The following is a 55,737-nucleotide window of genomic DNA, read 5'->3' on the forward strand; positions in this document are numbered from 1 at the left end:
GCCGATCCTCACAGTCCGTGGCAGCGCGGCACGAACGAGAACACCAACGGGCTCCTGCGCCAGTACTTCCCGAAGGGAACGGATCTCTCGAGGTGGTCCGCCGAGGAGCTCGAGGCTGTCGCCCACGCTCTGAACACCAGACCCCGCAAAACCCTCGGCTGGAAGACGCCAGCCGAGGCGTTCAACGAGCAGCTACTGTTGCTCCAAACCGGTGTTGCAACGACCGATTGAATCCGGTCAGTACACCAACCGGGAACCGGCCGCCGTCGCCGGCCGGATGGGCATACGGCTGTCCGTCGGACAGACCGGAGTCTGCTGGGACAACGCTCTCGCGGAGTCCTTCTTCGCCACCCTCAAACGCGAACTCGTCCCCGCCGACGGCCACGTCTGGTCCAGCAAGGCCGCAGCCCGCACGGCGATCTTCGAGTACATCGAGGACTGGTACAACATCCGCCGCCTGCACAGCAGCCTGGGCCACCGCAGCCCCACCGACCACGAGACCGCTCTCGCGGCCTGACCGACACAATCACCGCGTCCGTCAAAGCGGAGCAAGCTCAGGCGTCTCACCCCATGGATTCCGCTGACCTGGAGGACATCGCGCGTCTTTGCGGCCACTCCCCCGGCCAAGCGGCCGAACTCCTCGACCGTCTGGTGAGCGTCCGGGCGCTTGCCTTCTGGCAGCACGACTTAATCTCCGGCGCAGTCCGATGGCGCATGGCCCAGCTCACCTCTTCGCATTCAGATGCACTCGACGCGGGTTGAGGAAGTTGCCGCCTCGCCGGCGTCTGCCTGGTCGCGTAATCAACCCTTGTCGCGCACGGCCCTCGTCCATGACCAAGCCACCCGCATACCGAAGCGAGCCTCAACAGAGGCAGTGCTCAAGCTGGACGTCGGAAGGGAACGACTCAGCCACTGCAAGACGAGACCGGCCTGAAGGAGGACGTCATAGCCGAAGCCAAGGACGTCCTGCCAGAGGCTTGCGCTTCGCGGGCTGCCGTCCCGGCTTCCTGGACGGCAGCCGTATGGTGGCCGCCGCGGTCGAGGAGCAGGACACGGCGGACAACCCGCACCTGCTCCTGGACGACGGCGCTCTGCAGCCGCCCGCCGAATTCGATTACCCCAGGACTGGCTGCCCCGCTCGCCCTCGAAGAGACGGCTCCTGGCTGACGCTGCACAGCGACGCACTGCACCGCTGGCAGCTGATGAGGTGAGGACATGCCTGACACATGCGACAAGGCCTACGGATCGGTTTGCGTGCCGGGCAAAGACCATCATCGCCCTGGCCGGCGCAGGCCTCCTCTGTAGCTTCGGCAGCGAATCGGGTACGGTCTTCCACAGGATCGGACACCTCGGGTGTAGCGACTCGCAGTCGCCCCGATCCACTTGGGAGAGACCAGGGTTCGAGTCCCTGTCCGCTCTGGCGGGTCGTCCAACAGGAAAGACGCTCCCTACCTTCTTGTGCTGCTTCACCTCATTGCCTGTCATGCCCATTCGACGTAGGGCTAGTCAGGTGTGTGAAGTTCAGATCCGCCATCCCGGCCTTGAGGCGCTGGATCAGATTTTGCTGCCGCTGAGCCAATGAAATGATGACTTCAGGGGCTGACCAGGTCGATTCTGGCAGCGCCGCGGCATTGGCCACGGAGTACCAGTTTCCGAGGACTTCCAGCATGAGGTCGACGGTGCCACTGGCTCCATGAGCATCGTGACTGTCAGCAACCGATGTGAACACTCCCTGGTGCAATGCCGTGTTACGCACCACATACATCCAGCTGAGTTGAGCTCGATACCTTTCTTCCGTTTCGGTGAGCCATTCCGCGCATTTCCTAGGATTGGTCAGGCGTGCGCGCCATACGGCGAGTTCGTGGGCAGGCAGACCAGGAAGGACTGAGTGAAGACAGACCAATGCCTCGGAGCCAGCTTTGATCTCTTCGCTTGCTTCAGGGGAGGCTGCGAGTATGTCGGCCCATCGGTTGGGGTCACACAGCAGGCCGTGTTCGTTGACGGTGGCCGCCAAGTCGATCTCGCTGAGCGGCCGAAGATACAGATTGTCGGCGTCGGCCGCTTTCTGGTGGGCGAGGGTGGCGCGTTCACGCACCTGCATCAGCTGCTGTTCCAATGTCAGTGGGGCGCTCTCGTCCCCGAGGTGCTGCTCCATGCGGCGCACCGCGCGGGAAGCATCCTCTGCACGCCGTTTCACCGCTCGGCAGGTCGCTGTGGCGACCGTCCGTACACATTGGTGAGAACTGATCAGTTGTTGGCGCAATGCTTGAAGGCTCAGAGCCCGGGCAAGACGAACGTGCGGTGCATTATCTTTGTAACCGTGCTTGATGCCGGCCGCCTCAAGAGCGGCCCAGGAGAGGGCTGCCCTGGTGAGCGGTGAGGACGTGGAGCGTGCGATGTGGGCCGTACGCAGGCATTCACGGATTTCTGCAGGCCAGTGACTGGTCAGCGGGCGTGCTGTGTTGATTGCAGGCCCACGCAAGGTGTATTGACGGGAGCGGTTGCCTGTTTCCTCGTACACCAGTATCTCGGGCCGAAGTCGCAGCTCGGCAATGCGGTTACCGGCCATGTAGGCGTCGAGTGCTTCTTCGATGCCCCTCCTGGCTACATGTACAGCCGTACCGCGGTCGGGGGCCGTGACCCGCAGGGTCAGCAGGACGGCAGCGGCCGACCGTTCCTCCGCTCGGGCGTCCCTGTTGCGGTGATGTCCATGCAGTGACGCGAATTCCTTCAGCCTCGAGGTGCCTTGCCCCCATCCGTCAGGTTCCCTCTTCCCGATCGGAAACTGTCGGATGTCGGCACCTGCGTCAAACAACTCGTCCAGATGAGCCAGCGTGCGTGAACCTTCCACGACGGCTGCCACCCGTATCCGGCGCTGCATGGGACACAGAACTGACAGCAGAGCCTTGCCTGCGGGAATCTGCTGGAGGAAACGCTGTACATCGGCAAGCAAGCACTCGTAGTCCCGGCCGCGCCAGACGGCGAGGCTCGCAACCTCGGCAACCGCCCGCTCGGCCGCTTTCGCGGGTAGCGCCGTCTCCCATGCCTGCTCGAAGAGATCCAAAACCGTGCACTTCACTGCGGGTACGAGTGACTTCAGTTCATCGGCCAGTTCACCGCAGCGAACTGTCCCCTCGAGCCCACCTTCGCCCTGGGCGATTACCTCGCTCAACAGGTCACGCACGTCCTCGAGTGGTTTCCGGTCGCGGGTTACGACAGGCTCCAGCATCTGCACAGACTTCAACGCGCTGCGAATCACCGCGAAAGCCAACTCTGTATGCGGTTGAGGCCTGGAGTGGCGCCCGCTGGCGCGGGAGCGGAGCACGGCTTCGGCGCGTCCGAGGGAGAGCACGGTTGCTCCTCCCGCTGCAGCATGCTGGCTGGCATAGGCTCCGGGGTGCACTGCCCTGAGCGTCGCCTGAATCAGCATCTGTTGATGGCTGGCGAGACCAGCCTTGCTCATGCCGGTGATCAGTTCCGGCTCAGACCCGGGATAGAACATTCCCGGACCTTACCTGCTCAGCAAAGATTGCCGGATGCAGGCTCAAGAAACTGTTGCCGTACCGGTAGCGAGGTCTGCCAGCCGGATGGGAGTCGCAAGCGGCGTCCAAGCCGACGAGGTCAATCTGCCTGACTGGGACCTTTGTTGTGCTCCGAGTCGGGCTCAGTCCCACCACAGGACGACAGTGAGCGGGCCTTCCCCCAGGGTGGTGGACACGCGGTCATTGATCACGCGGCGAGCGTGAGCTTAGCGGCGTGGTGTCGTCGTTCGTGTTCGTCGGGGCTGAGGTGGCCGTTGGCGGAGTGCCGGCGGCGGGTGTTGTAGCGGGTCAGCCAGGCGAAGACGGTCCTTCTGCAGATGGCGGCGTCGCCGTAGTGGCGGGCGCCTTGGAGGGTCTCGCGTTTCAGGGACGCGTGGAAGCTCTCGCAGGCCGCGTTGTCCGCGCTGGAGCCGACCGCGCCCATGGACCGGGTGACACCCAGCTGGTCGCACAGGCCGGCGTAAGCCCTCGCCCCGTACTGGGCGCCGTGGTCGGAGTGGAACACGGAGCCGTCCAGGCCGCCGCGGGTGCGGGCCGCCATCTTCAGAGCGTCGGCGACCAGGTCGGTGCGCATGTGGTCGGCGATGGACCAGCCCACGACCTTCCGGCTGAAGCAGTCCAGCACCGTCGCGAGATAGAGGAACTCGCCGCCGACGAGGGGCAGATAGGTGATGTCGCCCATGTATTTGCGGCCCGGCTCGGTGGCGGTGAAGTCCCGCTGGAACAGGCCCGGGACCTGGGAAGCTGCCAGGTCGGAGAGAGTGGTGCGGATGCGTCTGCCCAGGCGGACGCCGGTGATGGAGAACGTCCGCATGACGCGGGCGACGCGTTTCTCGTTGACGTGCAGGCCGGTGTCCCTGAGCTCGGCGGTCACCCTCGGGGAGCCGTAGGCGCCACCGGAATCGGCGTGGACCTCGCGGATCCTGGCGGCCAGGCGCTGGTCGGCCCGCTGCCTCGCGGCCCTGGCCTCCCGGCCGGCCCGCCACTTGTAGTAGCCGGACCTGTTCACGTCCAGGACCTGGCAGAGCCGCTTCACCTCGAAGGCGTCCCGGTGGTCGTCGACGAACTGGAAGCGGCTGATCACCAGTTCGTCTCCCCGGCGAAATACTTGGCTGCCTTGCGGAGTATGTCCCGCTCGGTCGCGGGCTTGCGCTCACTCGCCTCGAGCTCGGCCACCCGGGCTTCGAGCTGCCGGATCCGCTCGTCCGGGTCCGAGGACGGTGTCACCTGGGCAGAACGGGCTGCGGTTCGTGTGACGGTCTGGTTGGCACCGCGGCGTTCGCGGTCTCGCTGGACCCAGGTCCGCAGGGTGTTCCTGTTGATGCTCAGGTCGGCGGCGACGCTCTTGTAGGTCGCCCCGGGTGTGGACTCGAACAGGGTCACGGCATCGGCCTTGAACTCGTCCGAGTAGTCCTTCATCGCCATCGGCGATGGTCTCGCTTTCTCCGGATCAAGCAGATCCAGTATCAGCGTGTCCACCATTCAGGGGGAGGCTCCCAGATCAGAGACCTGCTAGAAGGCCATCAGGCTGCAATACAACTGAGACGGCATACCCGGCGTTCCTCCATGTGCTGGCACATAGGGTGTGCGGATCACCAACGGCAGATGATCGGGGGCCTGATGAAGAAACTTCGCCGCGCCGCTCTCTTTGTGACGCTTCCCCTGGCGGTCGTCCTGGTCGCGGGCTACGTCTGGTACCGGACGAGCGAGACCGGCGAGCGCTGGCGGTACGAGGAGAAGCTGAGCTCCTACTGCGCCGGCCTTCTCCCGCTCGAGGAGTCGGCCGTCTTCACCGGCTACGACACGGAGACCAGCCTCTCCGTCGACCTGCAGCACGGCACCGGCGATGACGTCTACCACCGCTGCAAAGTGGCCGACCTGTACGTGTCCGTCGGCCGAATACCTGCCGAGGCGGACACGGCGCCCGAGCGCGTGGACGGCATTCTCGCCGAGCTCGGCCCCAGGTCGCGCGACTTCCTGCCGGTGGGACTCGGCGGCGGCTGGACCGGCCACACGGACCTGCACAGCACCAGCATCGTGCTGCCCTGCACCAACAAGCCCGGGTACATAGCCGTCGACGCCGAGAGCGACGACTCGCACGCCACCCCGACGGGGGCCCGCCAGGTGGCCGAACTGGCCGCCGGCATCGCCCGGAAGGCGGCCCGCCACTGGTCGTGCGAGGCCGAACCGGGTGACCGCATTCCGCCCCTTCCGGAGCCGAGGAGCAGCTCGTGGCCGCAGAGCGCCTCCGGCACCTGCGCGGGCCTGGGAATCCCCAACGACGACCTCTGGGTCCATTGGGTCAAGGAGACCCCGGCTTCCGCAGCAGCCCTCACGGAGCGCTGCGCACTGGGCGAGACCAAGGCGCGTGACGAGGTGCTCTACTGGCTGTCGGCCGACTACGGGCTCTACGCGCAGGCCCGGCGCGCCGCCAATGACGACCTGAAGCCGTGGGAGGAGCCCTCCGGGCTCGCCCCCAACCGGGCGTATGCGACGGCCTCCTGTCCCGGCGCCCCTGACGCGCTCCTCACCATCTCCGCGACCGAGTACGTACACGGCGCAAAGCCCCGCTTCCTCGTCGACACCCTGGCGGCCTTCGCCGAACGCTCGGTGAAGCTGCACGGCTGCACCGATCTGAAGCTCCCCTCCGCCGGGTGAGTCTCCGGATGCCGTGAAACGACAAAACGGTGCCCGCACCCCTCGCTCGGGGTGCGGGCACCGTTTTGTCGTTCCGTGGGAGGAGGATGCCTGAACGCTCTCCAGGCCCGCTCCGGCGTCAGCGTCGCAAGGCGTTCACCAGCTTGTCCGGGGTGGCTCCGTGCGCGAGAACGGGAGTCGTCCGTCAACGGCTCCCGGAGGCAGTGCGAGACCCCCGCCGCTTGATGCACGGCCGGAGGAGCGGGCAGGGGCACCACCCTGGTGCGTGGCAGACGGAGCGCGCGCCCGCTCCCGAGTTCGGTCACCGGTTCCTTCGTCACGCCGTTTCGCCGCTTCCGGTCCTGCCCAGTGGATCCGGTCTTCACTGCGGTAGTTCTTCCGGTCTCCGCTGGGCGGCTGCGGTGAGCTGGGCGGCGAGGTTCTTGAGCGCCTGCCGTAGTTCGTCGGGTTGGTGGATGGTGAAGGGCCATTCCAGGGAGGCGAGCATGTGGGCCATGCCGTCCAGCCGTTCTGCCCGTGCGTGCATCAGGACACCGGTGGGCTGGGCGGTGAGGGTCACCGCGGAGCGGGGCAGCCGGCGGGCGATCTCATCGAGGGGGCCGTGGATCGTCACCTCGACCTGCCAGCGGTAGGACCCCTGGGCGAGGGTGGAGGTCAGATGGGCCACGGGGTCGAAGCCGTCGGGTGCGGTGAAGCTGTCGGCCCGGGGGGTGACGGAGGCGATGCGGTCGATGCGGAAGGTGCGCAGGCCATCGCGGAGGTGGTCGTGGCCGATGACGTACCAGCGGCCGGTGTGGAAGACCACGCCGTAGGGGTCGATGTCGCGTTCGGTGTGTTCCTGGCGCCAGGACTGATGGCTGATGCCGACGGTCGTGCGGGCGCGGGATGCCTGGGCCAGGGCCAGCAGGACGCCGGTGCCGGGTGCCTGCCCGATCACGGCGTTGGCGGTGAACGACAGGGTCTCCCGCATAGCGGCGAGCGGTTCGCGCAGGGCGTGCGGGAGCACCCGCTCGATCTTGGCCAGGGCACCGGCAGTCGCCGGCGCGGCGGTGCCCATGCCCAGACGTTCTGCGGCGAGCAGGCCAAGGACGACGGCGAGGGCCTCGTCGTTGGTGAGGACCAGAGGTGGCATGCGGTAGCCGCGGGCCAGCCGGTAGCCGCCGTAGCGACCTCGCTCGGCCTCCACGGGGATGCCCAGCTCCCGCAGGTGGGCGGTGTACCGGCGCACCGTGCGCACGTCGGTGTCCAGCCGGTCGGCCAGCTCCGTCCCGGTGAGCCGGGCGTTGGACTGGAGGAGTTCCAGCAGGGTCAGCACACGGGTGAGGGGATGCGACATGGATCACTCAGCGTTTCAGGGCGGATTCTGTCCTGTATCGACCTTACGCTCCCCGCAGCACCTCACTTCAGGGAGATCGCATGGCCACCTTCGTACTCGTTCCCGGCGCCTGGCTCGGGGCATGGGCCTGGGAAGACACCGCCCGCGCTCTGCGCGAGCGCGGCCACACGGCGCTGCCGCTGACCCTGACCGGCCTGGCCGAGCGCGCCGACCAGGGCGGACCCGAGACGGACCTGGACACGCACATCGCGGACATCACCGGCTTCGTCGAGCGGACCGATCTGCGCGACGTCACGCTGGTCGCCCACAGCTACGCGGCGGCCCCGGTCACCGGGGCCGCCGGACGTCTCGGCGACCGGCTGGAGCGCGTGATCTACGTGGACAGCGCCCCGTTCGCCGCAGACATGTGCATGCTCGACCTCATGCCACCGCAGGCAGCTGACCAGCTGCGCCAGCAGGTCGACGCCGCCGGCGACGGGTGGCGGCTGCCGATGCCGCCGTTTGAGGTCCTGGGCTCGTCCGGCAGCCTCGACGGGCTCGATGAGGGCCGGCGGGACGCTCTGCGCTCGCGTGCCACCCCTCAGCCGTTCGGCACCTATGTCCAGCGTCTCACCGGCCCGGCCGAGCCCGGTCCCGGTGTGGACCGTGTCCTGGTCGCCTGCCGTGACTTCACGGGGCTGCTGGATGCCGGGGTGCCGATGCTGGCCTACCTGAGCCAGCCGCCGTGGCGGCGCTTCGACCTGCCCACCGGGCACTGGCCGATGCTGTCCGCGCCCGCCGAACTCGCCCGCGTCCTCGACAAGGCCGTCTCCTGACCGCGCCGGCCCGGAGGCACAGCCCGGTGCCTGACCACGGGAGCGTCCGCCGGCTGCGGGCCCACGCCCAGGCCCTGGCCGGCGGAGCACGGGAGGACTCCGCCGAGGCGGTCGTCCGCCGGGTCTTCGCCATCCAGGCCCAGGACGCCACGGCCGCCGGCCTGGGCATCCGGGTACGCGGCCGGGACATCACCGCCCAGGCCATCCGCACGGCCTACGAGAAGGAACGGAGCATCGTCCGCAACTGGTACATGCGCGGCACCCTGCACACCATCCCCGGCGACGACGCGCGCTGGGTGTTGCCGTTGCTGTCCCCGCGCATCCTTGCCGCGACCAGCCGCCGCTACCAGCAACTGGGCCTGGGCGGTGACCTGCGCCGGCGCGCCGACCATCTCATCCGGCGTGCTCTTGCCGCGCACGGCCCGCTCACCCGGGCCGAGCTGACCGAACGCCTCACCACCCTCGGTGTTCCGCCGGACGGGCAGGCGGCGTTCCACCTCATCCGCCACGCGGCACTCACCGGCGTCCTCTGCCATGGTCCGCAGCGCGCCGGTGAGGCCACGTACGTGCTGCTCGACGACTGGCTGCCCTCCACCAGGCGCTTCCGGTGGGAGGGCGACGATGCTCTCGCCGAGCTGGCCCGCCGGTACCTGGCCGCGCACGCCCCCGCCGTCTCGGAGGACTTCGCCGCCTGGTCCGGACTGCCGGTCACCTGGGCCCGCAGGGCCTGGAAAACGCTGGCGGAATCCGACGTGATCACCGAGTACGGCGCATTGACCGTGCTCGCCGGGCAGGTGCAAGAACTCCCACCCCCGTCTGACACCCCGGACGTTCGCATGCTGCCCGCCTACGACAACTACCTGACCGGCTACCGCACCCGCGAGGCGTCCGTCCCCGCTCTCCACCAGGCCCGCGTCCGGCCAGGAGGCGGCCTCGTCCGCCCCACCGTCATCGCCGACGGCCTGGCCATCGCCACCTGGACCCGTGGCCCCGGCTCGCGCTCCGTCCAGGTGGACGCGTTCGAGCCTGTCCCGCCTCAGCTCGAGCAGGGTGTCGAGAGGGAAAAGGAGGCCGTCGTCGGCTTCCTGCGGCCCACCCCATAGCCGACCCGCATCCCGATCCGAAAAGTGCGGCCGCACATGGCCCAGTCGCTGCCTCGTCCGGACGGCGCGCGGTGGTGGCCACGGCCGTCCGGCAGGGCCCAGGGCGGCGGCCGTCTGAGGCGACGCGCCGGCGGAAGATCCAGTTTCTGTACTTCGTCGGCAAGACGGTGCCGCCGCCGACAGGCCCTGCACCACTCATCCTGGACCGTGTTTCGGCCCGGCGTCTGCGGTCTCTGGCCCAGGCGATCGGCCGGGAGACGGGTCACGATCCCGACGGGTCGGTCGCCCGCTGGGTCTGCGGGACAGGAACTGGTCGTCCCACCGCTACGGGGTCTACCTCTCCTTCATGCACGCAGCTGCCCGCCAGGCGCCGTCCACGGCCGCGGTGCCGTGCTGGCCCGCGTGCGGCAGGGCATGGCGCTGTTCGCCCGGACCGTGCATCTCGGCACGAACACCGTCATCGAGGTCGACGGCGGCAGGGCCACGGCTCGTGGCGCCCAGCTGAGCACCCATGTCCTCGCGGACGGCTCGGACAGCGTCTTCGTCTCTGCGGGGCATACCGGCACCGAGCTGGTCAGGACGGCAGACGGCTGGCGGATCTCCGCCACCGCCCTGCGGATCGCGTCGACCCGGGGGACGCCACCGCACCTGCCGGAGGAGTTCGCCCCGGCCGCCGGCATCTGACGGGCGACCGGTCGGCCGGCCCCGGGGGATGTGGCAGGGGTCACGGGAACTTGCCGGACCGGCCGGAGAGGTAGAGGTGTGAGATGTGACGATCAGGAAGACCGGGAGCGCATGCGCACACGCATCAGGGCGGGCGACCGCCAGGCGTTCGGTGCGCTCTACGAGGAGTACGCGCGGCCGGTCTACAACCATGCCTACCGGCTGACCAGCGACTGGTCGACGGCCGAGGAGGTCATGTCCGAGACCTTCCTCGCCGCCTGGCGCACCCGGCACGCCGTCGAACCGGAGGGCGAATCGCTGCTGCCGTGGCTGCTTGGCATCGCCACGAACAAGGCGCGCAATGCCAATCGGGGCACCGGGCGGCGCCGGGCCTTCCTGGCCCGCCGCCCCGCCCCGGACCCCGTCGCGGACATCGCGGACGCCACGGCCGGACACGTCGACGACACCCGGCGGCTCGCCGCGGTCCGGCAGGCGCTGGACGGACTGCGGCACCAGGACCGCGAGGTGCTGGCCCTCTGCGTCTGGTCCGGTCTCGACTACGCGGAGGCCGCCGAGGCACTGGGTGTCCCGGTGGGCACGGTGCGGTCGCGGCTGTCCCGCGCCCGCGAGCGGCTTCGGCGGCTCACGAACGAACGGCTGGGCAGCGCAGCGGGTGGGTTCGCGCCGGCCGTGCGCCCCGGAGAACCGGCGTGGCCCGCACGCCCCGGGGACGGCAGCGGGTCCACACGCCTCGGACCGGGCGCGTCCGTACAACCCCGGGACGGCACGCCCGGCCGCCCGACGTGCCCCGAGGACGCCGCGCCCACGCGTCCCGAAGACACCAGGGCCCCACGCTCCGGAGAGGCCGGGCCCCCCTATCCCGCCGGGGAAGCCCGCACCGCGCGCCCGCGAGAAAGCGTCCGTCCCGGCAGGGAACCCCGTCCCCGCCGCGGAGAGGTAGAGGGCAGGGCCGCATTCGTGGTCCTGCCCATCCAGGAGGAAGCCCGATGAACGACCGTGCCTCCGGCCCCGACCGGGCCGAACGCGAGGAACTGGCCCGGCTGCTGCCGGTCCCGGCCGAACGGGACCTGCCCCCGGGCCGCCATCTCCACCACAAGGAAAAGCTGATGCAGCTGATCGACCAGGACCACGACCGCGCCACCGCACGCCCCCGGCGCCGCCTCCCGCGGCCCGCCGTCCTGCTGCCCGCCGCCGGTCTGGCCCTGGGCGGGGTCCTGTTCACCAGCCTCGCCATGACCGGGCAGGACCACAACCCGGCGCCCTCCACCGCCCGCTCCTCGGCGACGGCCCCTCGCGGTGCGACCATGCTGCTGGACCGGATCGCCACGGTCGCCTCGAAGAGCGACGCGCCGAAGGTCACCGACGGCCAGTTCGTGTACGTGAGGACGCTGCAGGCCGAGAACGAGGGCGTGTTCGGCGGTCCGGTGAAACTGGGCAAGCCCGGTGAGCGCGAGGTCTGGATGACCCAGAAGTCCGGGCCGGTGGTCGACGAGGGCCTGATCCACCAGGACGGCACGTACTTCCCGATCACGGTCGGCGTCCCGGACGGCGAGGAGCCCGTCGGCTCACCGGCGGGCCTCAACCGCCCGACGTACTCCTGGCTGGCCTCCCTGCCCACCGACCCCGACGCCCTGCTCCGCCGGCTCGCCGCCGAGATCACCGCGGACCAGGACGCGCGCGACGTCCCGGCCGACGAGCGGAACCCGGACCAGGACGCCTTCGAGGCCATCGGCGGGCTGCTGCGGGAGACCCTGATGCCTCCGGAGACCGCAGCCGCCCTGTACAGGGCCGCGGCGAGGATCCCCGGCGTGAGCGTGGACTCCGACGCGGTGGACGCGGCCGGCCGGCAGGGCATCGGCGTGGCCCGCGACGACGAGCGCGCCGGCTGGCGCACCGCCTGGATCTTCGACGCGAAGACCCTGGAGTACCTGGGCGAGCGGACCTACCTCACCCGGGACACCTCCATGGGCAAGAAGGGCACCGTGACGAACGAGTCGGCGGTCCTGGAACGCGCGGTGGTCGACGCCCTCCGCGAGAAGCCGGGGACCACGGCCTGACGCGACGGCCCTGACCTGACCGCATGACAGATGCTGTGCCGGGAAGCGCCGAGGCGGCGCCCTGCCGTCCCGAAGGGGAACCGGGCGGGGCGCCCCTCGCCGTCCCGAGCGCGCTCGGCGGGCTGTGGGCGGTCCGGCACGGACGGAGCACCCGACGTCGCGCTCGCCGAGGCCGAGCACGCCGGGGCACCTGGGGCGCGGGACTCGTCCTCTGCAGTGGGGGCTGAGGCACGGCCGCGTGCGGGACACCCGTGCCGGGGCAGTCGATGCTCAGGTCGCACCATCCCGTCCCGTCGTCGTGGATGGGACGTGCTGCCGAGCTGTCCCGCCTGGTGCCACTACCTGCCAGCGCCTGATGCCGCTGAGCGCCAGTAGATCGATGCCATTCACGCCAGGCCGGGAGCGGATTCTCGAGCGTGGGTGACGTCGGAGTGGTGACACTCAGACACTGGCACTGGCACTTCACATGGGTGGCGTAGCTGTCCGGCACCAGGCGCACGTCCAGGTCCGCAGGGACCTCCTGGTCCAGCTTGATCAAGAACTTTACGGGTCGGTCGACAGCTTGAACGCCTCTGTGCGGTGCGGTTGCAGGCCGAAGGCCCGCCAGATCCGCGACACGGTCGACTGCGAAAGGCCCGTCTCCTGAGCCGTCGCCCGCGTGGACCAGTGCGTGGCATTCTTCGGCGTCGACTTCAGCGTCCGCTTCACCACCGCGGCGACCTGTTCGTCGGTGACCGTTCCGGGGCCGCCGGACCGCGGCATGTCACCCAGGCCGGCGATCCGGTGCCCGACGGACCTCGCCCGCCACCGGCCCACCGCATGCGGTGTCGAACCGAGGTGGGCGGCGACATCCTTGTTCGACGCACCAGCCGCGCAGGCCAGGACGATCCGACACCGCAAAGCCCACGCCTGCGGCGTGGAGCGGTGGCGCTGCCGGAAGGGGAGCGTGCCGCCGATCGCGCCGCGGGCTCCTTCCCGGACTCGGTGCCCGGCGTAGCGCTCGTGGTCGGGGAGGCAGCTCGTTGCCGTCGGCCAGAGCCTTCTGCCCGCCGGGGTCAGGTTCTGGATCGGATGCCGTCCGGCCTTGTCGCTCGTCGGTCTCGGATGGACGTAACGGCCGCCGGTCGAGCACGGACTGCTGCCTCGGGTCAGGCTTCCATGTCACTTCACATGTGGCGGGAGTCACAACGGATGTAAAACCCGCCGGCCGTGCGCGACGTCTTGTGGGTGTGAGATCAGGCAGGAAGGCGCTGGGCGAGCTGGATGAGGAAGGTCTCGTCCGGCTGGTGGCCAAGGGTGACCGTGTCGCGTTCGAGGAGCTGTACCGGCGTACGTCGCCGTGGATGGCGGTTCGGCTGCGGCGTCGGTGCGCGGACGAGCAGATTGTCGCCGAGGTGATGCAGGAAACGTATCTGGCGGTGTGGCGCGCGGCGGGCGCGTTCGCCGGGACGGCGGTCGGGGGGACGGCCGTGGGCTGGCTGTGGACGATCGCGGCGCGTCGGCTCGTCGATGCGTTCCGGCGCAGGGCCCACCACGCGGAGCCGCCACCTGCGGCGGCCTCGCGGTCCTTGGCGCCCGCTGCCGAGGAGGAGGTGCTCGCGGCGAGTGTCGGGGGTGACGTCGGGGACGCGCTGCGGCGCCTCGCGCCGGAGCTCAGACAGGTGCTGCAGGCCATGGTGCTCGACGGGCTGACCGTCCGGGAGACCGCGGTCCTGCTCGGGGTGCCCGAGGGCACGGTCAAAACCCGGGCTCGCCGGGCCCGGATCGCGATGCGGAAGGCGCTGGCATGAGCGTGGAACACGCGTCGATGCGGATCATCAACGAATATGCGCGCGGTGACACGGACATCGCCGTCGACGAGGTGTGGGCCCTGGAGGCCCATCTGGAGATGTGCCAGGTGTGCCGGGACCGGTTGTCGGCCGCCGTCGCGACGCGGGCGCCGGCCGTGGTGGCGCTGATAGACACGGTCTGGTCCGACCTCGGGCCCCAGTTGGCCGCCGCGACCACGATGCGGCGGCGGAGCTGGTTGCCGCGACTGGCGAGGTGGCTGACACCCGCGATGGTGCCGTGGCTGGTCATGGTGGTGAGCGTGACACTGCTTGCGCTGCTGCTCGATCTGGCGGGCACCGGTGCCAGGTTCGGCTCCGGTGAGGTGTCCTTGATGCTGCTGCTCGCCCCGGTCCTGCCCGTGCTCGGCGTCGCGGCATCCTGGTCGCGCGGTCTGGATCCGGCGTACGAGCTGACGGCCTCCGCGCCGAGGGCGGGGCTGTACCTGGTGCTGCGGCGCACTGTGTCCGTGCTCGCCGTCGTCGTTCCCGCGTTGTTCCTGGGCGGATACGTGGCGGGGGTTTCCGGGATGACGGCCGTGCAGTGGCTGCTGCCTTGTCTGGCCTTCACCTCGACGACCTTGGCGCTGGGCGGTGTCATCGGCGTGACGCGCGCCGCTGTCGCGCTGGTCGCTGTGTGGGTGGCCGTCGTCGTGGCGCCGACGCTGGCCACCAGCCGTACGACCTTTGCTCTGCAGACGGGCGGTCTGCCCGTGTGGGCGCTGGTCCTCGCGCTCGGCACCGGTGTCGTGCTCGCCCGTAAGGGCGCGTACTCCGCGCTGGGAGCCCACCGTTGACGACCGGAGAGTCCGCCAGGACGGACACCTCGTCAACCACCGGAAACGACATCGGAGAGGATTCCCCATGATTGCCGCAGTGAACGCGGCCGACCTCGTGCCGACGGCCTACGCCTGGCAGATCAAGGCCACAGGGCTCAAGGTGAGGGCCGGCAGGAAACGGATGGCCGTCGACGGCCTCGACCTGTCACTGGGCACCGGCGTACACGGCCTGCTCGGCCCCAACGGGGCGGGCAAGACCACCCTCATCCGGGCGCTGGCCACCGTACTGCGCCCCGCCCGGGGCACCCTGGAGCTGCTCGGCGAGTCCGTGGGCGGCATGGGTGAGCACCGTGCGCTGCGCCGCCGGATCGGCTACCTGCCGCAGGAGTTCGGCTACTACAAGCGGTTCACCGTGCGCGAGTTCGTCGAATACATGGCGTGGCTGAAGGAAGTGCCCAAGGCGGAGATCCCCGCAGCGGTGCAACGCGCCGTGGAGCGGGTGGGTCTGGCGGACCGTGCCGACGAGCGGATGAAGGCCCTGTCGGGCGGCATGGTGCGGCGCGTCGGCATCGCCCAGGCCATCGTGAACGACCCGTCGATCCTGCTGCTGGACGAGCCGACGGTCGGTCTGGACCCGGCACAGCGGCTGCGTTTCCGCGAGCTGTTGCAGGAGCTGGGCACGGACACCTGCGTGCTCGTCTCCACCCACTTGGTGGAGGACGTGGCCGCCGCCTGCACCGACGTGGTGCTCTTCGCCGAGGGCCGACTGGTCTTCCAGGGCACCCCGGGCGAGCTGGCCGCTGCGGGTGGTCCCGAGCACGTGGGCGACAGCCCACTGGAGCGCGGCTACTCGGCCCTGCTCCAGGGCCCCGAGCGGGGAAGGGGCGCCTGGTGAACGCACGCGTCCTGCGCACCGAGCTGAAGCGCTCCGTCGCCCCCTGGGCCGGCGCCCTGGTCCTGACGAGTGCACTGGCGTTCCTGTACCTGGTGGACGGCGCATGGTGGAAGGGCAGCACGGCGTGGACGGCCCAGTGGACGTCCCTGGCCCTGACCACCCGCGGCCTGCTGTTCTACCTGTGGCCGCTCGCCGTGGGGCTCGGCGCGCTGCAGGGTTTGCGCGACCACCGCTCGAAGATGTCCGAGCTGCTGACGAGCACACCGCGGCCCGCCTGGCACCGCGCGGCCACGGTGGCGGGCACGACGGCGATCGCACTGGCGTCGGCCTTCGCGCTCCTCGTCCTCGTCGGCGCGGTCCAGGTGCTCGCCCATACCGAGTACGCACACCTCGGGTGGCTGCCGATCGCGCTGGTGGGAGCCCTCTCTCTCGCCGCAGGGGCGACGCTGGGCATGGGGGCCGGTCGCGCCCTGCCATCCGCGCTCACCCCTCCCGCGCTGGCCATGGGCGCCTTCGTCTTCTCGGCCCTGATGCACATGTCGTTGGGCCGGACGCAAACGTACACGGCGTCGGGCGTCCCGGTCACGGAACCCAACCGGGTCTCGCTGCTGTCCCCGGCGGTGCAGGAGGTGCGGGACGTACTGGTCACGCTCTCCGCGTCCGTGCACGTCGGGCAGACGATCTGGCTGCTGGGCCTGGCCGCGACCGGTTTCGGGCTGCTGGCCGCCACCACCTCGCGCACCCGGCTGATCGCCCTGACACCACTGTTGGCAGGCGCGGTGATCGCTCTGCTCGTCCTCCCTTCCGACCCGCGCCGGATGTACGTCGTCGACGAGGCCGCCGCGGAGCCGGTGTGCGACGGCCCGGTGTGCGTGACGAAGACGCACCAGGGACGGCTCCCCGGATTGGCGGGGCCCGGCAAGGAGGCGCTGCGCCTGCTGCACGAAGCCCTGGGCGACCGTGCACCGGTCTCCATCCGGGAGAACACCGCCGTACTGCCGGACGGCTCCACACCGCGGTGGTCCCAGGAGACCGTGCTCTTCGACTTCGACGAGGACATCATCGCCGCCGCGGAGGGCGAGGAGCTGACCTGGGCCCTGATCGCCAAGGGCATGGTGCCGGGGTGTGATCCCGTCGGCTGGAGCGGCTTCGGAGAGGACGACTTCGCGCGGACCGTCGCGGTGGGCTGGGTCCTCGGGGACCTCAAGTCGCTTCCCGGCGCAGGGCCGGCAAGCCTGCGCCGCGAGGCCGACGCCGAGGCCCGCCCGGTGTGGAGAGAGCTCGAGGCGCTTTCGCGGGACGAGCAGCGCGCGCGGATCAACGCGATGCGCGCCGCCGCGTTCTCCTGCGAGGGCGGCGCGTTCGACGCGCTGAAGGGCGGTGCGTCCCAGTGAGGTGGCTGACGCTGTACGCACGCTCCCGGCAGGTGCCCGCGTCACTCGCCGCAGTGATGATCAGCGCGATGGCGGTGTGGGCGCTCGCCAGGGACGGCGGCACAGAGCCGTGGGACCCACGGCCGCCCGTGCTCGTCCTCGCCGCGGCGGCGATGGCGGTCTCGATCGGGCTCAGCGGGCAGGACCTCGCGCTGGACCGGACGGCCGCGCTCCGCTGGGCACCCCGCAGAGCGGCGCACGTGCTGCTCAGCAGCGGGATCGTCGCCACGGCGGTGCTGGCCGTGCAAGCGGTGGGCGAGGACATGGCCACGACCGCGTTCGTCGTTCGGGACAGCGCGGGCCTGATGGGGCTGGTCGCTCTAGGCGCGGCACTCTCGGGCGGGCAGTTCGGGTGGACGCTGCCGTTCGCCTGGCTCGCGTTCTCGTTCTTCGCCCCACCCGCCACGAGTGTGCCGATGCAGGTGGCGACCTGGATGCTGCTCCCGCCTGGCACGGCGGCGGGCACCTGGACGGCCCTCGTCCTCACGGTCGCCGGCACCACGGCCTACGCCCTGGCGGGGCCGAGACGGTAGCCGGACCGGACGGTCGAAGACGGAGCGCCGTTCGCACAGGATCGGCGACAGTCCGTGAGCAAGTGCGCATAGGCCGGACGATGACGGTGGTCACCCGCGGTCCACGGCTGGTACGGCGACCACATCGTCACGAAGTCGGGAGCGGCAGGAGTCGGGCGCCACCACCAAGGTCCGGCCGAGCCGGACGCGTCGCGGAAACCGCGTGCAGCTCCGCGCCTCGGGGCCGGGCCCGGCGGGGTAGGTGCCGTCGGTTCCAGGCCGTCAAGGACCAGGAACGACCTCCGCACCAGTCAGGTCCTTCGGTCAGGTCGACCGGCGCAGTCCGTCAGAACCGTCTCGCACAGCATGCTGGTCTTGCCAGGGGTTCCGCCAACGGCGACCTGCGGATTCGTGAGCGGCTCCGGGGTGTTCGCAGAACCCTCGCAACTGGTCATCCGTGAGGATCACGCAGCACCCGGCCGTAGCCGCTGCGCTTGGGTACGCGGGCCGAACCGTTCCGTGCGCCCAAGCCCCGGCCGCGCCTGGCGGTTCAGCCCGTGAGGTGTTGAGCCGGCCGGTCGGCAGATGGTTGGTCCCCTCGGGGCGTTCCTGCTGGATCCAGTGGCCGCAGCCCTCTGTGAGGTGGGAGGCGGTCAGGCCAGGGAGGGGGGTGGGGAAGGCGTCGATGGCGTCGGACATCCAGGTGGTGGAGGCGTCCATGGCGCTGCCGATGAACAGGGGCGGCTGCTTGATCGGGGCGCCGCGGTGGGGGCGAGGTCTTCCCTGTCTCGGTCCGTGTTGCGGTGGCGGTTGAGGGCTCCGGTCAGGCCGGTGCGCTCGAACTCTCCGGCGTGGGCGTCGAGTTCGTCCTCGGTCAGCCAGGCCGGGAGGACGGCGGCGGAGAAACGGTCACGCAGTCGGCCGCCGTGGGTGACGAAGTGGGGATCGGGCTCGTCCTGGGCGGGCATGGTGTCGGCGGACAGGGCGGCGTAGAAGCCCTTGAGCCGGCCCCGCACGGTCACCCTGACGTTCGGCAGCGGTGGGACGACCTGGACGACCAAGCTCTTCGTGCTGCTGGAGCGGTGCAACCGCATCATCGGCATCGAGACGACGAGCAGTGCTGACGCAGGGCGGCGGGCGGTGGGCCTCCTCGCTCGCGGAGGAGGCCCACCGTCCGGCTGGTGTGTGCGCTCGGTGTCGTCGCGCCTTTCGTCGATCAGCGGAGGCAACCGCGGACCGAGGTCCTGCGTCTTGAGGGACGACGAACGGGCCGCAGCCCTCTCTTCCTTCCTTCAGCAGAAGGGTTGACGGCCGCCGGACTATACACCTGACGTATACGCGATGTGTATACGGGGGGGGTCCGGGCCACCGAACGGAAAGGTTTTGATGTACGGCAAGGCATTCGCCCCGGAGTACCAGGGCGCCCTCACCACCCTGTCCGTCAACGCACCGTTGGCCGACGTGCTCGCGGCCGGCATCGAGCAGATGCAGGAGGCCGCACGGGCCGGACGGACCGCCGAGGCGGCGCGCACGGGCCTGGCGGTCGCCGAAGCGCACCGGCGCCTCGGGCAGGTACGCGAGGCCGAGCGGGCCTGGAAGGCGAGTTACCGCACGGCCCGGGAGGCCGGAGACCTCGCGGGCATGGCCTGGGCGCTCTGGAGCGGCGGCACCCTGGCCCGCCAGCGAGGCGCGTTCCCGCTGGCCCGCCGGCTGCTCGCACTCGCCGCCGAGCTCGGCGAGCAGGCGGGGGACGTCGTCGTCCGCGGGTACTCGCTGGCGGGTCTCGCCGAGACCGGCCGCATCCAGGGGGACTACGAGGCTGTGGGCCGGCTGCACGAGCAACTGCTCGAGGAGGCCCGCAAGCGCGGGGAGGCCCGCCACACCGTCTGGGCGCTGGAGGGCATCGCCCAGATGCGGCGCAACACCGGCCAGTACGACAGCGCCCACGCACTGTTCGCCGAGGCGGCCGAGATATCCGCCCGCGCCGACGACCGGCGCGGGCACGCCTGGGCCCTGCGCGGCCTCGCCGACGTCGTCTCCGTGCGCGACGGCGACACCGAGCGGGCCCTGTCCCTGCTGTCGCAGGCCGAGGCCACGTGCAGGGAGATGAAACTGAAGAGCGCTCTCGCCTACAACCTCAAGATGCGGGGCAACGTCCTCTACCGCGCCGGGCGCTACGCCGAGGCGCGTGACCTGTACCGGGACGCGCTGGCGGAGTTCCGTGAGATGACCGAGCCGCGCGGTGAGACGCTGGCCCGGCTCGGGCTGGCCAAGGCGCTGGCCCGACTGGGCTGTGACCGCGCCGCGACGGCGGCCGAACTCGCCGAACTCGCCCGTCTGACCGAGCGGATCGGACTGCGGCACGCCCGGGAGATGGTCGCCCGGGCCCAGGCGGAGTTCGTCCCGGACGGGGAGGTCTCCGCGTGACGGTGACGGCCGTACCGGCGGCACCGGCCGTACCGGCAGCACCGGCGGCACCGGCGGCACCGGCGGCACCGGCGGCACCGGCCCAGATCGTCGACCGGTGCGCGCGGTTGACCCGGCCGGCGTTGCGGGAGGCCGTCGGCCGACTGCACCCCTGGGTCGGTGAGATGGCCGCCTACTCCTTCGGCTGGTGCGACGTGGGCGGCGCGCCGGTCACCGCCCCCGGTGGCAAGGGCCTACGGCAGGCACTGGCCGTGCTCGGTGCGGAGATCGCCGGGGCGCCCCCGGAGACAGGGGTGCCCGCCGCCGTCGCGGTGGAACTGGTGCACGCCTTCTCGCTCCTGCACGACGACATCATGGACGGCGACCCGGTGCGGCGGAGCCGTCCCGCCGTCTGGCGGGCGTACGGGACCGGCCCCGCCGTCCTCGCCGGCGACGCCCTCTTCGCGCTCGCCGTCGACACCCTCGCCACGTCCGCCGGCGGGGTCGAGGGCGTACGGCTGCTGTCGGCGGCGCTGGGCGACCTGGTGCGCGGACAGGCCGACGACCTGCTGTTCGCGGGGCGCCCGTGGACCGGGCCACGCCGCGTGCGGAGCACGGAGTACCGGCACATGGCCGAGGGCAAGACCGGTTCGCTGCTGGGCTGTTCGCTGGCCCTGGGGGCGCTGGTCGCCGGCGCGTCCCCCGCCGTGGTGGCCGGCCTCGACCGGGCCGGCCGGCAGGCGGGGGTCGCCTTCCAGATCGCGGACGACGTGCTGGGCACGTGGGGCGATCCCGCCGTCACCGGCAAGCCGGTGCACGGGGACCTGCGCGAGCGGAAGAAGACCCTGCCGGTGGTGTCCGCCCTGGAGAGCGGCCGTCCCGCCGCCCGTCGTCTCGCCGCTCTGCTCGAAGCGGACGGGGACGTGGCCAGGGCGGCGGAGCTGGCCGAGGAAGCGGGGGGACGCGCGGCGGCGCTCGCCGTGGCGCGGCGGTGCAGGGCCTCGGCGCTGTCGGAGCTCGACCGGATCCGGGCTCCCGCCCGGCCGGCCCGCGACCTGCGGGCGTTGCTGGACGGTGTGGTGGTGCGCAGCCAGTGACGAGGTTCGGGGCCCGGACGGCGGGCCCCGACGCTCATCCGGCGATCAGGGCCGGCTGCTCCGGCGTGGGCGCAGCAGCCGCAGGTCGCCTCCCGGCGGCGCTTCCGAGGAAGCGGGGGCCTTACGGGCCCGGCTGTCTCCCGCGTCGGCGGCTGCGTGGACGACGTCGGTCGCGGCGTAGCGGTGGAGCTCCAGTTCCGGGTGCGGCCAGGCGGCGGCCTCGGTGGCGGCGGGGAGCAGGTGGTCGACGGCCTGGAACGGGCTCTGTCCGTCCGGGCCCTCGTAGCTCCACAGGTCCACGCCCACGTGCCGGCCGATCGCGGCCGGCCGGGTGTGGGCGACCAGGGTGAAGGCGGAGTAGTGCCAGCTCCGGGTGCGGGCCAGCTCCTGGGGCCGGCTGCCGTCGGCGGCGGCGATCTGCGCGATGATGCGTGTGGTCGCCGCCTGCCGGACGGTACGGCGTGCCAGGTCCTCGTCGCCCGTCGCGTACGCGAGGGCCGCGAGCTGCATGTCGTAGAAGGTGCCGTGGTTGTCGGTGGCGGCGTTCTCCTGGTGGCCGAGGTCGCCGTCGTGCGGCCGGCGCAGGAAGTCCTCGTTCATCTGGAAGAGGTCCCGGTCCTCTGTCACGCCGTGCCGCTCACCCTGCCCGCGATGCGCGTTTGCGCAGGTCAGGAGGCAGTCCGGGGAGAGCGTGACAGCGGGCGTGACAGGAGGGTCAGTCCGCGGCGGCCGTGGACACCACGGGCCTGTCGGTGTGGTGGGCGAGTTGCTCCGGTGTCTCGCGCTCCCCGTACCGTCCGGATCGGGGCCCCGGCCTTCCGGGTCTTTCCCTGCTGTCACCGCGGTCCGGACGCCGGCCGGCGGGGTCCTTGAGGGCGGCGCCGGGGCCCGGCCGCCGGCCGCCGCGCTCCTCCATCGACGATGAGACACCGCGTGAGCAGCGAGCAGTCCGCCGGCGCCTGGAACGAGGGCCAGGACCTTGGCGGCGGCCGGGTACCGCCGGGAACGCCAGGTTGCGATCACAACGAAGAGGTAGGCGCAGCCGTGGGTGGGGCCCATCAAGGACGAGATGGGCTTCAGGTGGATGGTGAACACGTTGGCCGGCATCACGATCAGCTCGGTGTGAGCCGCGATGCGCAGGTGGAGGGGAGGCTGGAGGTGCACGGTCATGCCCCTGTGGTGGAGCCGGGACGAATGATCATCAGTATGGTGACGGTGGTCCAGAGCAGGTTGAAGAGGCCGGTGAGCATGGCGAGTCGGTGCGGTGCCACGGTGGTTGGCGTCGGCGCGGCGGAGCCTGTCGCCTCGTTCAGGGCGCGGTTCTGAGCGGGCAGGATCAGCAGGAGCAGCAGACCGGCGGCTGCCGTGGTCAGCAGGATCGAGGTGAGCAGCCAGGTGTCGCCGAGGACACCGAGGCTGCCGGCCGTGGCGAGGCCGAAGAAGGGAACCGCGATGCCGATGCCCGCGTAGACGCGGCAGATGCGGTGCAGCGTCCGCAGGGTGGTGGAGGCGTCACCGTCGCCGGGGGCGCCGAGGGCGCGGCGTAGCGTCGCGGGAAACATGCTTGCGGCGACGGTGACCGGGCCGACGGCGATGATGGCGGCCAGGACGTGCAGGGACAGAAAGAACTTGGTCACGCCTGGTGCTCCGGGGCGGTCCGGCGCTCGCCGGTGACCGTCGATGAAGGGAGGCGGCCGGCCTTCGAGGTACCCCGGAGGGTGTCACCGTCGACCGTCACGTCGAATGCCAGGTTCAGTCGCATGGGCTTGGTGATGGCCTGCCTCCAGGTGAGCCGGTCGCCGTCGAGGGAGATGTCGGTGAGTGGTACGTCCTCGCCGGCTCCGGACGCGACGCCGGTCAAGGCGCCGTCCTGTTCACGGAGTTCGACCACGGGCTTGATCTTGCCGATGGGGGTGGAGATGGACAGGTTCCAGGTGCCGTCGACGGACATGGTGATGTTCTTCCTGACTGTGCGAGGGGGATGGTGAGCGACGGATCGGAGAAGCAGACGAGTGCTCAGAGGGTGATGGGCGTCGGCCCTTGGGCGCGCCAGACGGTGCCGCGCCGCTCGTGGGCGAAGAGTTCTTCGACGGCGTGCGCGATGCGGGGGCCCACCTCGCGCTCCAGCAGGTATAGACCCAGATCGAGCCCGGAGGTGACGCCGGCGCCGGTGATCAGGTCGCCGTCGTCCACGATGCGGGCGTGGACCGCGTGGGCGCCGGTGGCATCCAGCATGACCAGGCCCATGTGGTGGGTGGTTGCGTGACGCCCCTCCAGCAGGCCGGCCATGGCCAGGACCAGCGAGCCGCCGCAGACGGTGGCGACCGTGATGTGCGGGTCGTCCATCGCCTGTTTGAGGAGTGCGGGCAGGTCGGTGGTCAGCGTCCGGCCCAGCAGCACCGGGATGAACTCGTCCTGCTTCCGCTCGCCGGCGTCCACTTCCTCTTCCGGGACCTCGCCGGGCTCGCCTACGCGGCCGGAGGCGCCGGGCACGACAAGGATGTCGGCGCGCTCCAGGTCGAGGGTGCCGGCGGCGTGCAGCGCCAGCCCTCCGGTGCCGCTGACCACCTCGCGAGGGCCCTCCGCGGTGACCAGTTCGACGCTGACTGCGCCGTCCGAGGCCGAGCCGCCGGCGTACAGCACCTCGTACGGGGCGATGACGTCAAGCGGGTCGAAGCCGTCGAACAGGACGATCTGGATGTGCATGGGCGATTCCTTCAGGGGCGTTTTTCATCGACGCCCTGAAGTCAACAGGTTGTCACCGCGACTGCCCAGTGGCACTGGTGACATGTTTCAACGGAATAATGCCAACACGTTGCCGACCGCTGTGAGCTGGGCGGATGTGGAATTTATCGGGCAGAACCATGACTCAGACAGTCCGATGGCAGGGTATGTTCTGGCCATGCATACCGTTGCCGTTCTCGCGCTGGATCAGGTGATTCCGTTCGACCTGTCCACTCCCATCGAGGTGTTCTCCCGGACCCGCCTGCCCGATGGACGGCCCGGCTACCAGGTTCGGGTATGCGCCGAGCACGACGAGATCGACGCCGGAGCGTTCACCCTGCGCGCGCCTTGGGGCCTGGAAGGATTGCAGGACGCGGACACGATCATCGTGCCGGGCGTCAACGACCTCACGGCCGCGCTCCCGCCCGCCGTACGCGACGCGCTGCGTTCGGCCGCCACCGACGGCACCCGGATCGCCTCCATCTGCGTGGGCACCTTCCCTCTGGCTGCCACCGGGCTCCTCGACGGGTTACGCGCCACGACCCACTGGCGCGCGGCCGGCCTGCTGGCCGCCACCCACCCCGACATCGACGTCGACCCTGACGTCCTCTACGTCGACAACGGCCAGTTCCTCACCTCGGCCGGCGCCGCCGCGGGAATGGACCTGTGCCTGCACATGATCCGCCGTGACTACGGCTCGGCCGTAGCCGCGGACGCCGCCCGCTTGTCGGTGATGCCCCTCGAACGGGAGGGCGGGCAGGCGCAGTTCATCGTCCATGATCACACCCCCACGCCGCGGGGCGCCGAACTCGAGGCGTTGCTCGCCTGGCTGCAGGACAACCTGTCCCGCGACCTCACGCTCGCCGACATCGCCTCGCGTGCCGGGACCAGCACCCGAACCCTGATCCGGCGCTTCCGCGACCAGACCGGCACCACTCCGCTCCAATGGCTCCACCGAGCCCGCATCCGCCAGGCACAACACCTTCTCGAAACCACGAAGCACTCCGTCGAACGCATCGGCAGCCAAGTCGGCTTCGGCTCACCCACCACCTTCCGTGACCGCTTCAAACGCGCCACAGGCGTCAGCCCGCAGACCTACCGCCGCACCTTCAGCTGACCCGGGCAGACATGCAGGCTCCGGGTTCAGGCGGCGTGCAGCCGACCGCGACGGTTTCCTCGCCGCGCAGTGGGATGAAGTCGATGTCCAGGCGGGGGTCGTAGGCAGCCGGTTCGTCGCCGAGTTCGTGGGTGGAGTATTCGCCGGCGCGGCGGATGTGCTCGGTCAGGTACGGCGAGACCTGCGCCAGGTCCTCCGGATCGATGTCCAGCCCTTCAGCAGGCCAGGTTCGACCAGCACATCCAGGCACCTCGATGAGAAAGCCTGTGGGCGGCAGCACGAGATTCAGCACCTGCAGTCACGGCTCCTGCCGTCCGGCGGGACGGGAGGAGCAGCCACGGCACGAAGGGGGAGATGCAGGCTCCTCCAACGAACAGGACGGCCCCCAGCCACATCACTTGCCTTCTTCATGTGCGGGTCCCCGGCTCTCCACCGGGGACCCGCACAGGGAACCTACCGTCTGATTGACGTATAGGGAGGGGATCTTCTCCTGGCCGGAGGGGTCGGGCAGTCCCGTCGTGTTCGTCGTGAGGTGTGTCTAGCGGTCAGTCGTTCCGGTCGGGCGTGCTCTTGATGTCGTCGACGATGGCGCGGTCGATGACGGCGCTGGTGAAGACGACCGTGCCGGGCTTGATGAGGGCGTCCTCGCCGGTGGTGTTCTCGCGCACCTGGACGGTGCGCCGGCCGAGGAAGTCGTGGTTCTTCGGGTCGAAGATCCATTCGTCGCGTCGGCCGCTGGTCTCGTCGAGCCGGGCGACGGCCACGCCGGTCCGGTTGGCGGCGTCGACCGCGTCCTGGACGATGACGACGCCGGGGATTTTGGCGGCGGCCTTGAAGAGTGCGGCGGAAAGCTCGGCGGGCGGGTAGCTTTCGCCGAGGAGGTCGCCGATGGTGGTGAAGGCCTGCTGGTCGGGGCTGTTGCCCATGCCTTCGGTTTCGTCGTAGACCTTGGTGAGCAGGATGTCGGGATCGGTGGGGAGCTGGGTGAGGTAGTCGTACGAGGGGTTGTTGAGGTAGGCCTTGGGGGTGTTGCCCTGTTCGTCGGGCAGGCTCAGCGTCTCGCCTTCAGGACTGTCGTTGACTGCGGGGTCGATGAGCCAGCCCTTGGTGCCGTCTGCGGATTCCCACACCTGGCGGCGGTGCAGCTCGTCGGACGCCACGGACGCCTTGCCGTCGACGGTTCGCACGTAGGTGGTGGCCGTCTTGGATTCGATGTAGATGTACTGGCCCGGCTTGACGGCTCTGGGTGCGGTGGCGGCCGCGGCGAGCGCGATCTGGTCGAGGAGCCGGGGCACGCCTTCGGTGCTGGCGGGACCGATCTGCGTGGTCAGAACGGGTCCGGTGGCGACTCCGCCGTCTTCGTTCTGTGCGCCGGTGGACGCCGCCAGGCCGGCGAAGACCGCGCCTGCCAGGACGACCGACAGGGCGGGCAGGACGATGGCGGGGCGGGGCAGCCGGAAGCGTCGGGGAGTGACGTGGGGGGTCTGTGCCGTCTCCTTCTGTTCTTCCTGCCGCATTTCGTGGATCTGGGCCATGAGGCGCTCCTTGTGGAACTGGTGGCGGCCCGCCGGCAGATCACGGGCCATGGCGGACAAGAGCTCAGAGCTCGGGTCCTGCTCAACCGGGTTCTCCCGGAACATGTCGCCGTTCATCGGTTTCCTTCCTGTGCGGGCCGGGTCGTCATGTGGTGATCGCCTCTTGTCTGTCGGCCGGGGGTGGCGCCTTCCCGTTTCCCCGAAGCTTTTTTCCTGGTGGTTCCGGACGGCCGTTGCGCCTTGCTGCCGCCGCCGACCAGGGCGCGGAGTTTTTTGCGGGCGCGGGAGAGTCGGGAGGCCACGGTGCCGGTCGGGATGCCGAGTGCTTCTGCTGCCGCCTCGTAGTCCAGGCCCTCGCCCAGGCAGAGGGCGACGACCTCGCGTTCGGGGGCGCGCAGTGCTGCGAGGGCTGCCAGGGCGGCCTCGATCTTCCGCCGGTCGTCGACGCGTGCGGCGACCTCGTCGGCGTGGTCGGCCACGGACGTCTCGGCTGCCGCCGCGGCTTTGACGGCGGCCCGGTACCGACGGTTGCTGCGGTACTGGTTGCGCGCGATGTTGCCGGCGATGCCCAACAGCCATGGGCGCAGCGAGCCGCCCTCGGGGTCGACCCTGCCCCGGAGCCGCCAGGCCTCGAGGAAGGTGGCCGCCATGATGTCTTCGGCCGTCGACCAGTCGGCGGTCAGGCGGTAGGCGTGGTTGTAGACGGCGCGCGAGTAGCTGTCGAACAGCTCCGCGAACGCGCTGGGATCCCCGGCCCGTACCCGGGTACGCATATCGGTGCTCACTTCTCTCAGCTGTGCGGAACTGGCAGCGGCTTCCCGTGATCTGGAACACACGGCTGCCGGTACGGAGACCGGCACTCGTGGCGGCGGGAGGTGCCGACCCTCACCACAGTGAACAGGTGTCTCTCATCACGAGGCCGCACGGATACTCACCCGATGTCTCAGCGCGAGTCCCGCAATGAACAGCGGACCAGGCCAGGTTCGACCAGCACATCCAGACACCTCGATGAGAAATCCTGTGGGCGGCAGCGCGAGATTCAGCAGTAGGCCGTGGCCGCCTTCGCCCGCTGCATGGCCGTGAGCCGCACCGCGAAGTGGATGGCAGCACCGGCGGCAGCGACGAACAGGAGGTCGACCACGATGTACAACTCCACGGCCGTCTGCAGGTCCGCGAACGTCTGCGCGATGTCGAACATCAGGGCGGCGTGCCGGCTGAGCAGATTGGCGGCGAGGAAGAGGCTCCACCACAGGCGCACCGGCCACATCGGGGTCCGGGACCGCCCGTCGGCATGCGGTGTCGGGTTGCAGGCCGACCACATGCCGACAGCGATCCGGTAGGGCAGTACGAAGTTCACCAGCGGGATGAACCAGGCCGCGATCGCCCAGCCGGGACCCGCGCCGAACCGGTCGGGAGCCAGTCGCTCCACGCTGCGGCGTATCAGGAAGAACCAGACGACGAAGGCCACCGCGCACAGCGCGTACACCGCCGTCTGCAGGCGGCCGACCGCGTCGTACAACTCGTACCAGGATTCCAGCGCCTCCGGGGAGGTGACGGGGGCGCGCTGTTCCTCGCCGGCCAGCACGTGCAGCCGAACGCCGACCTACACGTCGACCAGGGCGACGAGTGCGTACGCCGCGAGCGCCGCGATCAGTGCGAGGAGGGGGCCGCGGGGCGCGAGCAACGGGCCGCGCTGCGCGGGCGGGTGGAGCGCGTCGGGCGCGGACAAGGACAAGGACAAGGACAAGGTGCTGGTCCCCTGAGCGACATGGCGGAACCGCGTGCGGGCAGATCCCGGACGGGCGGAGGAACGCTACGTCGGGGGGAACACGGCGTCCAGGGAGTTCTCTGGCGGTGGTTGCCGCCGCGGAGAGCGAGGCCTCCTGTCCTGCGGAAGGGCATGCGCGCAAGGCCGCGCCACTCGTTCAGGTGAGCCAGGAGCATATGCCTCTGTCGTAACGGCAGGTGGGCCTAGGTTCCGGGCATGGTCAGTTCTTCCCACGAGGCTATGCACCGGATCTTCCAGGAGGATCCGGGTCTCTTCGCCCGCGCGCTGCGGCCACACGGCCTGGACATCGCCTCGCCCGCCGGGCTGCGCCGCCCGGGCAGCGGCTGGCCGAAGGGTCCACCGGCAACGGGCGTCGCGAGCGGTCAGTCGTTGAGCGTGGCGGAGGGTTCGTCACTGTTCTGGGCCTGCTGGGACCGCTGGGCGAGCATCGTGGCCAGGTCCTGGACGCTGTCGGCGTCGATGTCGCCCTTGCGCGTGGCGGCCTCCATGGTCCACAGCAGTGTCGTGCCGACCCGCATCTGGGTCACCGCACCGGGCTCGCCGTCGATGCCGGAGGTCCCGAGCCGGGCGTCGCGCTCGTCACCGATCGGGCCCAAGTCGAGCGGCTCGGCCTTCTGCCCCGCCCGGGTGCCGTAGTAACCGTCCCAGAGCACCCGGTACGCGTCCTGGGCGGCCTGTTCGCTGTCGTAGGCGACGATCTGGAAGGTGAGGGAGGCGAAGGGCTCGCCGCGCTTGAAAGTGGAAGCACCGAAGAAGCGAGCGCCCCCGCAGCCGGCGTTGCCCTTGATAGGGCAGGCCTGCGAGCGGTAGAGCTCGTTCATCTCGATGGCCGTCGACTCGAAGGATTGCTCCCAGCCTGTCATGGCCTCACCGTCCGGCAGGGCCCGGCCGACCTGGTCCTTCGTGAGCGGCGTCGCCTCGCCGGTGGTGGCGTCGCTCTCCGGCCCGCCACAGCCGGTCAGCAGCAGTGCTGTCACGGCTGCCGCGTGCCAACGGTGCTTTCTCATGGTCATGCCACCACCTCTCGAGTCGGCCATCGTACGCGGACCGGTCGTGCGTGGGTGCCGGCTTGCAGACTCTGCGGCCAGAGGGCTGTCACGTTGTCATGCCGAGCGCCCCGGAGCGCTCTTGATGAGTGTTTGCGCAGGCCACGGGCGAGTTCTCCAGGAGCGTGACAGGGCGCGTGACACGCGGCCGACGGGGACACCACGGCGGTGAGAGGGCCGGGGGTGCGCGGGTGGAGATCCCCGAGGAATCGGCGATGCGGGCCGATTTCGCTTACGGGGTTCCCGTCTACACGGTGGGGCTGCGGCGCAGGCGGTATGCGGTCGTGCGGCCCTACCCGCTACCTGGCCGCCGGCCTCGAGGACCTGGAGGAGCTGGTCCTGGCGCGCAGTGCCTCGGAGGCCCGCGAGCTCGCCGCCGCCCTCCCCCGCTGCCAGGTCGTCGACCTCGGCCTGCCCGAGCACGGACAGCTCACCATGTGCTGACCGCCCGCATGGCCGGGCAACCCGCCGGCGCGCGGCGGCCGGAGGGGCCGGTGGCTACCGGTGCAGGCGCGGGAGGGGGCGTTGAGTGAGCTCGGCCTGCTCGGCGGCGGCACGGAAACCCGGGCAGGACACGCCGGGTCCGGCCCCGCTGTCGTTCCGGCGGCCAGCGTGTCGGGCAGGGCGTGCTGTGAGTGGGGGCGGCGCGGCCTTCCTTCAGGATCCCGCGGGTCCGGGCGCGCCACCGTCGGGTCGGCTCCGGGCGGCCAGGGATCAGGATGACAGCCCCTTTCTACCAGGACTACGCCTGGTGCTGGTCCGCCACCTGGTCAGTCATGGGAGACGGGGCCGGCTGAGTGTCGGGGCGGGGCGGCGTTGGAGCGGTGGCGGGCTCGGGCGGCGAGAGGACTGCCGTACGGATCTGGCGTTGCAGGCGCCGCCTTTCATGGCGCGTGTACTGCGTCCTGTATCCGCGCGACCCCTTCCAGAGTCCGCGCCACAGCCTGTAGGTACCACGAGCCAGCGGCTCCGCAACGAGGACGGAGACGCCGATGAGCGTCACGAGGAAACTCCGCCTTGCAAGTGTCGCCGCAGCGCCTGGCTGAGCCGTTCCCAGCCATGCCAGGACCTGCATCTGGTTGGTGATCATCAGGAGGCAGGTGGCCGACCAGACCAGGCTTGCCACCAGGTTGGGAAGCGTCCGCTTGCGTAGTTCCCTGCGCTCGTTCCGTAACTGAAGGAGCGCCTCGGCGGAAGGATCAATGCCACCGCGTTGCTGTTCGATCAGTTGGCGCTTCGCTTCCGTCTGCTGCCGTTTGGTGGTGAAGACCCGGTCGCCCACCCTCCGCATCAACCCGGTGTACTGCACGGTCCCGACCAACAGCACAGCGGCGTTGATTGTCGTCAGAACCGCTGCGTAGTCGTTGCTCATAGCCCAGGTCATGTCCTCTTCCCGCCTCATCTGGTCTTGCTGCCGGTCAGCTGCGCGTCTTCCGCTTCCGGTGGCTCGTGCCGTTCGTCCGCTGTTCGCGCTCGGAGCGCCTTCGAGACCGTGCCCGCACTTGGGCCCTTCCTCTTGCGTTCGCCCGGGTCGTGGCCGTGGCGGGCGCCGGACCGGGTGGGCGCCGGGAGCCCGTCTCGCCCTGATGTACCCGGCGGGCCAGGGATGGCGGCCTTCGGAGGCGACGCGCCGGAAGAGGATCGCCCTGCTCGGCTTCGACCCACTGGCCGACTGGTGCTGACCCGTGCCGGCGGACCCCAGCGGCCAGCCGGCGGCGCACGCGGGTTCGCCGGCCGGGGCGGGCGGCTGCTGCAGGTGCTGGGCCACGAAGTTCTCCAGCGCCTGGTGGACCGCGGCGGTCAGCTGACTGCGGGAGCTGCCGAAGTCCTCCCGCTCGGCGGTCAGCAGGAGCAGCCGGTGCGTGCCGGCCATCCGTATCCGGCCTGCCGCCCGGGCCGCGGTCAGCAGGCGCCGGCTGGCGGGCTGTTTCAGCGGACCTCTTACAAGCGTGACCAGTTGGTGGGCGGTCAGCCGAAGTCGACGGCACGCCTCGAGCGGGATGCCGGCCCACGCCGCGTCGTCCGGTCCGGGCAGGAGGTGGCCGTGCGGCGCCGGAAGCGGCCGGGGTCGGAGGCCTGGCGGCCGGGGCCGGGGCGGGCGCGCAGGGAAGCTCGGTATCGGCCGGCTCGGAGGACTGGTCGGGGAGGAGGGCCGGAGCCCAGGTAGTGCAGGATCCGGCCCGCGCGTGGGCGGCCAGTCCGGCCGGCGGGCCGGCGTAGGCGCACCCGGGACAGCGTTCCCAGCCCGCCCGCGCAGTACATGGCCCGTCCCGCCGGCGGCCCGTCCCGCCCTGAGGCCCCCCGCGAGCCAGGGGTGGCGGCCCTCGGAGGTGAGGCGCCGGAAGAAGGTCGTGCTGCTCGGCTTCGACCCACTGGCCGACTGGCGCTGACCGGTGCCGGTGGGGCCGTCGGCGGCTGACGGCCGCCGAGCGGAAGCGGCTGTTCGTCGACGGCCACCGAAACAAGGCTCCTCCGCCTGCAACCTTTCCTCCCGTCCGGCTGTCCCCTAATCATCAACCGCTCCTGTCTCTGTGGTCCCCGAGACATCAATCGGCACAGGAGCGGTCGCACAGAATCATCAGGAGACACTTTCATGCGCATTCGCCCCGCAGCCTGCGCGGCACTCCTCGTGGCGTCCCTCGCCCCCGTCCTCACGGCACCTCCCGCCAGCGCGGCGGCGGCCAGGTACGCGGACGACTTCAACGGCGACGGCTACCGCGACTACGCCAGTTACACCTACGAGCAGTACAGCAAGGGCGGCGGCGTCCGGATCACCTTCGGTACCGCCTCCGGACCTGGCACCCAGACCCAGTTGATCACCCAGGGCAGCCCCGGTGTCCCCGGTGCCGACGAGGCGGAGGACCAGTTCGGCGACGTCCGGGTGCCCGCCGACTTCAACGCCGACGGATACGGGGACCTCGCCGTGTCGGTGTCGCGCGAGGACGTCGACGGACGCACGGACGAGGGCGGCGTCGTCATCCTGTGGGGAAGCGCGACCGGCCTCTCGGGTGGCACCGCGATCCCCAACGCCGGCGCCAAGGTGTCGAACGCCCGCTTCGGCCGCGACCTCGCCGCCGGGGACTTCAACGGGGACGGCAAGAAGGACCTGGCCGCGATCAGCGGGAGCAAGGCCTACGTCTACCGCAGCATCACGCGCACCGGTGTGGCAGGCTCGGTCACCAGCCACGACAAGACGACGAAATTCGCGCCCGCGTCCCTGGTCTCGGGCAACATGAACGGGGACTCCAGGACCGATCTGGTGATCATCGGAATCACCGACGAGCCCGACAACTTCGGCACGGACGCGTGGTTCATCAAGGGTGGCTCCACGCTCAGCGCGGGCAAGACCCTGCGCCTCGTCACGAACTACGGCGACCCCAGCGAGGCGGTCATCGCCGACTTCGACAAGGACGGCTACGGGGACCTCGCGGCGGGCAGCCAGATGTACAACAACTACCAGGGCCGGGTGTCCATCTGGTACGGCTCCTCCACCGGTCCCGCCACCGCCGTCCGTATCACGCAGGCCACCACCAACGTCGCCGGCACCCCGGAGTCCGGCGACCTGTTCGGCTCCTCCGTCTCGGCCGCCGACATCAACGGCGACGGCTACAAGGACCTCGCGATCGGCGCCTACGGAGAGAAGATCAGCCAGGAGACGACCGAGGGCGGCGTCCACGTCCTGCGCGGCAGCACGAGCGGGATCACCGGCACCAACTCCCAGTGGCTCGCCCGCAACACCGCCGGCGTCCCCGGCGGCGTCGCATGGAACGACTGCTTCGGCGATCCGGTCCGCCTCCGCGACACCAATCGCGATGGCAAGGCCGACCTCTACGTCGGCGCCATCAACGGCTCGCTGCGCTTCCCCGGCACGTCGTCCGGCGTCACCACGACCGGTGTGACCGACGCCGACACCGAACTCATCTGGGGCATGCTCCAGTAGGCCCGGCCTCCCGCCCAGCTGCCTGGGGTTCGCCTTGTTCGTACAAGTACGGCCCTGTCGTGACCACTCGCGCAGTTTCCCGCGCCCCTGAAACGGGGCTTCGCCTCTGAACCGGGCTCCGTTCGGCGTACAGGGGGCGGAGCCCCGACAGCAACGCCGAGGGCCGTACCCACGGCGGGGGTCCGGGGGCGGTCGCGGAGAAGCGGCTGCACGTCACGGTCATCAGCGCCACGCTCCGGGCGGACGCGGCGCTGCCCGGGGACCTGGCGGCCACGCTGGTGACGCCGGAAGGCGCCCGGTTCTCGGAGCTGGAGCACCTGCGGCGGAGCAAGGAGGCGGCAGCGCGGGCCAAGGAGGAGGAGCGAGCCGCTCTGGCCGCGGTGCGTGAGGCCGCGGCCAACGGTTTGTTGTCCGCGGACAACAAACCGACCGCTCCTCCGGCATCGGCAATGGTCCCGGCCGTCGAGGCCACTGCCCTGGCGGCCGTCGCCGGAAAGCCGACCGCTCCTTCGCTGTCGGAGGGCAACCAGGGTGCGGTGAGTTCACGCAGGCGAGGAGGAACGGGAAACCCGTGTGGTTGCCGGATCGGCGCGCCTCTCCAAAACCGGCAGGCGCCCCCAGGACGGGCCGTGAGAAGCTGCGGTTCGACCGGCAGAGGGGGAACGATGGGGCTGAGCCTCCTGTTCGCGCGGTCGACCACCACCAGGAAGGTGTTCACCGGTCTCACCGCCGCCAGCGGCGGAGCGTGCTACCTGTTCGGCGGCGACGGCGGCCCGGAGCAAGTGTGCCGGCTCAACGGCGAGCCCATCCAGGAGATGGTTTCCGGTCCCCGCGTTCCGGACCGGCAAGCCCTGGTGGCGCCGTGGCCCGACCCCGAGGGGTGAGCACCGGGCGATCACGTCGTGTCCCTTCATTCCTTGGCAGAACGTCAGTCATCTCATGGCTCAACATGACAACTCGGGTGGTGGCAGCTTGACCTCGCACATCGGAGGCATCTTCCGTGACGGTCCGGTGAGGAGGGTCCTGGAGCTCGCCGCCATGGTGCGGGAGTCCGAGGGGACGTTGTCTCTCGACGACGAGTTGCGGCGCTTCGTCCGCGTCACGGCCGCGACCAGTTCTGCGGAGTGGCTGTGCCCGGTCACGACGGTGACCGCGCTGCTCGACCACGTCGCCGACCTCTGTGCCGACGGCACGGACGGCATGCCGCCGCTGTTCCGTGACCTCCTGCGGCGAGCCGGCGCCGGGACGGATGCCACCGCGTGCCTGCGTTCCCTGACGGGGAAGCTCCGGGCACTGGACCAGCGACCGGCGGACGACCACGACCAACTGCCCATGGCCCGCTGGGAGATCGGCGTCAGGTTCCCGCACCTTGCCAGTTTCGGTGTCAACTGGGTGTACGAGGGGGATCACGCAACCCTTGAGGACTCCTTCCAGGCCGCTGTCGAGTCCGAGCACCCCTTCTGCGACGCGTTCCTGACTCCGCTCACCGCCGAGGCCCAGTCCGCCCTCGTGCTCTTCCCCAGCGAGCGGGCGATGACCGCCGTCCTGACTCCCGTCATCGGATGGGCGACGCCACAAGCCCTGCGCGGGCTGCTGCGCACCGTCGACGACCACATGCAGCGCGAGCACGCCGCTGCGCCCTGACTCCGCATCCCGCCGGGGGAAGCATCCACCATGCCGTCCCGGAACCGATCCGCCGCCCCCGCTGTGCGGGAGCGGCTGGCTCGGACCTGTCCGGCCGATCGTGGTCGTGGACGGTCCAGCATGATGCCGGAGTGAGCATCATCGTCGAGTTCTTCGCGGCTCCGGATGACGCGTCAGCGGCTCTGGTCCTTCAGACCGGGCCGCGACGCGCATTCGAGTCGCTCTCCTTCGGCAACTTCGATCCCGAAGAGGCTGTGGTCGAGTGGGAGTGTCTGTTTGCCGACGTCAGCTTCGAGCAACTCGTTGAAGCTGACGAGCCTCGTATCGTCGCCGGCCAGGACGATGACGGGTGCGTCGTCTTCGCGGTCTCGCCTCGCCTGTCCGCAGCGCTCGCCGAGGCCGAGCGGTCCGAGGTGAAGGATGCCGCTGTCGCGTGGTCCTCCCAGCGGGCGGAGGACGGCGAGGCCATCGACCCGGAGATCGCCGAAGTGATCCTGAGTGACCTGGCTGCTCTCGCCGGCAGTGCCCGACGCCAGGACCAGAACGTCTACTGCTGGTTCGCGTAGGAGTTCACGTTCGGAACCGAATCGCAACGGACGCCGCGGTGGCGGTGCCGAGGAAGACGTAACCGCGCCTGTCGTAGCGTGTGGCAGCGGCTCGGGACTGCTTGAGGCGGTTGATCGTCCATTCGACGGTATTGCGTTGCTTGCAGCGGTTCTCGTCGAAGCGGCCCGGTCGTCCGCCGCGCGATCCTTCGCGCAGGCGGGCTGCCTGGCTGTCGGTCTTCTCCGGGATGACGTGCCGGGCGTGCGGACGTGTCCGGCCGGGTCGGTCAGGTCCGGGCGGCCGGGGCGTCGGGGCCGCAGGAGAGGCGGGCCGCGTCCAGGGCCGGCTCCTCCTTCTTCGCGTTCTCGATCGGTGTGGAGCATTCCAGGGTGCCTGAGCCGTCGATGACCCAGCCGGCGGCCCGGCCCGTCACGGGTTTGCCGTCCCCGCAGGTGTGCCGGAAGTCGGCGGTGACCTGTCGCACCCAGGCGTACTGCACGAAGGTTCCGACGCCGTCGATGGCGGTGCTGCCGTTGTCGAGGTCCGGTGCGGCCCTGTGGACGTTGGTGAACTCGGTGCTCACGCCGTCGTCGTCGGCGTTCGCTTCCCCGATGAGGACGGCCAGCGAGCGGAGGGCGTGCTCCGCATCGCCTGCCGGCGATCCCTTCTCGAAGGTGACGGCGGTGCGCGGTGTGTGAAGCGGCGTCAGCTGGTGCGTGAGCTCGGCACCTTTCCTGTCGATCTTCTCCTTCTCGGCGACACCCGTCAGGACGTGCCGCTGGTCCACGTTGAACCACGAGTAGGTGCCGTCCTGGCAGGTGGTGCCGGCCGCGGTTGTGGCCGGGGCTGCGGCTGTGGCCTTGGCGGCCGGCGCGTCGCCGTCCGCGGTACAGGCAGCCGTGCCCGCCAGCACCACGGCAACAGCGCACGCCGGCAGAAAGGTCTTCTTGGTCTTCACGTTCTCGTCCCCCGGAACCACTGGTCAGATGGTGCGGTCGATCATGCCCAGCAGGCCACCTGCCGAACAAGGGACTTGAGCCACCTCTGAACTCGTGCTCGGGCAGGCAACGACGATGTCACCCCTTGCTGGCTCCCGCCAGGATCTCTGACAACCGCCGCGTCGTGCGCAAAAGCGTCAGCTTCGGTACCGCCTGCTTCAACCGGGACGCATCCACTCCCTACACGCGCGTGAACGTGTCCTGGTCGTCATCACCGATGCTCGGCCCGAGGCGTCACGCCTTGGTGAGGGTGACGTCGGCGGACCGTTCGCCGGTGCCGGCGCGGCCACCCGTTGAACGGGTTGTCGGCCGGCTCGCCCGCCAGAGCACGGGTGCTTGCGTTACTGCAGCACCTCTCCGGGGATCACAAGATTTGTTGTCCGCGGACAACGTGCCGACCACCTCTCCGGTACTGGTCCCGTCAAGGCCAAAGAAGAGTCAACTTGTTTCTGTGCCACCGGAGAACACCCAGCCGGGGCACTTCCCGTACGGCGACGCTCTTCGTGTCATTCAGCGCCTGCTCCGGAAGGTGGAAAGGCCAGCCCTCGTCCAAGGAGGCCGACTCTGGATGCGGATCCCGGAGCTCGCCTACCTGCGCAAGTACGACACCCTTGCCCAGATCGCCGCCGACTTCGGCGTATCTGTGGGCACCGCCCACGCCTACACCACCACCGTCGTGCGACTCCTCGCGGGCCGGGCTCCGGGCCCGCTCACGACCCTGCATGAGGAGGCCCGGACTACGTGCTCCTGGACGGCACCTTCAGCGAGTGCGATCGCCCGGGAGGCTCTCTCCCGCCCTGCCGGGTCGATGCCACGACCTGACCGCCGCCCGCACCCATCGCATCATCCGGATCTGCGAACGCCAGGGCGTCCCGATCGTCGCCGACCACATCAACGCGCTCGGCAGGTACTCCTTCCAGCTCCCCGACCTGCCCGGAGGGCTCCGGCCTCTGCGTGACGAGGATGCTGCAGCTGAACCGTCCTGACCCGCTGGCGGGAAGCGCGACGCCGTATAGCGTCGATAGACGCTATACGTGCTTCCAGAGTAATTTTATGTACCATCACTACATGGCGAAGGAAGCTTCATCGGCCCGGCGAACCCGCGCGCTGATCATCGACGCGGCCGCCGATCTTCTGGCGGCATCAGCCAGTGGGGAGTTCTCGACCCGCGAAGTGTGCGACGCGGCCGGCGTCACAGCGCCGACCCTGTACCACCACTTCGGCGACAAGGACGGGCTGCTGCGAGAGGTGGCGGCGGACAGGTTCAGCCGCTACCTGACCCGCAAGCAGGCTCTGGAGACGACCGGGGATCCGGTCGAGGACTTGCTTCGCGGCTGGGACATGCACGTGGAGTTCGGGGTGACCAACCCCGCGATCTACAACATCATGTACGGCCGCCCGACAGGCGGCGGTACGACTCCGGCGGATCACGCCCACGCCGTTCTCGTGGCGATGATGCGTGACCTGGAGCGAGCCGGACGGCTGCGCATGCCGATCGGGACGGCCGCGGACATGGTGGCCTCGGCCGCGGTAGGGGTCACTTTGCATCTGATCCGCACCCGTGCGGCAGCCGGCGACCCCCTGTCGGCCCTCGTGCGTGACGCCGTCACCGCGGCAGTCATCGGCCCGCCGGCCGTCCCTGGGGCGGCTTCGGTGACGCCGCGGCTCGCGCGAGCCGCCGCGCGACTGGAAGCGGAGATGCCGCATGGCTCCGTCGGCACGTTGCGTGCCTCGGAAGTCACGCTGTTGCGCGAATGGCTGGCCCAGCTGTCCGTCCCAGACCCCACGGCAGGCGGCGCCCCGTCCTGAGGGCGCCCTCCAGGGCGACTGGTCACACCGTCGGCAGGCTCCCCCCATCTGCGGACTCGACATGAAGGAGGAGTACGTGAGCACCATCCAGCACACGGATCAGGTCCTCAGCGAAGACGAGATCCAGAGCGTCTTGGACGGCATCGCGCAAGGCTTCGGCCACCCCATGCGCTCGCCGATCCTCAAGACCCCGGCCGATCACGGCCTGGCCTTCCAGGAGGTGTTCTTCCCCTCCATGGACGGCGTGCCGTTGGAAGCCTGGTACATCCCCTGCGATGGATCGGACAAGCTGATCATCGCCAATCACCCCCTGTGGTTCAGCCGCTACGGCTTTCCCGCCCACCTGGAGCCGTGGAAGTCGATCGGCGCGAGTACCGGCAACGACTTCGAGGTCGACTTCGTGCCCGACTACCGCATCCTGCACGAGGCCGGATACAACGTCCTCACCTACGACATGCGCAACCTCGGCCACAGCGGAACCGGCAACGGCGGCATCGGCAGCGGTGGCCGCTTCGAAGCCCGCGACGTCGTCGGCTCCCTGCAGTATGTGCGCGGCCGCGAAGACCTCAAGGACATGACCGTCGGTCTGTTCAGCCGATGCCAGGGCTCCAACGCGACCATGTTCGCCATGCAGATGTACCCCGAACATTTCGAAGGCGTGCGCTGCGTCGTTTCCCCGCAGCCGCTGTCGGTCGGCGTGACCATGCAGCGCACCCTGGAGATGCTGGGCCTGCCCGAGCGCATCGCCGAGCTGGAGGAAAAGGTCCGCCGGATCGTCAGCTTCCCCTTCTCCGAGATGTCACCGGTCGAGGCCGCCAAAAGCGTCACCATCCCCACCTTCCTCTACCAGGTCCACGACGACCTGCTGACCCGCCCCGACGACGTCCAGGCGATGTTCGACAACATCCCGACCGAGGACAAGAAACTCGTTTGGGTCCACGGAACCACCGCCCGCTGGGACGGCTACCTGCACTTCCAGCGCGAGCCCAAGGAAATGCTGGACTGGTTCGCCATCCACATGAAGTAGCCCCAGCCCTCATCCGCCACACCAGAAAGGGGCGGGCCACGCCGGCAACGTCTTGGCCCGCCCCCAGCGACGCAAGGCGCAAACCAGCGCCACCAGGCCTTGGGGCACTTGGCGAGGACCTTCCTCATGCCCCGGTTGTGCGTGCTGGGCGTGCGGTGCGTGAGGTACCGGTCCTTTGCGTGTGGCGTACTCATCGGCACCAGTCACTTCGGACGCCTGCGCCACCCTTGAGCCGGATTGCTGGCGCTCGTTGAAACTCCCCCGCTGCTGCTCAAAGGCTCCCCGGGCTCGCTCACCTCATTTCCCATCCACCGGGGTTCAGGTCGGTTTTTGATGGGTTCCTGCATCGGGGAGGTTCCGCGTGGCCTCTGCCGACGTGCGTTACCCGTGGTCGGCCCCGACTGTGTCGGCGCGGGAGTCGGTGGAGACGCCTACGGCCGAGGCCGTGGCGATGACTTCGTCCAGGACGTCGCGGGAGCGGAGCAGGTCGGCGATCGTTCGATTGATGCGCTCCCGTTCCGCGGAAAGGTCCTTGACCAGTTGCTGCGTGGCGATCTCGCTCGGAGCTCCGTCCGCGTCCCGCATGCACGGGAGCAACTGCGCGATCTTCTTGCTGTTCAGTCCCGCGGCGTAAAGGGCCTGGATGCGGATGACCCGGTCGACCGCCCACTCACCGTATTGCCGTTGGCCACCCGGTGTCCGCTCGGCCCTCAGCAGTCCCTGCGTCTCGTAGTAGCGCAGTGAACGCTTGCTCACGCCACTGCGCCGGGCCAGTTCACCGATCCGCATCGCCCACCCCGCATGCCCACCTTGGACTTGAACCTGACACTGATGTCAACTTCTACCGTACGTGGCATGACGAACGCATCAGCTGTTTCCCGCCTCTTCGAGCCCGCTTCCCTGGGTACCCTGCATCTGCCGAACCGCCTGGTGATGGCGCCCATGACCCGCAACCGCGCCACGGCCGACGGCGTACCTCAACCGATCATGGCCACCTACTACGCCCAGCGTGCTTCAGCCGGACTGATCATCGCCGAGGCGTCCACGCCGAACGCCGTAGGGCAGACCTACCCCAACATCACCGCCATCTACAACGACGCCCACGTGGCCGGATGGCGGCATGTCACCGACGCCGTGCGTGCCGCGGGGGGCCGGATGTTCCTGCAACTGCAGCACGGCGGCCGGGTCGGTCACCCCGACACCAGCGGAATGACGCCCGTCGCCCCCTCGCCCGTCCCGCTCCCGGAGACGATCTTCACACCCGGTGGCCACCGGAGCGCCGTGGTGCCCCGTGAGATGACGATCGACGAGATCCGCGCCACCGTGGCCGACTTCGCCGCTGCCGCGCGCAACGCCATCGACGCCGGATTCGCCGGTGTGGAGGTGCACGCCGCCAACGGCTACCTCCTCCACCAGTTCCTGGCACAGGGAACGAACCACCGCACCGACGCCTACGGCGGCTCCGTCGCCGGCCGGATCCGGTTCGTCGTGGAGGTGGCCCGTGCCGTCGCCGACGCGGTCGGTCCCGAACGGGTAGGGATACGGATCGCTCCCGGGCTCACCGTCAACGGCATCGACGAGGGCGACACCGAGAAGATCTATCCAGCCCTCATCAGCGGCCTGGCCGATGCCGGCCTCGCCTACCTCCACATGGTCTTCGCGGACCCCCACCAGCCGCTCTTCCAGGAGATCCGCAGGATCTGGCCCGGCACGCTGATCGCCAACCCGGACCTCGGATGGGGCAAACCGCTACCGGCCGACGGTGGACGGGACAAGAGCGAGCAGCTCCTCGCCGCCGGAGCCGACCTGATCTCACTCGGCCGACCGTTCCTCGCCAACCCCGACCTGGTGGAACGACTGCGCATCGGCGCCCCCGTCAACCAGGTGCGGGACGAGGGCCTGATGTACACGGGTGGTCCGGCCGGATACACCGACTATCCCCTGCTGGCCGACCTCCAGCACCGGGCTGAGACGCCGGAGCCCGTCGGACCATGACCACCAGGGACCGGCCCCACCCTGCCGGCCGGCCCCTCTGTCGCGTCTTGGCCATCCCCTCTCGTCGAGGTCGCAACCGCGTGAGGAGGAAGAGCGGGACTGGTGATTTCCAAGTCCCTCATCAGGATCCACCAGGAGCCAGGAAGCCAAAGCTCGGTGACGAGGACGGGGCCGCCCGGCTCGAGAGCAGGGGCGAGCACGTAGTCGGAACGGCTCGGCGCGGTAGGCGGTGACCTCGAGCAGGATCGGTTCGGGGTGTTCGAACCGCTGCAGCCGCAGCGGCCGCCCATCTGCCGACCTCATGCCGCGCCCGCGAGCTCGTGCCGGCGCGGCACCCCTGTAGCGGTTCCTCTGGCATGCTTCGTGGCCGATGACGCGGAAGGGTGGGAGGCCGGATGAGCGACCGGATACCTGACAGGGACGGAGACGGAGACGGAGACGGGGGCGGGTCCACCAAGGCGCCGAGGAGACGACGTTCCTGTCTTTTCGTGGCCGTGTTCGCGGTCCTGGTCGCGGCCGGAGGCGTGACCGGGCTCTTCTGGGACGACCTGACGCATCCTTTCGGTGATCCCCGCGCCTGCGACGGCAGCGAGGTGGCCCTGCCGGCAGCGATCGAGGCGGGCGGGGCGATGCTGCCGCAGGACGCCACCGATGTCCGGTACTACACCCACGACGGCAAGGCAATCGTCTCCTTCGTCAGTGACCAGGTGCCGGACTACCTGGTGCGGGCCGGGCTGATTCCCGATACGGATTCACTCTTCGCCGACAGGGATGTCGTCAAGTACGCCATGAACCCCGGGGATACGGAGCTGCCGGAGGGGTTGTGCGGGGAAAGCCTGCGGGCACCGGCCTGGTCCAGCACGCCTCGGTACGGAACGATCCTCGTCGAGCGCGCGCCTTCAGGTGCCGAGGAGCTGCGGAGTCCGGCGCGGGTGCAGGTGACGTTCCGGTACACGGACCCTGTGTCCTGAGCGGACGGCGCGGGACCGTCGCCGGATCGTGAACTCAGAACATATTTCGTCCGCTGCACCGCTTGCCCGCCCTTTGCGTAAAGGCCCCTGCCGACGACGACCGCGCGGTGCGCATGGAGGCACTCTGCGCGACAGCGATCGGCGTCAGGATCTGACCCGCTCTTGTCTTCGCGCAGATGACGGCCTGGAGTTCCCCTGCCGTGCGGCCAGCTCCATGTGTCCGGGCGGACGTTCCCGTGTCAGGGCGCGAGGTCCGGGGTCTCCCGTGACGCGCCAGGTGCCGTCGGACTGTTGCTCGCACACCAGGTAGGTGGTGATCGCGGTGTCCTCGGTCGTCATCGTGGTGATGCCGGCCAGGGCGAGGGTGTAGGTGGCTCGAACGACAGTCTTGGTTCCTTCCCGGCGGACGGTCTTCGTGGTGATCCCCACCGGCTTGCGCACCGTGCCCGGGGGCGGGGCGTCCCAGACCGGCTGGCCGAGGCCGCGTTCCGGGTTGTCCGGGTCCATGTACGCCTCGGCCCGCCGGGGCGGGGCGGTGGGCGTCGGCAGCAGTCTCGCGGGCCCCGAGGTAGGCGACGGCTGGCGACTCGGGGTCGGTGAGGCGTGCCGTGCGGGTGGGGGCCGGGCCGGGCGGGTGCTGCTGGTAGGCCAGTGGCCGGACCGGGGAACCGGGCGAGGGGGCGCTGCCGGCTCCGTCCTCGGAGTCGGCGCCGCAGCCGCAGCAGGTCGTATGCCTGCTTGAACTCGTGGACGCAGAGGTCACGGGCCTCCTTCCCGGTGGTCCGCGCCAGGCCGAAGTCACCGCCCGCCGCGTCGTGCAGCCGGTTGGCCTCGTCCCGTATGTCGTCGACGTCCATGGTCAGCTCCTCGAAGAAGTCCAGGACGCCGGTGGTGCCGCGCGCGTCTTCCCATCCGGGCTGTAGGGGGCGGTCAATCACCGTGCCGCCGCTCCACGAGAGAAAGAGCAAGCCTCGGGGTGGCGGGTTGGGGAGCGTGCGTTCGTGTGGGACCGACCGGCAGATGATGGGTGGGGTGGCCCAGGCGGGCCCGAACCAAGGCAGGCGTGAGTCTGAGTGATCATGGGGTTCCTGACGCTCGGTGATCACCCGGAGCGCTCGTGCCTGCGGTCCGCATGCCTTTCGGAACCCCTGTGGGACCACTTCGCAGCTCTGCTGCAGTGCGGACCGGATACGCCAAGAGCCATCCGCCGGGTTGCCACCGGCGACGGGTTCCAGACCGGACCGTCTTCGAGTACATCGTGCTCGCGCTGGTCCACTGCTCCGGCTACGCGTCGTGGACTTCCACCTCTGCCTCACCGCCACTCTCGCCAGGCTCCGCATGCTCGTCCGACGCTCGACGAGCCGTTACCGCTGGGACGATCGCCCCACCACCCGACGCCTCAAGTGATCCATCTGCCGGTCGGCCTCAGCCCCAGTCCTGCAGCTGTTGGAGCAGGCCGGCGTCGCCCTCGATCCGCAGCGAGCTGGCCGGGATGCGCATGTACATGAGCAGGGCCATCTCGCTTGCCGTGCCGTAGATGGCGGCGGTGGGCTTGCTCTCGGCGGCCTCCGCCGCGGTGAGGCGGGTGAAACGGGAACCGGCGGCGTCCACTGTCTGGCGCCAGGAACCGGCCTCGGCTGCGTGGTAGTCCATGGTGGCGGGCTCGCCCGGCCACGGGACTGTGCCGGTGCAGACGGTGGCGAGGAACTCCTCGATGGCGTCGACCGCCTCGGTCGTCGGCAGCTCCTGCGGGGTGCCGGAGGCCAGCTGGGCGTCGTAGGTGTGGATCAGCGATTCCGGGACGCGGCGGCGGGCCACGGCGGCCACCGTGTGCGGCGAGGCCAGCGGCTCCCACCAGGCCCAGCAGCCCCGGTCCGGGCCGGCCTCGCGCAGAGCGGTGAGCAGCTGCTCCGTCGAGTCGGCCAGCCAGGTTATGAGGGCCTCGCGCTCCCTGGGCGCCGCCAGCCCGTCCTTGCTCGGCCGCTCGTCGCCCGGCGCGGTGTTCAGCACGATGTAGGCCCAGAAACGGTCCCCCTCACTGAGGTGGTTCGCCAGGTCGTACAGCGTCCAGCCCGGGCAGGACGGGACGTCGGCGTCGAGGCTGGGGGCCGCGGCGACGGCGGCGCGGAACGCGGCGGAACGCTCGTCGATCATCCGCAGCAGGTCGGGGAAGGGGAGATGACCAGTCATGCGGACCTTGTATCACCCGGACCGGGACTCTCGCACTCGATTAAGACCGACCGGCAGATGGATCACTTGAGGCGCCGGATGGTGGGGCGGCCGTCCCAGCGGTAGCGGCTCGTCGAGCGCCGGACGAGCATACGGGGCGTGACGAGAGTCGCGGCGAGGTGGAGGTAGAACTCAATAACCGCGCCGTTCCTCTCGGTGCAGCGCCGGAGCTTGCCGTAGCCGTTCATCCACGAGTGCGTCCGTTCCACGGCCCACCGCTTACCGGCCTGGATCGGTGCGGGTACACCCTTGCGGGCGATCTCACCGGTGAAGCCCGACTCCCGGAGCGGAGTGCGGGACTTGTTGTTGTCGTCGCCCCGGTCGAGGTTGACGTTACGTCCTCGGACAAGGGTCCCACCTGTGTGCCGGTCGTTCCAAGCCAGGTCAACCCTTCCGTGCGGTGAACACCGGAGCCCGAAACCGGTCCAGGAAAGGGAGATCTTGTCTAGCTCTCGGCCTCGATGTCGTAGGTGTGCGGGGTGGTGGGCGAATTGGGCGCGCGCCGGACGGCAGGCGGCGAAGGCGTTCCAGGCGGGAGAAGCCGGCCCAACAGTCGACCCGGGGGCTGGGAAGTTCTTGGGCGGGGGCGGGGTTGCGGGTCCGGGGTCCGGCTGCTGTCCTCGAGCCGCAGAGTGAGCAGCGGGCCTCTGAGGGTGCCGGTGTCGAGTACGGCCCCGGTGTGGTGGGCCACCGCTTCCAGCACGGGGGCCAGGCCGGGGTACTCCTCGTTCGATGCGTCGAGCCGTTCCTGGACCGCATCCCACCAGGGGTGCGGGGGATCCGGCCTGGTGTAGGTGAACCCGGGCTCGAACTGCTCGGTGCACCGTCCGTCACGCCAGTGGGCGAAACCGTTCATGCCGTCCCCTCCCCGCAGGACGCTGAAGGTTTCCGTGCCCTGGGACAGCGCGGACAGCGGGCCTGGCATCGCCCCCATCACCCCGTGGTCCTCGAAGCAGAACGACCAGACGCCCAGCGACCCGGCACGCAGCACCGACCCCTGTGGCAGGTTGCTGTCGTTGAGATGGCCGGCTTGCTGTCCGGTGAGGAGCCGGGCGGCTCGCGTGTCAGCCCCGTACCGGGCGAGTACCTCTTCCGGTGTGATGCCGTGGGTAAAGGTCACGCACCACATCACGGCGTGCTGATTTCCGGCCCATGCCCATGGCCTGGTCGTGGAGTCTTGCACGTGCGTCTCCTCCGGCTGCTGCGGGGCGGGGCCCCGGGTCGTCCTCGGGTCCCCGCCGCGGTGGTGCTGTGATGTACGTCAGGCGACGATGTTGACGTTGTACTTTTCGGTGTCGAGCACGCGGTCCCGCCCACGCGTCGGCCGGACGGTGTGCGGCCGGTCACCGCAGCCTTCGCCGCACACGCGGAAGCCCTGCACCAGATGCGGGGCTCCCGTTCTGTTCCGTGTCCGCGCCGACGCCTCTACCACCTGACGGTCTGCCCGTCCGCGCCGACCTCGACGGTGAACTTCTCCAGCCCGGGAGCGCCGGCCGCACGTCAGTGTCCGAGCCGCTCCTCCACCGCCTCCGCGCCGAACGCGACGATCTGCGCGGACAGGCACAACTCCTGGCCCGGATCGTCCACGTCCTGGAGATCGGGAACAGCAAGCTCAAGGAGAGCAACGCGGACCTGGAACAGCAGGTGGCAGACCATGCCTCGGTCCCCGACCTCACCCGCCGGAGGCGCCAGCTCCGACCCCTGTGCACCACCTTCGAGCAGCGCATCCGCATGCTCTGAGCAATCGCGTGCCGTAGCGGGGCGGCAGGCGATCCGGAAGAAGAAGGGGTCCAATCTCGAAGTTCCGTGACGGTCCGCCGACGGTGTCGGCGGACCGTTTTCGTGCCGTGGGCCGAGAGCGAGCAGGTTGAGGGCCCGGGTGTTTGATTCCTCACGCCTCGTCAAAGACCTCGAGCATGCGCTCGTACGCCGGCTTCGGCCGCAGGGCCGCGTCCCACGGCAGGGAATCGGCCGTGCGCGGAGGGTAGATCTTGGTGTCGGCGGTGGAACCGTACCGGTCGGTGAATCCCCATGTGGAGAACGATGTGCAGTTCGGCTCCTCCAGGCAGACCCGCAGCTTGCCCGCCATCTCATCAGCCTGGGTCTGCCGCCCGTCCTCCTCGTCCTCACCTATGGGGACGTCCATCTCCGACACCCGCGTCTGAACCCCGAGCTCCGCCAGATCCCGCACGTGGCTGCGGAAGGTCTCCGGGTCGATGCGGTCGCCGGGTGCGTACTCATGGTTCTGGAAACCCACGCCGTCGATCGGTACGCCGCGTTCCTTGAGCCGCTTGACCAGATCGTAAAGGGCGTCCCACCGCTCGCCTTCCTCTTCGACCCCGTACTCGTTGAGGAACAGCCGTGCCTTCGGATCGGCCCGGTGGGCGGCCCTGAACGCCTCGTCGATGTACTCCTCGCCCATGGCCTCGAACCACGGGCTCTGCTCGGAGCGCAGACCGAGATCCCCGTTGGTGTAGCTCTTCTCGTCGTCGGACATGGGCTCGTTGACCACATCCCATTCCGCGACCCTTCCCTTGAAGTGCCCGGCGACCATGGCGATGTGCCGGAGCATGGTCCGGCGCACCTCCTCGGGGTCGTCGTTCTCCCGCATCCAGTGGGGCAGAGCCTCGTGCCAGACGAGGGTGTGCGCGTGCACCTTCATGTCGTTCGCGCGGGCGAAGCGTACGAGTAGGTCCGCGTCGCGGAAGTCGTAGACGCCCCGGCGTGGGTGGAGGAACTGTGGCTTGAACGCGTTCTCCGGAGTGAGCATGGAGAACTGGCTCCCCGCGAGCGCCCGGTAGCGTGAGTCGGTGAGCAGCGGGTTCTCGGCCAGGGCGGCGCCGACGTCGAACGGCCGCCCCACGTCCGCGGCCCGCGCACGCAGCGAGTCGTCGGGCTGCTCCTGGCGTAGCTGCGGCGCCTTGACCACGCGGAGCGAGTCGCCGCTCTCCGCCCGCGCGGTCAGCTGCGTCAGACGCCATCCCTCGCGGCGCTCGTCTTCGCCCGCGTCCGCCTCCAGACCGAACCAGACAGTGCCCTCGGCGAACACCCCCGGGTCCTGCACGGTTCCCAGCCGCCGCCCGTCGGCTTTCACGCGGAAGGTGTCACCGATGCTCGACACGGCGAGCGTCACCGTTCCGGAGCAGCCGCAGTCGAAATCCTTGGAGGTGGCCGGCTCATCGCCCTCGCCGTCCCATATCTGTACCTTCACCTGTCCGTCGGCGGTCACGCCGACGCGGAGTGAGGGCCGCTCCTGCCGCCACTCGTCGTAGATGACCGGTACCCGCCCGTACAGCCGCAGCCATGAGCCGCCGCCATCGTCACCCACACCGGACATGCGCGCGGTGACGGTGAAGTCGCCGTCGGACCTGAGATGCGGGCCGGCCAGGTTCAGCGGGGGGTTGGGCTGGCCGCCGGAGGAGTCCTGCTCCACGATGCGCCGATCCGTTGCGCCGACCCGCAGGATGTCGTTCCGCGCGGTGGTGCCCGGCATCTGCTTCCAGTCGTGGTTCCGCAGCAGGTCTTCGTCGTTCCCGCCGCCCGCGCCTTCGCCCTGCCCCGTACACCCGGCCGCCACCGCCATGACGAGCACCACGGCGGTCAGTCGCTGCCACGTCCCCCCACCAAGGCCCACGGCCCCTCCCGCTCTCTTGTTCGAGACGAGATCAACATCTCGAAACCGGGACACAGTTCATCACACATGAGGTACGGCGGCCTCGTGGTTACCCGGTGCGTGAAACGGACGTACGCTGCAAGCTGTCTCGCGCTTCTCACGGTCGGCTTTGCCGCTGCCCCGGCCGCTGCCGGCGGCGTCCTGCCGATCGCCTCGCCTGCATCCGGCACCTCATGCGCCCATCACGGCGGGTCTCACGCCAGCGGAACGGCCACCCACGGCACCGGCACCGCCAACGGCAACCTCGCCGGGCTGCCCTGGACCACCAGCAGAAAGGCCTGGCCCTGGCCGAGACCATCACCGAGGCCGGCGAACGCGTCGCCGGCTACCGCGCCGCGGCCGTCGAGTTCTCCGACCGCTGCGCCGGTACCTGCCTCGGCAAACGCGAACTGCGCGCGCTGGTCGCCAACCCCCGCCTCCCAGATCACCGCCCTGCGGCTCGTGGACCTGGCTGGGTCCGGTCAGGTCGAAATCCCGGGTGACCTGACCGATCGAACGCCCACCGCGCCGGCACAACTCGACGATCCCGGCCTTGAACTCCGGTGTGAACGAGCGGCGAGGGCGCGGCTTCTTCTTCCCCCATGCTCTTCATGGTGGACATCCTTCCGGGGGCTCGACCCCTGATCCGGGATGTCCGTCAAACCGAAGCAAGCTCAACTTGAGGAAGGACTCCCCCGCCCCGGCAGTCGCGTTCGGATGCTCCGCGGTGCTGACTGTCGCTTCACTGCGCTGGGCGTTCTCACGAGACCTCGGGCAGCCGTCTCACCACGTGCAGAGAACGGGCCGCTCAGGGCCCGGTCCCGCGGACGCCGGTACGAGAAGACGCTCCGGCATCGAGGCAAGGGTCAGCAGCTGTACGCCGAGGCGGCCGGGTGGCGTCCGGCGGCGGACGCCACCCGGGCCGGGAGTCAGTCGATCCGGGCGCAGAGGTCGTCGGTGGAGCCGTGCGCCAGGGACACCGTCTTGTATCCAGTGGGGGCGATGTCCAGGGTGTACACCCCGTCGACGATGTAGAGCCCTCGTTGCAGGGTGCCGCCGTTCTCCGCGACGCCGACCAGGACCGGACCGAGTACGGCCCAGTACTGCGACCGGTCGGGACGGTACTCCACCACGGCGCTGCCGCTCGCGTCGGCGTCGTAGGACTTTCCGGTGTCCGTGTTGGTGACCCGCACCACCAGGTCGCCGGCGTACGCGGCACGCCTCACCGTGCCGTCGGCGTAGGTCTCCAGGACCCGCCGTTCGACCTCGTCCACCACCGGTTCGCCGTGGACCGGGAAGTCGCACCGGGCGCCGGCCGGGACGTCCCAGGGGGTGGAGGGTGCCGGTTCCCAGCCTCCTGCGGGGGTTGCCGCGGCGGAGGCCTGCCCGGCTGGGGCGAGAAGGGGCAAGATGGCTGCGGACAGTGCAACGAGCGTGCGTCGCATGGTCGCTCCTGTTGTGTCGGAGGTCGGTGGGGGGTGCGCCCACAGCGTCGCCCCGCGTTCTGACCAACCCCTTACCACCATGCGCCCGGACGGTTAGGGTTACGGTGATCATGGAATTTCGCCTGCTCGGACCGTTCGAGGCCCGTCACGACGGCCGACCGGTCGTGGTGGGCGGTCGTCGGCAGGAGCGGTTTCTGCTGGCGGTGCTCCTGCTGCACGCGGACCAGGCTGTGCCGGCGGAGCGTCTCATGGACCTGATGTGGGGTACGTCGTCGGGCTCGCCGCGCGCCACCCTGCACACCTACGTGGGGAGGCTGCGGGCGAGCCTCGCCCCGTTCGGCGTGCGCATCCTGACCAGGCACTCGGGTTACCTCGTCGAGGGGGACGGTCACACCGTCGATGCCCGGGAGTTCACCGGCCTGGTGGGGCGCGCAGCGGCCGCCGGTGATCCGGCGGAGCGGGTGCGCCTGTACGGCGACGCGCTCGCCCTGTGGGGCGGGCCTCTCCTCGCCGACGTGGCCGACGACGAGCTCCGTGACCGGCTGGACGGTGCCCTGGGGCTCGGCGAGGCGCGGCTGACCGCCCTGGAGCTACGCGCCGAGGCCCAGCTCACCATGGGCCTGCACGAGCGGGTGGCCGAGGATCTCGCCCCGTTCGTCCGGCTCCTGCCGGGCCGGGAACGGCTCGTCCTGGCCCAGATGACCGCTCTTTACCGGTGCGGTCGCCGGGCCGAGGCCCTCGAACTCTTCGGTGACACCCGTGTGCGGCTGGCGGAGGAGCTCGGCATCGGCCCCGGCCCCGCCCTGACCGAGTTGCACGGGCGGATGCTGCGCGACGACCCGCGTCTGGACCGCCCGCCCGCGCCGCTGTACGCGGTGCGGGTCGGGGAGGAGTGGCTTCCGTGGACGACCAGCGGCCATCCCGCGCTCGAGTTCTGCAACACCTACGCCGGCTGGGGGTCCTCGGGGCCACTGCCGGGGTCGGACTGGCTGCGCCGTTACTCCGCCCTCGCGGTCTGGTCAGGTCACCTCGGCCTCGCCGACGACCACGACGTCACCCGGCTGCTCGGGCACGCCTCCCGGAACCCGTCCGAAGCCACGGCGGTCCTGGAGGCGGCGCGGGCGTTCCGGTCGAAGCTCTACGCCTGCCTGACCGATCCCGGTGACGCCCACGCCTTCCGGGCAGTGGCGGACGCCGCGCAACGGGCGGCGGCTCTGGCCGTCCTCACCCGGGGTGACGGAGGCCTCGCCTCCTGGCGGCTTCCGCCGGCCGCCGGTCTGAGCCTGCCGGTGCACGCGGTCGCCCTCAGTGCGGCCGAACTGCTGATGGACGCCCGGCGGTTCACGGTCCGCCGTTGTCCCGGCGCCGACTGCGGCTGGCTCTTCCTGGACGAGGCGGGCCGCCGCCGGTGGTGCAGCCTGGCCACCTGCGGCCGGCCCGCGTCGCCCGGCGGTCCCGGAACAGCCGGGCAATGAGGCTGCCCCGGGGCGTGATGGCCCCGGGGCAGCCCTCGCGCTGTTCCTCGACCACGCCGGACCGCGTTTCGCTGCTCGAGCAGTTCGGCGTAGGCGCCGAACGCGGTGGCGATGTCCGCCTGCGCCCAGAGCCGGTGGTAGGTGAAGGCCGGCTCGGAGCCGCCCTCCGGGTAGGCCTCGATCGTGGACCACGCGGGGTCGTTCTTCTAGAAGCTGCGGGTCGAAGGGCACCTTCAGCCGCATGCCCCGGCTCGGCCGGGACCGCTCCCGCAGTCGATCGAGGTCCGCTTCGGCACCAGCCGGGCCGGGGCCATCAACGTCGCGCCCTGCACCACGGCGTCCGTCGACGCGATCGTCCCCGCCCGCCCGGAGACCGACTGGGAGCAGCTGCGCGCGGTGGAGAAGGGCCGGCGCTCCCCTCTCGCCGCGTTGGTGAAGCAGGCCGCCCCGGCCTGACCCGGGCCGCTGCTCGGTGACGCCGCCTCTCCCCGTGCCCGACGGGGAGGGGCGGCGTCGCCGTGTGGGGTCGGCCGCGGCGGCGGAACGGCCCGCGGAGCTTGCCTGGCTCCTGGTCGTACTCCGGCTCCGGTCCCGGGGGCGTGGCGGCCTGGAGACGGGCTGCTTCAACGGCGGCTTCGTTGCGGGCGGCGTCGTCGGCGTGGCAGTCGCCGCGCACCGACAGGTTCCCGGCCTTCCAGGCCGTCCTCGCGGTGGTCCCCTCCCAGCGCGGGTCGGTGAACTTCCTTCCGCACCGCTTGCACACCGGTCGCCGTGCCTGCTGCTAATCGGTGTCAGGGCTGTCCGGGCGGGCGGTGTGGTCGGGGTGGCCGGCGGTGCGCCGGGCCTCTTTCATCTCCGCCTCGTACAGATGGTCCCTGCCGTCGGCCAGCTCTTGAAGTGCCTGCCGTTCCATCTGCTTGAACGGCTCGTAGTAGGTGCGGTTGTAGTCCTCGATGATCTGGAAGGTCCACCGTCCGGGGATGACGTTGCGGCCCAGGATCTCCTGCTGCACGCGGTCGGCCCAGTGTTCGTGGCCGGCCTCGCGCAGCAGGTTCACCGCCCGGTCCAGCTCCAGGTCGGCGCCTCCGGTCAGCTGGTGGAAGGAGTACAGGTGGCCACGGGCCCGCTCGGTCGTCTCCAGGGCCTTCGACAGAGCTCCGAGCGCCTCGACCGTGGCGCCGGTGACGCCGCCGGGTCGCTGATGCCGTGAGTCCGGTCCATCACTATGTGCGTTCATCGACGACCATCCCTTTCGAAGCGGCTCGTGGCTCGGGCAGACGCCCGGGTTCCCCAAATCTCGGGCCGGTCAAAGCCAGGGCACCCGACAATCAACCTGCTGGCCGCACCACGACAGCCGCTTGGTCACCCCATGACAGCGACCACACCCCCGCCCCTCACCCGCTCGCCAGCGCGTGACGGCAAGGGGCGCAGCTCGTTGGTCAGTGCGTTCTCCGAAGTCAGGGCCCCGGGGGCGTCACGGCTGATCCCTCCGGGGCCTACGGGCCTGCTGGAAGCGGCACGGAACAGCACCTGGGCTTCGCTCCCCCGTGTCCGGCGGCACACTCACAGACCGTCCACGCTGCCCGGCGCCTGCGGCGCGCCCGGTGACGGCTGCACGGCTCCGAAGCGGCGGTCGCGGCGGGTGTAGGTGTCGATGGCCTGCCACAGGTGGGTGCGGTCGACATCGGGCCACAGGGTGTCGAGGAAGACGAGTTCGGCATAGGTCGACTGCCAGGGCAGGAAGTTGGAGGTGCGCATCTCGCCGCCGGTGCGGATGAGCAGGTCCACCTCCGGCAGGCCGGGCTGGTGCAGGTGGGCGGCCACATGGCGGGGGGTGATGGTGTCGGGGTCCATCGTCCCCGCGGCCGCCTGGCGGGCCAGTGCGCGGGCGGCGTGGGTGATCTCGGTGCGCCCGCCGTAGTTGAGGCACATGTTCAGGGTCAGGGCGGTGCGGTTGCGGGTGGCGTGCTCGGTGCGGCGCGCTGACTGCACCATCTCCGAGGGCATTCCGTCGGGGATGCCCGACCAGCGCAGCCGGATGTCGCGCTGCCAGATCTCCTCGGTCTCCATGTCGAGGCCGTCCTGGAAGATGCGCAGCAGCGCTTCGACCTCGGTGGCCGGACGCGTCCAGTTCTCCGTGGAGAAGGCGTACAGGCTCAGGCAGGGCAGGCCGATCTCCAAGGCTCCGTGGACGACGTCCCGCAGGGCGAGCTGGCCGGCTTCGTGGCCGGCGGTGCGCGGTCGGCCGCGGTGGGTGGCCCACCGTCCGTTGCCGTCCATGATGACCGCGACGTGCTGGGGCATGCGTCCGGGCGGGAGCACGGGCGGGCGGACGCCGCTGGGGTGCGGCACCGGTGGCAGCAAAGCCTGCGTGTCATGTGGGGTGGGATCGCCTTCCGCGGACCGCGGCGGCGGGATGGAGGCAGGCGTCCGGGCGGCGGTGCGGGCGTGGTGGCGCCAGGCTCTGGCCACGCGGTGCCGGCCGCGTGCCAGCGTGAAGTGGAAGCGGACCGGGTGGGCCCGCGAAGGGCCGTTCAGGAGTGCGTGGGGGCTTTGGTCGATGCGGTCGAGTTCGAGCCGGTGCAGGTCGACGACGGTCCGCAGGGCGGCGGCCATGGGCGGGTGCTGGCTGCCGGCGGCCGCGGTCCGGTCCAGCCACTGACGGGTCCGGGCGGTCATGGCTCGGACCATGTCCGTGTACCGGCCACTCGCTCGTCCTCGGGCGAGGTCCTCGCTGCTGACGCCGTACTCGTCGAGCACGGTGGCCGGCAGCTTGACGAAGCCTTCCATGGCGTCTTCCCGCAGGTCACGCAGCGTATCCAGGAGGTTGAGGGCGTCGGTCCACGCGCGCAGCGCCTCGGCGTCACGGGGAGTGAACGCCAGCCCCGGTGCGGTGAGCAGGTTCAGCAGGCGCTTCGTTCCGAAGGGAAAGGTGAGCGTGCGCCAGTAGGCGAACCAGTCGTCCCAGGTGGCGAGCGCGCTCTCTCCCCCGGCGTCCTGCCGGTAGACGGCGTTGGCCGCCTCCAGTCCGTCGCCGGGCAGGTCCCAGGTCCATACGGCGTGCACGATGGCCGCACGCAGCGGATCCTGGCTGTGGCCCTGGCGCAGATCGGCCTCCAGCAACTCACTGAACCGGCTGACGTGCTCGGACCTTTCCCGTCGGCTGCCGTGCCGGGTGTCGGAGAGGTCGTCGATGTACCGGCCGTATCCGTACACGGCCCACCACACAGGCCGGATGCGGGCGGGGAGGAGCTTGGTGGTGGCTGCTTTCACGGGGCCGGAGCGGTGCAGCAGACGGCGGCAGATCTCGTAACCGGTGATGACCGTGGCGTCGTGGATGCCGGCTTGACGGTACATACGCGCGCGCAGCGGGTGCAGCAGGCGCAGGACCGTCAGGCGGACGGAGGACCTGGAGGCGTGCCGGCGCAGGAGCGTCTGCTTGAGGGTGCGCCGGCTGGTGCGTGCGGTGAAGGCCGCCAGTCCGGCCACCGTCAGCCCGGCCGACCAGCCCAGGCCCAGCAGGAGGTGGCGCCAGGGGACGAGGGTGAGGTCGACCGCGGACACCGCCGCCTGCATCGCCCCGTAGGCGGGCATGAGCCTCAGCAGTGGACTGTCCGCGGCAGGGTTGGCGACGGGGTTCTGCAGACCCAGATCGATGAAGCTGACCATGATGACGACGAACATTCCCGCCAGTTCACTGCGCAGCAGCGCCGCCAGCAGGATCCCCACGCCCCCGTACGTCAGGGCTCCCACCATGAACGCCCCGGCCATGACGTCGAGGCGCTCGGGCCGGTGGAAGACACACACCCACGCCGTGGCGTAGCCGGCCGTCAGCGCCGCGGCGAGCAGCAGCACGCCGCTGCGGGCCAGCAGCAGGCACAGGCGCGGATATCCGGCGAGTACCAGCCGGTGGTCGAACTCTGCTGAGCGGCTGGCGGCCAGGAACATCATGAACCCGACGATCAACGCGATCGCGTGCAGTCCGCCGGACAGCTGCGTCACCGTGTTGGCGTCGAGGTTCACCGGCCGGCCGGCCGCGCGCAGGAAGAACCGCACCGGGTCGCCGGGCAGGACCCGGTAGGCGAGGGTCAGCCACAGCGGGATGAAGAAGACCACCAAGGTCAACGCCAGCCGGTTACGGGCCTGCTCCAGTACCGCGTGACGCACCGCCGTGCCCATGCACTGCCACCACCAGGTCATGCGGCACTCCTCGTCACGGCGCTGTGGTCGGGGGTCAGGACGCCGTCCTGAAGCCGGTGCAGGACGTCCAGGCGTTCCCTGTCGTGGGCGAGGTGGGAGACCACCACGACCGTACGGCCCCGCTCGCACCATCCCCTGGCGATCTCCCAGAAGCACAGATACGTCTCCCAGTCGAAGCCCTGGTACGGCTCGTCCAGCAGCAACACCTCCGGGTCGTGCATCAGCCCCACCGCCAGGTTCAGCTTCTGCCGCGTCCCGCCGCTCAGCGTGTGCAGGCGGCTGCGGGGGCTCTCCTTGAACCGCAGTTGTTCCAGCAGCTCCCACGCCCTCCGGCAGTCGTCGAGCCGGTAGGCGGCCTGGAAGAACCGCACGTGCTCCTGAACGGTCAGCGCCGGGTGCAGCACGGTGTCCTGCGGGCAGTAGCCGATCCGGCCACGGCACCGGACCGTGCC

General features: G+C 70.2%; 54 protein-coding genes and 7 pseudogenes (1 of these 61 only partly in view). 32 read left to right on the forward strand and 29 right to left on the reverse strand.

All coding sequences use genetic code 11. The features are described 5' to 3' along the window. The 3 genes from A2U95_RS31255 to A2U95_RS31265 all read left to right on the forward strand — a co-directional run. The coding region (locus A2U95_RS31255; RefSeq protein WP_166029301.1) for an IS30 family transposase at positions 1–231 on the forward strand (231 nt) is incomplete at its 5' end. Continuing rightward, positions 212–517, forward strand: coding sequence for an integrase core domain-containing protein (locus tag A2U95_RS33240; RefSeq protein ID WP_420857082.1), 306 nt, complete (start codon positions 212–214; stop codon positions 515–517). The genes A2U95_RS31255 and A2U95_RS33240, both read left to right, overlap by 20 nt. 460 nt (positions 518–977) lie before the next feature. Then, complete coding sequence (locus tag A2U95_RS31265) at positions 978–1,211, forward strand: hypothetical protein (protein ID WP_166029305.1); 234 nt, start codon at positions 978–980, stop codon at positions 1,209–1,211. 260 nt (positions 1,212–1,471) lie between these two features. On the opposite strand, the gene A2U95_RS31270 is transcribed toward A2U95_RS31265, so the two are convergent. Continuing rightward, positions 1,472–3,502, reverse strand: a complete 2,031-nt coding sequence (locus tag A2U95_RS31270) for a hypothetical protein (protein WP_166029307.1) — start codon at positions 3,500–3,502, stop codon at positions 1,472–1,474. Between the two features lie 227 nt (positions 3,503–3,729). Then, positions 3,730–4,967, reverse strand: a protein-coding gene (locus A2U95_RS31275) for an IS3 family transposase (protein WP_420857083.1) whose coding sequence is annotated in 2 segments (ribosomal slippage) — positions 3,730–4,641 and positions 4,644–4,967 — 1,236 coding nt in all. Because the reading frame shifts where the segments join, the coding sequence is not laid out codon by codon here. 195 nt (positions 4,968–5,162) lie between these two features. Between A2U95_RS31275 and A2U95_RS31280 the strand changes: the two genes are divergently transcribed. After that, positions 5,163–6,200: a hypothetical protein gene (locus tag A2U95_RS31280; protein ID WP_166029309.1), complete on the forward strand. Its 1,038-nt coding sequence runs from the start codon at positions 5,163–5,165 to the stop codon at positions 6,198–6,200. Positions 6,201–6,561: 361 nt separating this feature from the next. Here the strand turns inward: A2U95_RS31280 and A2U95_RS31285 are convergent, their stop codons facing one another. Next, positions 6,562–7,536, reverse strand: coding sequence for a helix-turn-helix transcriptional regulator (locus tag A2U95_RS31285; protein ID WP_166029311.1), 975 nt, complete (start codon positions 7,534–7,536; stop codon positions 6,562–6,564). 80 nt (positions 7,537–7,616) lie between these two features. Between A2U95_RS31285 and A2U95_RS31290 the strand changes: the two genes are divergently transcribed. The 5 genes from A2U95_RS31290 to A2U95_RS31315 all read left to right on the forward strand — a co-directional run bounded on the left by A2U95_RS31290 (position 7,617) and on the right by A2U95_RS31315 (position 12,195). After that, the gene (locus tag A2U95_RS31290; RefSeq protein WP_166029313.1) at positions 7,617–8,351 is read left to right on the forward strand and encodes an alpha/beta fold hydrolase; all 735 of its coding nucleotides are present in this window, start codon (positions 7,617–7,619) and stop codon (positions 8,349–8,351) included. 26 nt (positions 8,352–8,377) lie between these two features. Beyond that, positions 8,378–9,454 carry a winged helix DNA-binding domain-containing protein gene (locus A2U95_RS31295; protein WP_166029315.1) on the forward strand — a complete coding sequence of 359 codons (1,077 nt, stop codon included), beginning with the start codon at positions 8,378–8,380 and terminating at the stop codon, positions 9,452–9,454. 36 nt (positions 9,455–9,490) lie between these two features. Continuing rightward, positions 9,491–10,138, forward strand: coding sequence for a nuclear transport factor 2 family protein (locus tag A2U95_RS33495; RefSeq protein ID WP_277351011.1), 648 nt, complete (start codon positions 9,491–9,493; stop codon positions 10,136–10,138). Between the two features lie 111 nt (positions 10,139–10,249). Beyond that, positions 10,250–11,128, forward strand: coding sequence for an RNA polymerase sigma factor (locus tag A2U95_RS33645; protein ID WP_338104505.1), 879 nt, complete (start codon positions 10,250–10,252; stop codon positions 11,126–11,128). Next, positions 11,125–12,195: a CU044_5270 family protein gene (locus A2U95_RS31315; RefSeq protein WP_166029319.1), complete on the forward strand. Its 1,071-nt coding sequence runs from the start codon at positions 11,125–11,127 to the stop codon at positions 12,193–12,195. Before A2U95_RS33645 ends, A2U95_RS31315 begins: the two co-directional genes overlap by 4 nt. Positions 12,196–12,738: 543 nt before the next feature. Here the strand turns inward: A2U95_RS31315 and A2U95_RS33930 are convergent. Next, positions 12,739–13,095 carry a helix-turn-helix domain-containing protein gene (locus tag A2U95_RS33930; RefSeq protein ID WP_420857084.1) on the reverse strand — a complete coding sequence of 119 codons (357 nt, stop codon included), beginning with the start codon at positions 13,093–13,095 and terminating at the stop codon, positions 12,739–12,741. A gap of 329 nt (positions 13,096–13,424) precedes the next feature. On the opposite strand from A2U95_RS33930, the gene A2U95_RS31325 reads away from it, so the two are divergent. The 5 genes from A2U95_RS31325 (at position 13,425) to A2U95_RS31345 (ending at position 17,661) form a co-directional block, all read left to right on the forward strand. After that, complete coding sequence (locus A2U95_RS31325; protein WP_277351012.1) at positions 13,425–13,985, forward strand: RNA polymerase sigma factor; 561 nt, start codon at positions 13,425–13,427, stop codon at positions 13,983–13,985. Beyond that, entirely contained in the window at positions 13,982–14,818 is an 837-nt protein-coding gene (locus A2U95_RS31330; protein WP_166029321.1) for a zf-HC2 domain-containing protein, read from the forward strand. Before A2U95_RS31325 ends, A2U95_RS31330 begins: the two co-directional genes overlap by 4 nt. A gap of 67 nt (positions 14,819–14,885) precedes the next feature. After that, a complete protein-coding gene (locus A2U95_RS31335; protein WP_166029323.1) occupies positions 14,886–15,695 on the forward strand; it encodes an ABC transporter ATP-binding protein in 810 nt (269 codons plus the stop codon). Then, a complete protein-coding gene (locus A2U95_RS31340) occupies positions 15,692–17,089 on the forward strand; it encodes a hypothetical protein (RefSeq protein WP_166029325.1) in 1,398 nt (465 codons plus the stop codon). The genes A2U95_RS31335 and A2U95_RS31340 overlap by 4 nt, the downstream gene beginning before the upstream one ends. After that, positions 17,086–17,661: a hypothetical protein gene (locus tag A2U95_RS31345; RefSeq protein WP_166029327.1), complete on the forward strand. Its 576-nt coding sequence runs from the start codon at positions 17,086–17,088 to the stop codon at positions 17,659–17,661. Before A2U95_RS31340 ends, A2U95_RS31345 begins: the two co-directional genes overlap by 4 nt. A gap of 540 nt (positions 17,662–18,201) precedes the next feature. Here the strand turns inward: A2U95_RS31345 and A2U95_RS31350 are convergent. Beyond that, positions 18,202–18,656, reverse strand: a pseudogene (locus A2U95_RS31350) (alpha/beta hydrolase); the annotation flags it as partial. A gap of 370 nt (positions 18,657–19,026) precedes the next feature. Between A2U95_RS31350 and A2U95_RS31355 the strand changes: the two are divergent. Both A2U95_RS31355 and A2U95_RS31360 read left to right on the forward strand, forming a co-directional pair. Beyond that, positions 19,027–20,067, forward strand: a complete 1,041-nt coding sequence (locus A2U95_RS31355; protein WP_166029329.1) for a tetratricopeptide repeat protein — start codon at positions 19,027–19,029, stop codon at positions 20,065–20,067. A 2-nt stretch (positions 20,068–20,069) separates the two neighbouring features. After that, positions 20,070–21,143, forward strand: a complete 1,074-nt coding sequence (locus A2U95_RS31360; RefSeq protein WP_420857085.1) for a polyprenyl synthetase family protein — start codon at positions 20,070–20,072, stop codon at positions 21,141–21,143. 45 nt (positions 21,144–21,188) lie between these two features. Here A2U95_RS31360 and A2U95_RS31365 read toward each other — a convergent pair. From A2U95_RS31365 to A2U95_RS31380, 4 genes and pseudogenes are all read right to left on the reverse strand, one after another. Then, positions 21,189–21,740, reverse strand: a pseudogene (locus tag A2U95_RS31365) (alginate lyase family protein); the annotation flags it as partial. Between the two features lie 569 nt (positions 21,741–22,309). Continuing rightward, positions 22,310–22,780: a hypothetical protein gene (locus A2U95_RS31370; protein WP_166029333.1), complete on the reverse strand. Its 471-nt coding sequence runs from the start codon at positions 22,778–22,780 to the stop codon at positions 22,310–22,312. Further along, positions 22,777–23,094, reverse strand: coding sequence for a hypothetical protein (locus tag A2U95_RS31375; RefSeq protein ID WP_166029335.1), 318 nt, complete (start codon positions 23,092–23,094; stop codon positions 22,777–22,779). Before A2U95_RS31375 ends, A2U95_RS31370 begins: the two co-directional genes overlap by 4 nt. A 65-nt stretch (positions 23,095–23,159) precedes the next feature. Beyond that, positions 23,160–23,849 carry a DJ-1/PfpI family protein gene (locus A2U95_RS31380; protein WP_166029337.1) on the reverse strand — a complete coding sequence of 230 codons (690 nt, stop codon included), beginning with the start codon at positions 23,847–23,849 and terminating at the stop codon, positions 23,160–23,162. A gap of 196 nt (positions 23,850–24,045) precedes the next feature. Here A2U95_RS31380 and A2U95_RS31385 point away from each other — a divergent pair, with 196 nt between their 5' ends. Continuing rightward, positions 24,046–24,984: a GlxA family transcriptional regulator gene (locus A2U95_RS31385; RefSeq protein ID WP_166029339.1), complete on the forward strand. Its 939-nt coding sequence runs from the start codon at positions 24,046–24,048 to the stop codon at positions 24,982–24,984. On the opposite strand, the gene A2U95_RS32250 is transcribed toward A2U95_RS31385, so the two are convergent. The 6 genes from A2U95_RS32250 to A2U95_RS31415 all read right to left on the reverse strand — a co-directional run bounded on the left by A2U95_RS32250 (position 24,977) and on the right by A2U95_RS31415 (position 29,315). Further along, the gene (locus A2U95_RS32250) at positions 24,977–25,276 is read right to left on the reverse strand and encodes a hypothetical protein (RefSeq protein ID WP_206283133.1); all 300 of its coding nucleotides are present in this window, start codon (positions 25,274–25,276) and stop codon (positions 24,977–24,979) included. The genes A2U95_RS31385 and A2U95_RS32250 overlap by 8 nt on opposite strands. Positions 25,277–25,529: 253 nt before the next feature. Continuing rightward, on the reverse strand, positions 25,530–26,636 hold the full coding sequence (locus tag A2U95_RS31395) for a CU044_5270 family protein (protein WP_166029341.1): 1,107 nt from the start codon (positions 26,634–26,636) through the stop codon (positions 25,530–25,532). Further along, the gene (locus A2U95_RS31400; RefSeq protein ID WP_166029343.1) at positions 26,633–27,292 is read right to left on the reverse strand and encodes an RNA polymerase sigma factor; all 660 of its coding nucleotides are present in this window, start codon (positions 27,290–27,292) and stop codon (positions 26,633–26,635) included. Before A2U95_RS31400 ends, A2U95_RS31395 begins: the two co-directional genes overlap by 4 nt. A gap of 266 nt (positions 27,293–27,558) precedes the next feature. Then, positions 27,559–28,104, reverse strand: a complete 546-nt coding sequence (locus tag A2U95_RS31405) for a DUF4328 domain-containing protein (RefSeq protein ID WP_166029345.1) — start codon at positions 28,102–28,104, stop codon at positions 27,559–27,561. Positions 28,105–28,122: 18 nt separating this feature from the next. After that, on the reverse strand, positions 28,123–28,260 hold the full coding sequence (locus A2U95_RS31410) for a hypothetical protein (protein ID WP_166029347.1): 138 nt from the start codon (positions 28,258–28,260) through the stop codon (positions 28,123–28,125). A gap of 410 nt (positions 28,261–28,670) precedes the next feature. Continuing rightward, positions 28,671–29,315 carry a hypothetical protein gene (locus tag A2U95_RS31415; protein WP_240958523.1) on the reverse strand — a complete coding sequence of 215 codons (645 nt, stop codon included), beginning with the start codon at positions 29,313–29,315 and terminating at the stop codon, positions 28,671–28,673. 315 nt (positions 29,316–29,630) lie between these two features. Between A2U95_RS31415 and A2U95_RS31420 the strand changes: the two genes are divergently transcribed. Next, complete coding sequence (locus tag A2U95_RS31420; RefSeq protein ID WP_166029351.1) at positions 29,631–29,798, forward strand: hypothetical protein; 168 nt, start codon at positions 29,631–29,633, stop codon at positions 29,796–29,798. Between the two features lie 298 nt (positions 29,799–30,096). On the opposite strand, the gene A2U95_RS31425 is transcribed toward A2U95_RS31420, so the two are convergent. Then, positions 30,097–30,726 carry a hypothetical protein gene (locus A2U95_RS31425; RefSeq protein ID WP_166029353.1) on the reverse strand — a complete coding sequence of 210 codons (630 nt, stop codon included), beginning with the start codon at positions 30,724–30,726 and terminating at the stop codon, positions 30,097–30,099. Between the two features lie 1,221 nt (positions 30,727–31,947). Here A2U95_RS31425 and A2U95_RS31430 point away from each other — a divergent pair. The 4 genes from A2U95_RS31430 (at position 31,948) to A2U95_RS31445 (ending at position 35,504) form a co-directional block, all read left to right on the forward strand. Continuing rightward, a complete protein-coding gene (locus A2U95_RS31430) occupies positions 31,948–33,294 on the forward strand; it encodes a VCBS repeat-containing protein (protein ID WP_166029355.1) in 1,347 nt (448 codons plus the stop codon). Positions 33,295–33,959: 665 nt separating this feature from the next. Then, on the forward strand, positions 33,960–34,178 hold the full coding sequence (locus tag A2U95_RS31435; protein WP_206283134.1) for a hypothetical protein: 219 nt from the start codon (positions 33,960–33,962) through the stop codon (positions 34,176–34,178). Between the two features lie 88 nt (positions 34,179–34,266). Next, entirely contained in the window at positions 34,267–34,938 is a 672-nt protein-coding gene (locus A2U95_RS31440) for a hypothetical protein (protein WP_166029357.1), read from the forward strand. 131 nt (positions 34,939–35,069) lie between these two features. After that, positions 35,070–35,504: a hypothetical protein gene (locus A2U95_RS31445; RefSeq protein ID WP_166029359.1), complete on the forward strand. Its 435-nt coding sequence runs from the start codon at positions 35,070–35,072 to the stop codon at positions 35,502–35,504. Positions 35,505–35,770: 266 nt separating this feature from the next. Here A2U95_RS31445 and A2U95_RS31450 read toward each other — a convergent pair whose 3' ends face one another. Further along, on the reverse strand, positions 35,771–36,442 hold the full coding sequence (locus tag A2U95_RS31450; protein WP_166029361.1) for a hypothetical protein: 672 nt from the start codon (positions 36,440–36,442) through the stop codon (positions 35,771–35,773). Between the two features lie 569 nt (positions 36,443–37,011). Between A2U95_RS31450 and A2U95_RS31455 the strand changes: the two are divergent. From A2U95_RS31455 to A2U95_RS31465, 3 genes and pseudogenes are all read left to right on the forward strand, one after another. Beyond that, a pseudogene (locus A2U95_RS31455) lies at positions 37,012–37,369 on the forward strand (helix-turn-helix domain-containing protein); the annotation flags it as partial. A gap of 181 nt (positions 37,370–37,550) precedes the next feature. Then, positions 37,551–38,291 carry a TetR/AcrR family transcriptional regulator gene (locus A2U95_RS31460; RefSeq protein ID WP_166029363.1) on the forward strand — a complete coding sequence of 247 codons (741 nt, stop codon included), beginning with the start codon at positions 37,551–37,553 and terminating at the stop codon, positions 38,289–38,291. 76 nt (positions 38,292–38,367) lie between these two features. Further along, positions 38,368–39,318: an alpha/beta hydrolase family protein gene (locus A2U95_RS31465; RefSeq protein WP_206283135.1), complete on the forward strand. Its 951-nt coding sequence runs from the start codon at positions 38,368–38,370 to the stop codon at positions 39,316–39,318. A gap of 381 nt (positions 39,319–39,699) precedes the next feature. On the opposite strand, the gene A2U95_RS31470 is transcribed toward A2U95_RS31465, so the two are convergent. Next, positions 39,700–40,107 carry a MerR family transcriptional regulator gene (locus A2U95_RS31470; RefSeq protein ID WP_166029367.1) on the reverse strand — a complete coding sequence of 136 codons (408 nt, stop codon included), beginning with the start codon at positions 40,105–40,107 and terminating at the stop codon, positions 39,700–39,702. Between the two features lie 66 nt (positions 40,108–40,173). Between A2U95_RS31470 and A2U95_RS31475 the strand changes: the two genes are divergently transcribed. Together A2U95_RS31475 and A2U95_RS31480 are read left to right on the forward strand one after the other, a co-directional pair. Further along, on the forward strand, positions 40,174–41,313 hold the full coding sequence (locus A2U95_RS31475; RefSeq protein WP_166029369.1) for an alkene reductase: 1,140 nt from the start codon (positions 40,174–40,176) through the stop codon (positions 41,311–41,313). Positions 41,314–41,801: 488 nt separating this feature from the next. Continuing rightward, positions 41,802–42,284, forward strand: coding sequence for a hypothetical protein (locus A2U95_RS31480; protein WP_166029371.1), 483 nt, complete (start codon positions 41,802–41,804; stop codon positions 42,282–42,284). 144 nt (positions 42,285–42,428) lie between these two features. Here the strand turns inward: A2U95_RS31480 and A2U95_RS31485 are convergent, their stop codons facing one another. Further along, entirely contained in the window at positions 42,429–42,791 is a 363-nt protein-coding gene (locus A2U95_RS31485) for a hypothetical protein (protein ID WP_166029297.1), read from the reverse strand. A gap of 239 nt (positions 42,792–43,030) precedes the next feature. On the opposite strand from A2U95_RS31485, the gene A2U95_RS32255 reads away from it, so the two are divergent. From A2U95_RS32255 to A2U95_RS31495, 3 genes and pseudogenes are all read left to right on the forward strand, one after another. Continuing rightward, on the forward strand, positions 43,031–43,207 hold the full coding sequence (locus A2U95_RS32255; RefSeq protein WP_206283136.1) for a hypothetical protein: 177 nt from the start codon (positions 43,031–43,033) through the stop codon (positions 43,205–43,207). Between the two features lie 156 nt (positions 43,208–43,363). Then, positions 43,364–43,572, forward strand: a pseudogene (locus tag A2U95_RS33265) (hypothetical protein); the annotation flags it as partial. Next, positions 43,566–43,691 (forward strand): annotated as a pseudogene (locus A2U95_RS31495) (IS5/IS1182 family transposase); the annotation flags it as partial. The pseudogenes A2U95_RS33265 and A2U95_RS31495, both read left to right, overlap by 7 nt. A gap of 18 nt (positions 43,692–43,709) precedes the next feature. On the opposite strand, the gene A2U95_RS31500 reads toward A2U95_RS31495, so the two are convergent. From A2U95_RS31500 to A2U95_RS31510, 3 genes and pseudogenes are all read right to left on the reverse strand, one after another. Continuing rightward, the gene (locus tag A2U95_RS31500) at positions 43,710–44,474 is read right to left on the reverse strand and encodes a maleylpyruvate isomerase family mycothiol-dependent enzyme (RefSeq protein WP_166029373.1); all 765 of its coding nucleotides are present in this window, start codon (positions 44,472–44,474) and stop codon (positions 43,710–43,712) included. 62 nt (positions 44,475–44,536) lie between these two features. Then, a pseudogene (locus A2U95_RS31505) lies at positions 44,537–44,848 on the reverse strand (IS5/IS1182 family transposase); the annotation flags it as partial. A gap of 110 nt (positions 44,849–44,958) precedes the next feature. Then, positions 44,959–45,696: a DUF6461 domain-containing protein gene (locus A2U95_RS31510; RefSeq protein ID WP_277351013.1), complete on the reverse strand. Its 738-nt coding sequence runs from the start codon at positions 45,694–45,696 to the stop codon at positions 44,959–44,961. A gap of 320 nt (positions 45,697–46,016) precedes the next feature. Here A2U95_RS31510 and A2U95_RS31515 point away from each other — a divergent pair, with 320 nt between their 5' ends. After that, positions 46,017–46,253, forward strand: coding sequence for a hypothetical protein (locus A2U95_RS31515; RefSeq protein WP_166029375.1), 237 nt, complete (start codon positions 46,017–46,019; stop codon positions 46,251–46,253). Positions 46,254–46,404: 151 nt separating this feature from the next. Here A2U95_RS31515 and A2U95_RS31520 read toward each other — a convergent pair whose 3' ends face one another. From A2U95_RS31520 to A2U95_RS31530, 3 genes are all read right to left on the reverse strand, one after another. Next, positions 46,405–48,147 (reverse strand): endo-1,4-beta-xylanase, encoded by a 1,743-nt coding sequence (locus A2U95_RS31520; protein WP_166029377.1) that lies wholly within the window; start codon positions 48,145–48,147, stop codon positions 46,405–46,407. 233 nt (positions 48,148–48,380) lie between these two features. Next, a complete protein-coding gene (locus A2U95_RS31525) occupies positions 48,381–48,614 on the reverse strand; it encodes a hypothetical protein (RefSeq protein WP_166029379.1) in 234 nt (77 codons plus the stop codon). A 480-nt stretch (positions 48,615–49,094) separates the two neighbouring features. Further along, on the reverse strand, positions 49,095–49,610 hold the full coding sequence (locus A2U95_RS31530; RefSeq protein WP_166029381.1) for a hypothetical protein: 516 nt from the start codon (positions 49,608–49,610) through the stop codon (positions 49,095–49,097). A 110-nt stretch (positions 49,611–49,720) separates the two neighbouring features. Between A2U95_RS31530 and A2U95_RS31535 the strand changes: the two genes are divergently transcribed. Next, a complete protein-coding gene (locus A2U95_RS31535; RefSeq protein ID WP_166029383.1) occupies positions 49,721–51,085 on the forward strand; it encodes an AfsR/SARP family transcriptional regulator in 1,365 nt (454 codons plus the stop codon). 74 nt (positions 51,086–51,159) lie between these two features. Here A2U95_RS31535 and A2U95_RS33500 read toward each other — a convergent pair. The 4 genes and pseudogenes from A2U95_RS33500 to A2U95_RS31565 all read right to left on the reverse strand — a co-directional run. Further along, positions 51,160–51,291: pseudogene (locus tag A2U95_RS33500) on the reverse strand (glycoside hydrolase family 48 protein); the annotation flags it as partial. 575 nt (positions 51,292–51,866) lie between these two features. Continuing rightward, positions 51,867–52,322, reverse strand: a complete 456-nt coding sequence (locus tag A2U95_RS31555) for a hypothetical protein (protein WP_166029385.1) — start codon at positions 52,320–52,322, stop codon at positions 51,867–51,869. 326 nt (positions 52,323–52,648) lie between these two features. Continuing rightward, positions 52,649–55,285, reverse strand: a complete 2,637-nt coding sequence (uppS, locus tag A2U95_RS31560; RefSeq protein WP_166029387.1) for a polyprenyl diphosphate synthase — start codon at positions 55,283–55,285, stop codon at positions 52,649–52,651. After that, positions 55,282–55,737: the 3' portion of an ABC transporter ATP-binding protein gene (locus tag A2U95_RS31565; RefSeq protein WP_240958527.1), read on the reverse strand. Its footprint extends 147 nt past the window's final position; 456 of the gene's 603 nt are visible here — the last part of the coding sequence; its start codon lies beyond the right edge, outside the window; its stop codon occupies positions 55,282–55,284. The genes uppS and A2U95_RS31565 overlap by 4 nt, the downstream gene beginning before the upstream one ends.

This window comes from Streptomyces chilikensis, assembly GCF_001642695.1.
Taxonomy (GTDB): Bacteria; Actinomycetota; Actinomycetes; order Streptomycetales; family Streptomycetaceae; genus Streptomyces; species Streptomyces chilikensis.

Coding starts and splice junctions, on each gene's coding strand:
- A2U95_RS31270 (WP_166029307.1), bottom strand. CDS start 3,502: ATGTTCTATCCCGGGTCTGAGCCGGAACTGATCACCGGCATGAGCAAG.
- A2U95_RS31280 (WP_166029309.1), top strand. CDS start 5,163: ATGAAGAAACTTCGCCGCGCCGCTCTCTTTGTGACGCTTCCCCTGGCG.
- A2U95_RS31285 (WP_166029311.1), bottom strand. CDS start 7,536: ATGTCGCATCCCCTCACCCGTGTGCTGACCCTGCTGGAACTCCTCCAG.
- A2U95_RS31290 (WP_166029313.1), top strand. CDS start 7,617: ATGGCCACCTTCGTACTCGTTCCCGGCGCCTGGCTCGGGGCATGGGCC.
- A2U95_RS33495 (WP_277351011.1), top strand. CDS start 9,491: ATGGCCCAGTCGCTGCCTCGTCCGGACGGCGCGCGGTGGTGGCCACGG.
- A2U95_RS33645 (WP_338104505.1), top strand. CDS start 10,250: ATGCGCACACGCATCAGGGCGGGCGACCGCCAGGCGTTCGGTGCGCTC.
- A2U95_RS31315 (WP_166029319.1), top strand. CDS start 11,125: ATGAACGACCGTGCCTCCGGCCCCGACCGGGCCGAACGCGAGGAACTG.
- A2U95_RS31330 (WP_166029321.1), top strand. CDS start 13,982: ATGAGCGTGGAACACGCGTCGATGCGGATCATCAACGAATATGCGCGC.
- A2U95_RS31335 (WP_166029323.1), top strand. CDS start 14,886: ATGATTGCCGCAGTGAACGCGGCCGACCTCGTGCCGACGGCCTACGCC.
- A2U95_RS31355 (WP_166029329.1), top strand. CDS start 19,027: ATGTACGGCAAGGCATTCGCCCCGGAGTACCAGGGCGCCCTCACCACC.
- A2U95_RS31375 (WP_166029335.1), bottom strand. CDS start 23,094: ATGTCCGTCGACGGCACCTGGAACCTGTCCATCTCCACCCCCATCGGC.
- A2U95_RS31380 (WP_166029337.1), bottom strand. CDS start 23,849: ATGCACATCCAGATCGTCCTGTTCGACGGCTTCGACCCGCTTGACGTC.
- A2U95_RS31385 (WP_166029339.1), top strand. CDS start 24,046: ATGCATACCGTTGCCGTTCTCGCGCTGGATCAGGTGATTCCGTTCGAC.
- A2U95_RS31395 (WP_166029341.1), bottom strand. CDS start 26,636: ATGAACGGCGACATGTTCCGGGAGAACCCGGTTGAGCAGGACCCGAGC.
- A2U95_RS31400 (WP_166029343.1), bottom strand. CDS start 27,292: ATGCGTACCCGGGTACGGGCCGGGGATCCCAGCGCGTTCGCGGAGCTG.
- A2U95_RS31415 (WP_240958523.1), bottom strand. CDS start 29,315: ATGAGAAAGCACCGTTGGCACGCGGCAGCCGTGACAGCACTGCTGCTG.
- A2U95_RS31420 (WP_166029351.1), top strand. CDS start 29,631: ATGCGGTCGTGCGGCCCTACCCGCTACCTGGCCGCCGGCCTCGAGGAC.
- A2U95_RS31425 (WP_166029353.1), bottom strand. CDS start 30,726: ATGAGCAACGACTACGCAGCGGTTCTGACGACAATCAACGCCGCTGTG.
- A2U95_RS31430 (WP_166029355.1), top strand. CDS start 31,948: ATGCGCATTCGCCCCGCAGCCTGCGCGGCACTCCTCGTGGCGTCCCTC.
- A2U95_RS31435 (WP_206283134.1), top strand. CDS start 33,960: ATGGGGCTGAGCCTCCTGTTCGCGCGGTCGACCACCACCAGGAAGGTG.
- A2U95_RS31460 (WP_166029363.1), top strand. CDS start 37,551: ATGGCGAAGGAAGCTTCATCGGCCCGGCGAACCCGCGCGCTGATCATC.
- A2U95_RS31470 (WP_166029367.1), bottom strand. CDS start 40,107: ATGCGGATCGGTGAACTGGCCCGGCGCAGTGGCGTGAGCAAGCGTTCA.
- A2U95_RS31475 (WP_166029369.1), top strand. CDS start 40,174: ATGACGAACGCATCAGCTGTTTCCCGCCTCTTCGAGCCCGCTTCCCTG.
- A2U95_RS31485 (WP_166029297.1), bottom strand. CDS start 42,791: ATGGACCCGGACAACCCGGAACGCGGCCTCGGCCAGCCGGTCTGGGAC.
- A2U95_RS31500 (WP_166029373.1), bottom strand. CDS start 44,474: ATGACTGGTCATCTCCCCTTCCCCGACCTGCTGCGGATGATCGACGAG.
- A2U95_RS31530 (WP_166029381.1), bottom strand. CDS start 49,610: ATGCGACGCACGCTCGTTGCACTGTCCGCAGCCATCTTGCCCCTTCTC.
- A2U95_RS31535 (WP_166029383.1), top strand. CDS start 49,721: ATGGAATTTCGCCTGCTCGGACCGTTCGAGGCCCGTCACGACGGCCGA.
- A2U95_RS31555 (WP_166029385.1), bottom strand. CDS start 52,322: ATGAACGCACATAGTGATGGACCGGACTCACGGCATCAGCGACCCGGC.
- uppS (WP_166029387.1), bottom strand. CDS start 55,285: ATGACCTGGTGGTGGCAGTGCATGGGCACGGCGGTGCGTCACGCGGTA.